The organism is Bacillus sp. EB01, from assembly GCF_000613125.1.
Classification (GTDB): Bacteria; Bacillota; Bacilli; order Bacillales; family Cytobacillaceae; genus Bacillus_D.
The window spans coordinates 3541037-3598707 of the sequence record NZ_HG964497.1 but is presented as its reverse complement, the minus strand read 5'-3'; the positions used below and the strand labels follow the sequence as shown (position 1 = coordinate 3598707).

The window sequence follows — 57671 nt, the reverse complement described above, 5'->3', positions numbered from 1 at the left end:
CTACGGCATCATGGTTAAGAAAGGCAACAAGGAAGTATTGGATCTTTTAAATGAAGGCCTTAAGAAAATCAAGGAAAACGGAAAGCTAGAAGAAATTACTGGACAAAAACTTGAATAGGCGGGAGCGTGTTTCAGTTGGACATCCTTGATTTTCGCTGGGACATGATCTGGAACTACCGTGACTTTTTCATACGTGGTATCTGGGTTACGATTGTCTTAACAGTTAGCGGTTATATTGGGGGCATTGTATTAGGTGTACTAATCGGCCTTGGCGAGACATCGAAACGAAAGCTAATTTACTGGCCGTCTAAGCTTTATGTCGACCTATTCCGGGGCACCCCAATGCTCGTGCAAATTTTAATTATCCATCTCGCGGTCATCCCGGCGATTTTCGGACAATCGTTCGGATATATGGTATCAGGGATTACGGCTCTTGTCCTTAATTGTGCCGCATATAACGCTGAAATCATCCGCGCCGGTATCCAGTCGATTGACAAAGGGCAAATGGAGGCGGCCCGTTCCTTAGGGCTGACCCATAACCAAGCGATGCGGAAAATTATATTGCCTCAGGCGTTCCGCCGGATGATTCCGCCGCTTGGCAATGAATTTATTGCCTTGCTGAAGGATTCTTCACTGGTAACGGTAATTGCAGCAAATGATATTCTCTATGCCAGCAAGATTGTCGCGGGGGCATACCAGCGCTTCTGGGAGCCATACCTGGTCGCGGCAGCACTTTACCTGATGCTTACCTATCTCGTTACAAAATTGGTTGCTTATGTGGAGAAGCGTACAAGCAATCACTATAACCCTCGTAAAAAAACAGAAAGGCAGGTTTTGGCGAATGATCAAAGTGGAAAACCTGCATAAATATTTTGGTAAATTGGAAGTATTGAAGGGCATTGATTACCATGTCCATGAAAAGGAAGTTGTCTGTGTAATTGGTCCTTCAGGATCTGGAAAAAGTACCTTCCTGCGCTGCATCAATTTGCTTGAGGAAATCACCGATGGCAGTATTTATGTGGAAGGGATGAAAGTAAACGACCCGGATACGGATATCAATGACATCCGGACTGAGGTTGGGATGGTATTTCAACAATTCAACTTGTTCCCGCATATGACGATACTCGAGAACGTTACGATGGCGCCAATGCTTATCCGAAAAACGCCAAAAAAGGAAGCGGAGAAACTCGCACTTGACCTGCTTGAGAAGGTTGGCGTGCTTGAGAAAGCAGACAACTATCCTGAACAGCTATCAGGCGGCCAGCAGCAGCGTGTCGCCATCGCCAGGGCGCTTGCGATGAAGCCGAAAATCATGCTGTTTGACGAACCGACTTCCGCCCTCGACCCGGAAATGGTTAAAGAAGTGCTCGACGTTATGCGGCAGCTTGCAAAGGAAGGAATGACGATGGTGGTCGTGACCCACGAAATGGGCTTCGCACGCGAAGTCGCCGACCGCGTCGTCTTCATGGATGGCGGCTACATCGTCGAACAGGGAAAACCCGAAGACCTCTTCGGGAACCCCCAGCACGAACGAACCAAAGCCTTCCTTGGGAAAGTGCTGTAGGGACGGTTCTTGTTTGCTGGAACAAGAGGGAAATCAAAAAATCAGGCTTGGTGCTTTTGATAAGTACCAAGCTTTTTTCGTGGGGAATATTGATAGTTTTTTAGAGTGACGAAAGAATAATTTTTTACCTATTAAAAATACACTTGTATTAGACCCCGAACGACTATGATAGAGGGAGGAGAAACGGATGGATGTTCTGGAAGCAATTAAAACAAGGAGAAGTTTCGGGCTTGTGAAGGATGAGCCGGTACCGGAATCAGTTATTGAAAAAATCCTTGAAGCCGGAACTTGGGCTCCAAGCCATTTCAGGACAGAGCCTTGGCGCTTCTTTGTCCTGGTGGAAGATGGGAGAAAACAGCTGGCAGAAGTCTTTGTGAAAATTGTAGAAAAGAACGGGGAGACTGATCCAGCCAAACTCGATAAGGAATTAAAAAAGACTTATCGGGCCCCAGTCGTTATCGCAGTGGCAGTTGAACCGGCAACGGATCCGAGAGTAATTCAACTCGAAGAATACGGAGCGGTTTATGCCTGTATTCAAAATATGCTTCTTGCCGCACATAGCCTGGGCTTGGCGGGGTACTGGCGGACAGGTGCACCAACGTATGACCTGTTAATGAAAGAATTTTTTGGTCTGTCAGAGAAAGGTGAGGTCCTCGGATTTCTTTATATTGGCTATCCGAAACGGACTCTTCCTGAGGGGAAGAGGAACCCGTTTCAGAACGTGACTAAGTGGATTAGATAGCACGTTTTCATCCGAAAAACCAAACAGGCCTGGCACCATTTAAAAGTTCCAGGCCCGTTTGTCTTCACTCCGTCATGCTATTTACACGTATTCACCCTGTTTAAATTATAAATATCATTCACCCCAAACAAGTCGAATCGCTCGCATAGATTATCGATGCCATGTTCCATCTTGTAGTCCATCTCTTCCTTGTAAATCGGCATGACATTGTAGATGAAGATGTTCTTGTCACCTCTAACTTTTAATGAAAAAAACTTGCCATCAACAATGGTCGGCGGAATCAAGAGAGACGCACACAACTGTGTCCCGCTAATGAACGGCTGGATCGGGTTGCCGTTCTGAAGGGTATGGCCATAGGCAAGCCATGTATTGTACTCATGGGGAAATCTTGCTAAAAACTTCATGTTCCCAATCGGCCAATAATTGCGGTCATCCTTGAAGCTATCATCCGATATATCATATTCCTTCGGCAAAAAGCAGACCAATTCAGCCTACCTCCAGTCCTCAGCACCTGGAGGAACATTCATTGCCAAGTCACTCATTCGGTGAGTCACCAGTGTGTGAAATGGCTTTTCAGGGGTCGGTGCAACATGATAGCCATCAAGATGGACTAGATTTGAAACAATCTCATGAAAAACGCCATTGATTTTTCCTATGTATGTCTCAATATGCTGTTCTAATTTTTCCTTAGCCTCGAAATCATAATCCTTTACCCCTTCGAATTTCGTTTCCTTCGATTCGTACTTATATGCCGGTGCCCCAGACCCCGACACCTTTTGTCTTTTCTTAAAAGGCCACATTCCCATACCCCCTTAAATTTTGCATGACCTACTACGTTGTATTGTTCTTTTTAAAGGGTAGGTTATCCTACAAAGTAGTGGAATTTATTGTAAAAAAGGTAAAAAACTTGTCGCTTCAATTCAACGAGCTCTTCTTAATGGTGACTAAGGAATAATCCGGGCAACTTCTGTGTTTTCTTCATTAAGCACCTGAATTCCCCCATCTGCTTCAACTACTGATCCAATTGCCGTGAGAATGTCTCCGGTAATCGCAACTTTTTGTTCCTGTATCAGTTTCAAAATGTCTGTTTCATATATTTGCCTCGTAACTGAAATAGCCTCCAGTATGTGTCCGATTGTTTTAATCCAGACACCAGTCAGTATTTGTTGTTCACCTGTCAGACTCTCATCTTTCTCCAATTGAAGGAGCCCGGTTAAGCCTTTTATTTCAATAATGTGGCCGACTACCTGAACCCATAACCCCAGGGCCACTTCTTTTTCAAGCCGCAGGATCTCTGCACTTTTCTCATTGTTAGCTGGTAGCTGGTTCATCATGGTCCACAACCCCTGGCAAAGTTTTGGTTTATTTTATGAAACAGTGGCGATTATGTTCCTGCAGTTAAAGTTGTTCTGGCAATCAGTATTTTCCTTTTTTCAAGCAGAAAGCTGGCCACCTCTTGGCTCCTGACCGTATAAAACAAATTTTCATAAGAGTATGGACATTGGATATCAGTTCCTTGTTAGCAAGTTGATAGCTTGCGGTGTTGGCAAAGTGGGTTGATTTTAATAGAAATCAAATTCTTATTCATTTGTTTAGCTTCATTCTTAACTGTATAGTAGCTATATAAAGTTGCTGTAAAACGCAGTTGGATTGAAGGAGCATGTGGAAGAATGAAAAATAGTAAATTCACCTTGGGATTATTACTTCTCAATTTATTTATTGCATTTTTAGGAATTGGACTTATTATTCCGGTAATGCCAACCCTTATGAATGAGTTGGGCATTACCGGTACTACAATAGGATATTTAACAGCAGCCTTTGCCATTGCCCAGCTTATTGTTTCTCCAATTGCAGGGAAAGCCGTGGATAGGTTTGGTAGGAAAATCATAATCGTAATCGGCTTATTTATTTTCGGCTTATCTGAATTTTTATTCGGATTAGGGCGGGAGATAGAAGTGCTATTTATTTCGCGAATAATGGGAGGAATAAGTGCTGCCCTGATTATGCCGGCAGTAACAGCCTTCATAGCAGATATTACGACCCCGGCAACACGGCCAAAAGCCCTTGGTTATATGTCTGCAGCCATCAGTACGGGGTTTATTATTGGTCCGGGGATTGGAGGCTTTTTAGCTGAGATTGGAGTGCGGGTACCATTCTTCTTTGCGGGTGCCCTTGGCACATTCGCTGCTGTCCTTTCCCTTATAGTATTAACTGAGCCAAAACGTCCGGAAGGTACTACTGAACAAACTGGTAAAAGAAAAGGCGGATTCAAACTAATTCTTGAACCCAACTATTTCTTTGCCTTTATCTTGATTTTCATAGCTTCCTTTGGTTTGGCAGCATTTGAGTCGTTTTTTAGTTTGTATGTTGATCATAAATTTCAGTTTACACCTGCTGATATAGCCATAGTCATTACCGGCGGCGCCATTTTTGGTGCTATCGCGCAAGTTATTTTATTTGATAAGTTAACCCGTATTTGGGGTGAAATAAAAGTGATCCGCTATAGTCTTATCGTATCAGGTATCCTCGTCTTTTTAATGACCGTTGTTCACTCTTACTTCTCGATTTTACTTGTAACCTTTATTGTTTTTGTGGGATTCGACTTATTCCGTCCGGCAATTACGTCCTATCTTTCGAATATTGCAGGGAATGAACAAGGGTTTGTTGGCGGGATGAACTCAATGTTTACCAGCTTGGCTAACATTACCGGTCCGATTCTAGGAGGGATGTTATTTGATATCGATATTAACTACCCATACTACTTTGCGACTGTGGTAATTTTTATTGGAGTAGGTATCACGATGCTTTGGAAGCAGCCCGTTCCAAACAGAGCGAACTAAATTGTTGAAAGGCCAATCCCGTCTAGATTAGTATCTGCAAAAAAACATTTTGCATCAAAACTTCAATTGTCTTTCGAGCAATCTATCTCAAGGGGGTAAACTGAATTCCGTTTTTATGTAATGCAGGAATGGGAAACACATTGAGGGCGAAAGCCGAACAGAATTAGAGGAAAAACACGGGTCAAAGGCCCGGTGCCTCTTAAAAGCGCCGGGCCTTTCTTTTGATCATTAATTTCTCGGATCCACATAATCAGGGAAGTCTGTGATGATGGCATCAACATTCATCTCAAGCAGGAAGTCAGCTGCTTGTTGGCTCCTGACTGTCCAGGAACCAATCTTCATATCAAGGTCATGGACATTGGATACTAATTCCTTGGAAACGAGTCCGTAGCTAGGGTTGAAGTACTCTGCATATTGGGCGAATTCCTGCAATGCCTGCTCGGTCGTGTGTTTCGCTGAAGACGTTAGAACACCAATTGGTATTGTAGGAAGTAATTTATCCATTTTTTTCATTGATTCAAAGTTAAAGGATTGGATGATGATTTTTTCATTTTGCGGCTTGTTCAAGTTTCTTTCAATAAGTTCGATTGCCACTTTTTCTTCGATTCCAGGGTAAAGCTCAGGGGCTTTCAATTCTATTAAAACACCAATTTTCCCGCGGTAGCGGTCAAGAATTTCATCAAAAGTAGGGATTTGCTCGCCACTAAATTCTGGTGACTTCCAGCTGCCGGCATCAAGGCTCCTAAGTTCTTCAAATGTTAAATCCTTAACCTTGCCGGTACCATCTGTTGTCCGGTCGACAGTGGTATCGTGAATAATCACAAGTTCGCCGTCCTTACTCATTTGGACATCAATTTCTATGTAGTCCGCCTTCATGTCAACAGCCTTGTCAAACGCCGCAATCGTGTTTTCAGGCGCATAGCCGGACGCTCCACGGTGGGCAACATTATCTACCTTCCGTAAATCCCCAATTGTTTCAGCTGCATAAGCTCCCTGATTTACCTGTAAAAATAGCGTCAAGCCAAGTCCTAACCCAACCAATGGTTTAATCAACTTCTTCATCCTCATCTTCATCTCCTTCAACCCTTATTTGCTTACATGACCAGTATAAAAGAGAGATGTAAATCCCCTATTAAGCAGATGTAGAGGGATGAAGAAAAATGTGTGAATAAATGTAGGAGTTTATCCACAGAAATTTTTACAATTGTACCCGGTACTTTAGTATCTGTTTCAGATCAACTATAAATGTCCAATTTAATGAAGGGTTAAAACTGACAGAGGCAGGTTCGGTGAAAAATTATTATTAAGCTGAAGGGGGGATATCGATTAAAGATTTAAGGATAGTATTAATACTATATGAATTTGAGGAAAACATACTATTACATAAACTATCCCGAAGGGCGGAAAGCCTTTTATGTTACTTATGATTATCACGATAATAATATTCAACAGCATCGTTTACTTTATTCCGAAGAGACTTTTGAAAGTAGATATGTACACTACATCCTTATTTGCCATAGGATTTCATTTACTAGTTGATATGTTTTTGGACGTGAAATATGGGTTATACGGATATTTTGACCCGAAGGTTGTAAATTGGGAGATGTTAGGTGTTACCTTTGGGATATATCCAGCTGTAAATCTCATGTTTCTTAACTTATACCCTTTTCATCAAACTCTTTTGAAAAAGGGTTTGTATATAGTTATATGTTCTGCCTTAGCTGTTTTTTATGAATGGATCGCAGTAAAGACAGATCTTTTTTATTATAGTGACTGGAATCTATTGTATTCTGCCATAGTGTATCCACTTTTATATCTCAGTTTATTAGGAAATTATTATTTCATAATGAATTTGAAAAATAAAGCAGAAAAGGAGTAATTCCAATATCTCTTGTTTAACAACTAGGGATCGGGGCCCTTAACTAAAAGCCTTTCGCCCAATTTAGTTATGTACTAATCATTGGAGAAAGGCTTTATAAAGGGAATTTCTGATAAGTATCTTTCTGGCTAAAAGGTTATAAGTGATTCCGTTAACTATCGATGTTGATCAACAAGGATCTGATTGCCGTCTGGATCTTCAATGATAAAGTGTGCTGGTCCAGTAGTTGCGTCATCTGCTTCAGAGAGCATGGTTATTCCTTCTGCCTTAAGTTGTTTTTGAATATCGCGAATATCGGTAAATGATTCAAGATTTTCGGCATTTTCATTCCATCCTGGATTAAAGGTAAGAATGTTCTTTTCAAACATTCCTTGGAATAGGCCAATTATACAATTTTCATTCTTCATAATGAGCCAATTTTGAGTAATGTCACCACCAAAAGATTGAAATCCTAGTTTTTCGTAAAATGCCTTTGAAATATTAATGTCTTTTACGTTTAAACTTATAGAAAATGCACCTAGTTTCATTTTTTTTGCCTCCTTTTAAATACTAACTTAATATTTATATTAAAGAAGTGCCGGGGGACTAGCAACCTTTACCATTGTGGTAACAAGCATTATCCTCTTTAGGGGAACCACATGTTACGAGTTCTTTTAAATGAATGTGCTTAAAATAGAACACAAAGAAAGCTCAGAGCGCATATAAGCCCTAAGCTTCCATCGTGCTGATATTCTTTGCAATTCCTAGCAACTATTAGTACTTCAACATTTCGAACCAGTTACTTAAAAGGGTGACTGTATATTCGGTAAATCATCTTACAATTAGATCGAAACAGTTTTCCTATTATCAAGTTTAGGTCTCTTGGGTTCTTTGTATTTTTCTTCCCGAGTGTTGAACGAAAACCGTATTATTGGTAGTCTTTTAAGAGAATTATGTACATAAAAAGTATGCAGGACTACAGGTGGGAGGAAAGAAAATTGAGTTCGGAAACGATGCAACAATCAAGAAAATTACTAAAGATAGTACGGATATTAATGATTATAATTGGCGGCTTCATTACAGCGTACGGACTGGAAGCTGTATTAATCCCGAATAATGTGTCTGATGGCGGGGTGACCGGAATTAGCATTGTTGGTTCACAACTAACGGGAATTCAGCTAGGGGTATTAATTGCACTATTAAATATCCCGTTCGTCTATTTAGGGTATAAACAAATTGGCAAAAGTTTTGCTATAAAATCGGTAATTGGCATTGCCTCTCTTGCAGTGGGGACCAGTGTCATGCACCACATTCCGACCATTATCCAGGGAGATACGCTATTAATAACAGTGGTGGGTGGAATCATCATTGGTTTTGGGATGGGTTTGGCATTGCGTAATGGGGGAGCTCTCGATGGTATTGATATGCTGGCCGTCCTTCTTGCCAGAAGGCTGCCATTTGGAACGAGCGACTTCATTTTATTCTTAAATCTGTTTGTCTTCATTATTGTTTCAACAGTATTTGGCCTGAAGGGTGCATTTTTATCCGGTATTGCCTATTACATTGCATCTAAAGTCATTCATATTGTTGAAGAAGGTTTAAGTGGAGCGAAAACCTTTAAAGTTATTACCAATAAGCCGGAGGAAATAGTCGAAACAATCCGTGACCGCCTCGGGCGCGGCTCAACCTTGAACGTAGTAGAAGGCGGATATTCGAATGAGAAGTTTAAGGAAATTACATGTGTCATCAATCGTCTCGAAGATAGTAAAATGAAGGATATAATTAATGAAATTGATCCACAGGCTTTTGTGACAGTATACGATGTTGCGGAAGTAAAGGGAGGAAATTTCCGAAAGCGTGATATTCATTAATAAAACGATTTGCCTGTGTTAATCGGAATATGATTAACACTTTATTTTTTGGGAAAATCCCATCTAAAAAACACATAGGCTGTTTATAAAAATAGACCATGAAATGCAAAATAAAGAAGGATTTCTTAAAAAAGGACCACCAATGGAGGACATGTTAATGGCTGAAAAGAAAGAAGAACTTAAGCAGCAGCTTAGCGTACTAACAGCGAGAAGGGATCGGATCCAGAAAAATCTCTACGATGTCGAGAAGGAAATAAATGAACTTAATAAGAAAATCTCCAAGCTAAAGGACTGCCCTTTTAACCGGGCGAGATTAAGTGGCCCTGTTAATTTTTTTCGTATGAATTGCATACCTATTTCAAGAAAAATAAACAGCCTGGCAACTACGCCAGACCTGTCTTTTAATCCTTCTGTTATGAATATTCTTATTGGTAGGTTTCCACATAATACTTGAGTGTCCGTAGCGGGTAGGATTCAAGGGGTAGGGGTCTCATGGAAAGGACGACATGGGAGGGCCAGGAAAAGTTTGCCTGGGCGCTTTTCAAATGATTGTACATGGCTTTACCGCCGACTGAATTGGCCGAGTGGATGGTAATGCGCCCGGCAAACAAGCCTTTTTTTACCATATGCTGGACGAGCATCAAACCATTTCTTCTCTTATCAGTCAAATCGTGGTCAAGCGACAGATGGTGAATAGGATATCTCTCCAATAACTCGATGCATTCATCGATTGTTTTTACTAGTACATATCCGGTGGGTGGCTGACGATAATCATCAAGAAATACACTTATTTTTTCCAACTAGTATTACCTCCTTGAGGGAGGACCAAGAAAATTCAGGTATCCCTGTATTTCAAGCAAGTATATCATACATACATTGCTGAATTTGTCGAAATAAAAAATAAAAGTACATTCGTGGGAATGTACTGGCTTACTCAATGTTTGGCTGTAGGTATTTGACTGCGTTATGAAGACTTGCAAATGTGGAGATGCCGCTGATCTTTATGCCAAGGTTAATCATCGTCTGGGCGATTTCAGGGCGAATCCCGGTCAGAATGGATTCTATACCAACCAATTTAAGAGCATCGATCACCTTGAAAAGATGGTTGGCAACCATTGTATCAATGATCGGGACACCGGACAAATCAATTATAATATGGCTCAGTCCGAGGTTTGTCCCATGTTTAAGCGCTTTTTCCATTAGCTCTTGGGAACGCTTTGTATCGATATCACCAACCAAAGGCAGGATACCAATTCTTTCGGTTATACGAACAATCGGGATTGAAAGCTCCAATGCAGTTAGCTCAGCCGCGGTAATACGGGCGGCGTATGTCTCGGAATAAGACAGACTAAGCCAATGAACGGCTCGGTCAACAACGGAATCGAACCGTGAAATTATGTCATAAAATTCCGATATCGAAAACTCATTTTTGATCGCTTCATTCTTAATAATCTCACCAATCGTATTACGGTAAAAACGGACTTCTTCAACAGCGAGATCCAATGGCAGTTCAAGGTTGACTAGAAGGTTGACGCTCTCAGAACCCCAGGACCTCAGTTCGCTGAAAGTATTTTCCAAATTATCGACTATCGATTGAGCAAAGATTGAAATTAAGTTCTCCCGCCAGTCTCTTAACGCTGAATTCACATATGGGGAATAGGTATTTACATCGACTTCAAATCTTTGTTGTGCGAGGTTTTCTTTTTGGCTTGTAACTTCATCGACTATCTCTTGAAGACATACTTCAAATGTTGATTTCACATTTAACCACCTTTACAATTTATTCAAATTCTAAAAATATTATAGCGTGTCTTTGAAAATATGGACATGAGAGATTTTGTTGAAAATTTTCCTGCATTAAAATAACAGACTTATTACTTTTCCCAACTTTTATGCAGCATAAACCAAGAAAAATAATTTTTTCTACAAAAAACGACAAAAGCCTCTATACAGAATCAATAATTTATGGGAAAATATTGCTTTGTAAGACAGCTTTATTATTTTGGAGGGTAACATGACAGAGCAAGAAAAAGTTTTAGTTGAAAAGACGTCGGCAATTTTGGGCAGAAACACAAGCAGTATGAGGCTTAACGACATTATTGAGCAGCTGGTCCAGGTCATAGAGGAAAAGAAACAATAACATAGACAAGTAATGATGCATCTTTCTCCGGAAAGATGTTTTTTTATTGCTGGGGGTCGGACGATTCCCATCTGCTAAAGCAAACAGTCCAAGCGTTTTACGAAAGCAACAGGGCTCAATTTCTACTATTAATTTTGAATATGGTTCTTCTGTAAGAAAACTCGAAATGGAGAATTGGTTATTTTTTGCCCAAATGTTCATATTGCCACTTTCTGGATATCCAAATAGGCAATATAATAAAAGGAGAAAATAATTTGCAGTAGGGGACCCCTTCATGTTTAATACATTCGAAATTCTGATGATTGACCTTCTTTTTATTTTACTGATAACTGTGTTTACGGAGATGTTACTGGATACTAAGGAATACTCAAAAACGTGGAGGAATATTATTTATACACTGTCATTTGCTTTGGCATTATTCGTAAATTTTATTTTCACCGTACAAATTAATGGGGAGTTTATGATGGATTTGCGTCATACCGTGATTCTGATCGGTGGGCTATATGGGGGCAGTTTGACCTTGCCATTTTTATCGGTATGTGCAATTGGGTATATCATGGTTTATTCACCGGAGGAAGCCATGGCAAATACAATTATGGTCATAATTGAAACCAGTATGATTTATATTCTATCTAAACACTATTACAAATGGCGGCTTCGTAAGAAACTAGCACTTATATTCAGCACTGTCATTGTAGTAGGATATTCCGGGATGAAACTAATACACTATATCTTTAACTTCACAACGGGTTATGATTTTTTAATTGTATCTTTTTATGGGGTAAGTATCCTCATCTTAATATACGCTCTTGAATGGGTACGGAATTCAATTGTTATCAAAAAGAAAATTCGACGTTCTGAAAAACTTGAAATTGTTAGCCATCTTGCTGCTTCAATCTCCCATGAAATCCGTAATGACGGTAACGAAAGGGTTTCTGCAGATACTAGAGAGCGACGATTATCCAGTGGATAAAAAGAGAGAATTCATCTCATTGGCGAAAACCGAACTTGAACGCGCAGAAAGAATCATTACCGATTATCTGACGTTTGCTAAACCTGCCTCGGATAAATTGGAAGTGTTGGATGTAAGTAAAGAAATGCTTCACATCTTAGAGTTAATTCATCCTTTCGCAAATATGAATTCGGTAATAATAAATATTGACTTACGTAATGAAGTGAAGGTGAAAGGTGAACGCCATTTATTTCATCAATGCATCCTAAATATTGTTAAAAACGCTATAGAAGCAATGGAGGAAAACGGTGGTACCTTAACTGTAATGACTCAAGGTAAGGGAGAGAATAGTGAAATTTACATTTCTGATACTGGGATTGGGATGAACAGTGAACAAATTGAGAGACTTGGAGAGCCCTATTTTTCATTAAAAGGAAAAAACGGAACGGGTCTAGGAATGATGGTCGTTTATAGCATTATAAATTCTATGAATGGGAAGGTCTTTATTGAAAGCAAACCAGGCCAAGGAACTACTTTCGTTTTGCATTTTCCAATACCAATACTAGAAAAATAAATATACTTGTAGTGACCGAAACTATATAAATTTGCAGTGTAAAAACCGTTTCCCTATAAGGAAGACGGTTTTTTGTACCTGTCTAGCTACAGCGCTGACCGAGGCGCTTGCGCTTTTCTTGTCGGAATTTGTTTTATATAAAGAAAGAGGAAAACTTTATCAAGAACGGAATATAATAGCTAAGCGGCTTTTTGCGTAAAACAAATGAGCCTAGAAAAAATATATGGGGGATTATGTTGAAGCTAACAAAAGGAATATCAGTGTTGTTGATTTGCAGTTTCATAGGCTTGGCAGGATGTACTGATGGAGTGGAAGTGAGCAAACAAGCAGAAACGAAAACAGCAAAGGCTGCAGACAAACAAACCAAACAGAAGCCGGTTGAACCTGTAAAGGAAACCGTGCCACAGCCTGTAGTCGTTAATATAAAGGATCCAGCTCTGAGCAATGCTATCCAAACTTTTATCCCTAAAGAAATGGGATATGGTAAAAACAACGAGGAATACAAGAAGAAGCTTGAAAAGTGGGCAAGGGAACTTGCTTCAGGAACCGATAAAAAACCCGGTTACGACAAGCGTGGCTACCTCGACAAGCTTGGACCCGGTGGAAAAATTATTAAGGGAGAGCCACGGGTGATTTTAGAAGAGGCACAATTGGTGGAAATGATCCTCAAGGCTTCAGCAACAGGCGGGGATGTCATCCTTCCGTTAGTTTCATCAGTAAATAGCTATATGGCTGAGGACGCAGCGCACTTGAGTGAACAATTAGTTGCATCTTATACGACTTACTTTGATCCGAGTGTCAAGGGCAGGAACAAAAATATCGAGCTATCGGCAAAAGCGATCGACAATGTGATTGTCGGTGCTGGAGATCATTTTTCGTTCAATACCCAGGTTGGGCCTAGTGACGAGGCGCACGGTTACCAGCCGGCACAGGAAATCGTCAACAAAAAGCTGGTCATGGGAATCGGAGGAGGCATTTGCCAAACATCCTCTACCCTTTTCAATGCAGTGGACCAACTGGGAGTCGAGTATGTTGAGTGGCACCATCATTCCCTTGGGGTCGGCTATGTTCCGAAGGGAAGAGACGCAACCGTATCCTATGGAGGACTTGATTTTCGGTTTCTAAACACAAGCGGGGCACCGTTTCTGGTGAAAACTGTCATGAAAAAAGGATCCTTGACTGTGGAAATTAGGACCGCAAGTAAATTTAAAGAGCTTGTAAAAAAAGGGGTGTAGCCGACAGTTGAAACTGATATTGGTTACAATCGCTTGTTGGCTTATATTTTTAACAAGCTAAAATACTTTACGAAGCCACTTGCCGAACTAGAGCAAGTGGTTTTCTTTATTTATTGGTTATTAAGGAGTTGACATTCTCACTTCAAGGGATTATTATCAAAAGTGAAAATAATAAACGATATTTTTTTGTGGTATTGTTCTCAACTTTGATAATAAAATCATCTTAGGAGTGTTAATCATATGGATTTTGATCGTACTAAACTTATCTTACACCCAGTCCGCATGAAAATTCTCCAGGCGCTGGTAAACGGCAGAAAGCTCACAGCCTTTAAGTTGCTTGACCATCTTAAGGATGTTCCCCAGGCAACATTATATCGCCATTTGAACAAACTGCTCGAAGCTGGATTCATTGAAGTGGTTCAGGAGAATCAAATTAGGGGGACAGTCGAGAAGGTCTATGCCTTAAAACAAATCCCTCAAGCACCGCTTGAAACAATAAGCAAAGAACAGCATTTGGAGTTGTTTTTTACGTTTTTGACACAACTGATGGGGAGCTATGAGCAATATCTTTCGAGTGAAGATTACGACTTGGTTCGGGACGGGGTTTCATTCCGTGTAGCAAGAATGCATTTGACGGATAAAGAATTTATGGAATTGATTCAAAAGATGGGCGGCTTGATAGGCGAGGCTATGATGAATGAGCCCTCCGCTGAACGGAGACCGCGCAATTTTGCGACAATTATCATTCCGGAAAATCAATAGTGTAGGTAAATGGAGGGGTATGGGATGGAAAAAGAAGTAATATTTGGAGAGAAAAATCGGATCTATGGAACATTGGCAATGCCGGAGGGTGAAGGGGTACACCCAGCAATTTTACTTTTAGCAGGTTCAGGGCCGCTCGACCGAGATGGGAACGGTCCAAAAGGTAAACCGACTACAAATCTCTATAAGGAACTTGCTGATTTCTTGACGGGACTCGGATTTGTGACGCTCCGCTATGACAAGCGTGGGACGGGAAAGCGGAGCGGTGACTGGTTGGCTGCGGGTCTATCCGACCTCATGGAGGACGCCCGTATAGCCACAGAATACCTTCAGGCTCATCCAAATGTGGATAGTGAAAGAGTGATTGTGGCAGGTCATAGTGAAGGAACGATTATTGCGACTGCTTTGGGTGCGGCAATGCCACTTGCCGGAGTGATCTTCCTATCCGGCGGGGTCGACAATATGTCTGAAGCACTTCGGAAGCAGCGTGAGCTAGGAAATAAAGAGTTACTTGAAAAACCGGTTCTCGGCAAGTTGCTTAAGCTGATGAAGGTAGAAGAAAAAAGTGAAAAGCAGGCTGCCAAAATAATGGAGAAATTCAAACAGGCAAATGAAGACATTGTAAAAATTCAGTTGTTTTTTAAACAGCCTGCAAAATGGTTCAGAGAGCATGACCAATTCCATACGCGGAAGGCTTTACAATCCTTTAGCTGTCCTGTCCTCGCTGTAATCGGTGATAAAGACGCTCTGGCCGACAAGGATGTTCTTTCCGAGTTGCCGGCACTGGTCCAGGGAGAAGCTGAAATTGCGATTATAAAGGACATGGAACACGGACTCCGGATCCAGACAGAAGATCTCAGCATTTTAAAAGTGAGTAAGAGATTCAAAGAAATTCTAAGACGCCCGCTTCATCCGGACGCCCTTGGAAAAATTGAAAACTGGCTGAAGGCTCATTTTCTTGACCAAAACAATGAAGCAGAAAATGCAGGTTGATTAATTCCAAATGAGGACTTGGCAAGAGCTACTTTAAGGCATTCTTAGAAATGAATGCGACTTAACATGAAGAAAGGGCCGGAGTCATCCCATCCCGCACTCCATCTGCACTTTTACCGGTTCAGAGCCTAAGTTTTTGGAATGGATAATACTGCTATAGAGAAAAAACGGCAACACCCGCGAAAGGGTGTTGCCGCTGGCTTTAAACAAGTCCAAACCAGGTATACAAAGCAATGATGACAAAAACAGCTACCGTTTTAATAATCGTAATCATAAAAATATCCTTATACGATTGTTTATGGGTCAAGCCTGTAACAGCAAGCAAGGTAATCACCGCTCCGTTATGCGGGAGAGTATCCATACCCCCTGATGCCATGGCGACGACCCGGTGCATGACCTCTGGAGGAATATTGGCTGCTTCGATAGCTTTGTTATATTGATCGGCCATTGCGCTTAACGCGATTCCCATGCCACCGGAGGCAGACCCGGTAATTCCCGCTAGGGTACTTGTCGTGACGGCGCCGTTGACGAGAGGGTTTGAAAAGACCCCGGAAATCCCGTCACTTATTTTTGAAAAGCCGGGAAGAGCCGCGATAATTCCGCCAAAGCCGTATTCAGAACCTGTGTTCATGACAGCGAGCAGCGAACCGCTAATGCTCTTGTTTATCCCTTCCTTGAAGTTTTGCATCGTTCTCTTCCAGTTAAACGCTATCGCAGTGACAATCCCTGCAACCAATGCGGCTTCAACCGCCCAAATCGAGGCGGATTTTGCTACATCAACTGTATATTGGCCAAGGCCCAGCTCCGCAAAGTCGAATCCATTTGGATACCAGGCCGGAATAGCTTGCGTTAAATAACTATTCATCAAAGCAACAAGGATGAGAGGGACGAATGCTAGTATTTGTTTGAACACGGATTCTTTTGTATCCAACGAAACAGAAGTTTCCTCTTCTTCGGTAACTTCACTTCTAGCTTTAAATCCATAATAGCCTTCCCCAGCTTGCTTCGCCTTCCTCTTTCGCATTTCAAGGTAAGCCATTCCGAGACCTAATACGACAAGTGCCCCAAGGATCCCAAGTACTGGTGCTGCATAAATATCAGTTCCGAAAAAAGTAGTGGGTATAACATTCTGGATTTGCGGTGTACCCGGCAAGGCATCCATTGTAAATGTAAAAGCACCAAGCGCAATTGTAGCAGGCATCAGCCTTTTAGGTATATCCGCTTGTTTAAACAATTGAACAGCAAATGGATAGATAGCAAAAACAGCTACGAATAAACTGACACCGCTATAAGTCAGAATAGCTCCGAGAAGGACAATTGTAAGCATGGCCTGTTTTGCGCCAATCAGCTTTACAATCGTTTTTGCAATCGATTCTGCTATTCCTGACATTTCAATTATTTTTCCAAAAATAGCCCCGAGCAAGAAGACAGGGAAGTAATCCTTTATGAAGCCAGCCATCTTCTCCATGAATACCCCTGAATAGAATGGAAATAAATTAGCTGGCTCGATGAGTAAGACTGCAAGTAAGGCAGCTATGGGAGCAAACAGGATAACCGAGAAACCCCGATAAGCTGCAAACATCAACAATCCCAGTGCTAAAAGAATAATCACTAAATCCATTACAATTCCCCCTTTGTTAGTTAGTAGAAGATTTTTCAAGATAATATTAATCACTTAATCTTTAATTCGAGATAACTTTAAACTTGTGACGATTTTGTGTCAACTTTTCTGTTTTCCTACTAAAAATATAGTAAAAGCCATAAGAGGTTTATTTTCCTTATACAGTGGAACTAGTTAAGTGAATGGTAAAGAAGTAGTTAGCAAGCTATTTCAAAAAAAGAAAAACAGATAAATTGACAAGAGATAAAGCGAGGTTTAATGTTATGTCTCGAAGCTGAGATTTATAATTTTATAAAGTTTAAATTCATAATTCTTTTGGTTTCGAAATGAACACAAGGGGTTGATATACTCAAATAAGTTAAAAGAGCACTGGATCGAAAAGGGATGGCAGCACGAAAGAAATTCATAATGAAAAGGGGTGATCTCCGGTGCTAAGTATTATTGTTGGTTTACTTTTATTAGTCGGGTTAGCTTATCTTGGCTGGTCGATTATCTGGGTTGCACCACTGGCAGCCGGGGTTGTAGCGTTACTAAGTGGATTAAATGTATTTGAAACCTATACACAAACGTATATGGATGGCTTGGTTGGATTTGTTAAAAGCTGGTTCCCAATCTTCCTATTAGGCGCTATCTTCGGAAAGCTGATGGAAGAGACAGGGGCAGCGAGGTCAGTAGCTAAAAAAATTACGGAACTGATTGGCAAGAAAAGAGCTCTCCTTGGAGTGCTTATTGCCGCGGCCGTTTTAACATATGGCGGAGTAAGTTTGTTTGTAGTCGTATTTGCGATATATCCAATTGCACTGGAATTGTTCAGGGAAGCTAATATCTCCCGTAAATTACTTGTTCCAACTTTTGCGCTAGGGGCGTTTACGTTCACAATGACATCCGTTCCTGGAACACCGCAAATTCAAAACTTGATTCCAATGGATTACTTTAATACGACTCCTATGGCGGGTCCTGTAATCGGGATTGTGACGACACTCATAATGGCAGTTGGCGGTTATCTTTTTCTTGCCTATAGCCAAAGAAAGCTTACAGCAAGTGGCGATGTATTTACTGAGCCAGCTAAAGGTCCAACATCCTCGGAGAAGGATGAAAATGATGTTCCAAACTGGATTCTTTCTATAATACCTTTAATTGTAGTGGTTATCTTACTAAACGTTGTTAAAATTGAGGCCCTTTATGCACTAATCATTGGGGTGCTCAGCATTATGATTCTTAATCTCAAGGATCGCAAAAAGTTTGTCCACTCAATTAATGAGGGTGGAAAAGGGTCGGTAATGGCCATTTTGAATACAAGTGCAGCTGTAGGTTTTGGAGCGGTTATAGCCGTTGTGCCTGCATTTGATGATATAACTACCTGGTTATTTAATCTTTCCGATAACCCATTGGTCGCAGAATCATTGGCAGTTCAAATTATGGCGATGATTACAGGTTCCGCTTCGGGTGGGATGGGGATTGCTCTTTCTACTCTGGGTGAATCTTTTGCTCAATTGTCACAAACGACAGGAATCAGCCCGGAAGTCTTCCACAGGATGGCTGCTGTAGCGTCTGGAGCATCCATTCTTCCTAACAATGGCGCATTATTAACGCTGCTAGCGGTAACAGGATTGACTCATCGGGAGACCTATAAGTATGTATTTATAGTAGCCTTGCTGATTCCCACAATAGCGATGATTGTTGGGATTATCATGGGCGCTATCGGATTGGTTTAATATAAAAAAACATTTTGGAGGGATTTATAATGGTTGAAAACAAAGTAACGATTATTACAGGTTCAGCACGCGGGATTGGTTTTGAAATTGGCAAACACTTTGCAGCAGCAGGTGCAAAAGTTGTTCTTTCGGATATCAACGAGGAACAAGTAAAGGAAGCAGCTGAATCCCTTAAAAAAGAAGGATATGAAGCAATCGGGGTTAAAGCCGATGTAACTAGTGAAGAAGAAATAATCAATTTGATCAAAGTTGCAAAAGAAACTTACGGCACTGTTGACATCGTCATCAATAACGCTGGTTTGCAGCATGTATCGCCTATCGAAGATTTCCCAACAGCTAAGTTCGAATTGATGCAAAAAATCATGCTTGTTGCACCATTCATCATGACCAAGCATGTATTCCCGATTATGAAAGAGCAAAAGTTCGGGCGTATTCTTAATATCGCATCGATCAATGGCCTGATCGGATTCGCTGGCAAAGCGGCATACAATAGTGCCAAGCATGGTGTCATCGGTCTAACCAAAGTGGCTGCACTTGAAGGCGCTGAACATGGTATTACAGTAAACGCGATTGCACCAGGATATGTTGACACACCGCTTGTCCGCGGGCAAATGGCTGACCTGGCAAAAACTCGCAATGTACCTCTAGAAGATGTTTTGGCTGAAGTACTTCTGCCGCTTGTTCCGCAAAAACGTCTGCTTGATGTAAGCGAAATTGCCGATTATGCCCTATTCCTGGCAAGCGATAAAGCGAAGAGTGTGACTGGCCAAGCTGTTGTTATCGACGGCGGATATACAGCACAATAATAATATTTATACTAGCCCCCAGCCTTGGGGGCTTTTTTTGTAGGCCCGTTCTACCGTTTTGGATAATCAGCGGCATTTCTTTATTGTCTCTTAAAGACTTCATCTTCCCATCGCTATCATTACTTAGAAATCATATGCAGTGGTCAAAGAATCTCCTACTGCTCTAAAGGTCCTGGACTATATCATTTGTTTAGGGAATCCCTCCGTCTATTTTACTATTTTAATAATACTTCTTCCTATTAGATATAATTTACTTAAAATTTTGAATATTTAATTATATACTAGAGATTGGTGCAAACCAAATTAGTAGAAACAAGGAGGAAAAATCGTGAGGAAAAAGGTCTTATCCGCCGGTTTGTGCTCTGTTCTTTCGCTATCACTATTGGCAAGCGCAAATCCGTGGATGGTAAATGCCGAAAGTAAGAAGAATCAGGCGGTCCAAACCTATGTCAATGGTAAGGGTATGGAGTGGAAGGGAATCCCGCTGAATGGGTTAATTCCGGAAACAGCCTCAGACGCTACAAAAATTGAACTGGAAAATGGCATGACGAAACCGATTTACTCCACCGATGATGCAATCACAGAAAAATTATTTGTTGAAACAGAAATAGATAGTGATCGAGACGGTAACCGCGATCGGGTTTCCATCACAATCTACCGTCCAAAAACGGATCCGGGGGTTAAGGTACCTGTCATTTATGAAATGAGTCCGTATCGCTCCGGTATTCTAAATGTGCCTGTGTATAACGTAGATGTCGACTTAATACCGATCTCACACCCCGGCAATGGCTACGGACGCGGGGGTAAGCCGTATGCAAATCCACAAGGACAGGCTGCCAATCTTGGTTCTTTAGGAAATTACTATGTTCCCCGCGGGTACGGTGTCATTCTTGCTGAAAGTATCGGGACAGGGAAATCCGAGGGCTGTCCAACAACTGGCGATGAGCGGGAAATTCTTGGAACGAAGGCTGTCATTGATTGGCTGAACGGCCGTTCGAATGCCTTCACCGAGGATGGAAAAGAGGTCAAGGCCGATTGGTCGACTGGGAATGTCGGGATGACGGGTACTTCCTACAATGGAACATTGCCGAATGCCGTAGCAGCAACCGGTGTCGATGGTTTGAAGACGATTATTCCAGTGGCAGCCATCAGCAGTTGGTATGATTATTATCGTGCTAACGGAGCCGTTATCGCCCCAGGCGGTTATCAAGGTGAAGATGCTGACAACCTCGCGGAAGCAGTATTAACGCGAAAAAATCCAGAGGTTTGTATAGAAGTTATTGCCGAGCTTAAACGTGATCAAGACCGCGAAACAGGAGATTACAGCGAGTTCTGGGAGCATCGCGATTATGTCAAGGATGCGGATAAAGTCAAGGCGAGTGTTCTCGTTGTTCACGGATTGAATGACTGGAACGTCAAGACAAAGCAATTTGCCCAGTGGTGGAAAGCATTAGGAGAAAATAATGTACCGCGCAGATTGTGGCTGCATCAGGGCGGACATTCAAGCCCGTCCGGGAATAACTGGCCGCAATTACGGAACAAGTGGTTTGACTATTATCTTTATGGAATTGAAAACGGAGTGATGAATGAACCAGCCGTAGATATTCAGCGCGAAGACAAAACCTGGAAGAAAGAAGCCAGCTGGCCGGCACCTGGTTCTGTTTCCACAAAACTTCATTTAACTAGTTCGGAAAATGATTTGGGGGCTATGGTTTTAAATCCGGTTCCAAATCAGCCGCACAATAAGCAAACGTTAATTGATGACCCGATGACGAACGCAAAGGATTTAATAGCTAACCCTGACCTTAATTCTCCGAACCGCTTAGCCTATGTAACACAGGAATTGACCGGTGAAGTACGCATCAGCGGAACACCTAAAGTCAGTGTCCGTGCCAGCATTGACCGCCCGGCTGCGAACTTAACAGCATTGCTCGTCGATTATAGTAGTGGGGCTCCTGTTATCGTTTCACGCGGCTGGGTTGATCCGCAAAATCTTCATTCGGCGGATCGCTCAGAATCACTTGTCCCAGGAAGAGATTATTCGTTTGAGTGGGCAATGGAGCCGAAGGATTATATTTTTAAAGCCGGGCACAAAATCGGCATTGTGCTAATCGCCAGCGATCACGACTACACCCTTCGTCCTAAAGCAGGAACTAAAATCACGGTAACCCCAACACGCAGCGAAATAACCCTGCCTATTGTCGGCGGAAAAAATGCGTTTCTTCCATAACTTAAAAAAGGAAACTATTTTAATAGATTGATATCAAGAGTCCTTTCCAATTATCGGAAAGGGCTCTTTTTATACAGAAATGAATAACTAACGTTGCTAAAGCAGAACGATAAAATGGTGGTTTAGTTGGTAATGAGAAGGTTTGCAGATAGAAGTTTCGGTTTAATAATTGCACCAGCTGTATTCTCTGTAATTACAACCTGCTCAACCCTACTTCATCAGGATCATTCAGGACCGAAGGTAAAAGGCAAAGTATTGGTAATTGTAATTAACGATAAATACGCACCCCTCGGCTTCAGGGATAAAAGGACAATCTAATTGTGGTCAATATCTAAAACAGGCTAAAAAATGTGGGCGAAAAGGAAAATTCCCGTCAATCCACTTGAGCAAAAGAGTCTTTTGTATAAAGGAAAGAGGTTAAAGCCATAATAATCCTGTTTAAGGGTATTGAAGGAAAGGTATCAATATATTGGTGGTGAATCCTTGTGGGTTTCTTTTCCAGATTATTTGGAAGGTCAACGAAAAAGGAGATGAAGCAAATGGCAAACGTAAATCTGGCAGTTGTATTTTACAGTATGGGTGGAACGAATCTGCAGCTGGCAAAATGGGCTGAAGAGGGTGCACGTGAAGCCGGTGCAGAAGTAAGGGTACTGAAAGTCGAGGAGCTGGCTCCTGAATCCGTTGTTCAAGGAAATGAAGTATGGAAAAACACAACAGAAGCAATGAAGGATATTCCAGTCGTTTCATCTGATGACCTGGAGTGGGCTGATGCAATTATCTTCAGTACTCCAACGAGATTTGGAAACGTTGCATCCCAAATGAAGCAGTTCCTGGATACTCAGGGCGGCCTGTGGGCATCCGGCAAAACAGTCAATAAAGTCGTCAGTGCAATGACCTCAGCGCAGAATCCGCACGGTGGGCAGGAAGCAACAATTTTGGCACTATACACATCCATGATGCACTGGGGCGCTATCATCGTACCACCGGGCTATACTGATCCAGTATTGTTTGGAGCTGGCGGCAACCCATACGGAACCAGCGTTACTGTAGGTGAAGATGGCAAAATGAAGGACATGCCACAAGCAGAAGCAGCAGTAAAACATCAGGCAAAACGTACAGTATCAGTAGCAGAAATGATTAAAAAAAGTAACCAATAAAAAATTGCGAATCGGGGAAGGTTTCCCGGTTCGTTTTTTTTATTTGAACTTATACGGCTAAAGAAGGAACTGCTTAATGAAATTTTAGTTGTAACATTGTCTTAAGAAAAGGATCGTTGAGCGGAGATATGAGATTCTTCAACCCAGCATGTTTACTCGACGAAACTAATTTTGTGAGGGTGAGATTTGTCTAGAAAAGTGTATTTACTCGACGAAACTGAGGAAGTGGGATTGAGTTTCGTCTAGAAAAGTATGTTTACTCGACGAAACTGAGGTTAGAGGCATGAGTTTCGTCGAGTAAAATGTGTATGATGGAAGAACCAAAAGCTGAAGTGACAAATTCTAATAGGAAATCACAATTGGTATTTATGATAATCGGAATGCTGTTCTTTTCCAAAAATATAACTAAGAATGTACTTTGAAACCTATCATGCTATTCTCTAAAGAGGGTATTCATCCACTGGGTGCTATATGCAATGGAAAAGGGTATGGAGGAAGAAGATGAGAAAAGGACAAATTCGGGCTATATCAATCTGTGTTTTTAGAATAGACGATACAATCTTGGTCTGTGAAGGTTTTGACCAAATAAAGCAAGATTATTATTATCGTCCCATTGGCGGAGGAATCGAATATGGAGAAACAAGCTCAGCGGCATTGGAAAGAGAAGTGCTGGAAGAAATCGGCGCGAACATCATTAACATAAAACACTTAGGGACAATTGAAAATATTTTTACCTATAACGGTGACCTGGGGCATGAAATAGTTTTTGTGTATGACGCTGAATTTGTTGATAAATCATTCTATGAAAAATCAACTTTCATAGGGATGGAGGATAATGGCGAGAGTATTAAACTATCCTGGAAGCCGCTTAATTCATTTGCGGACAATAAACTGAGCGAACTTAAAAATCGACATCCTTTTCCGACCAGATTATTTATATACCAGGTTATGAGCAGTTTCGAAAGCTTGATGTAAAAGGATACCTCAAGGCCAGTTTTTACTGCCGGTTATAGTTGAGAAAATTAGCAGCAAGATTATTTAGTTGGTTTACAAAGCCTTGGACTTGAACTTATGATCAATAGGATAAATACATAGAGTAGGTTTGCAGAATTTGTATAGTAGCTGTTAGAAAAAAATGATCCATTCACTGAGAAACACAAAGAGGGTTTATCAGTTTGGATATTCTTCAAATCCATTGAAAGTAGGTCATACTATGAAAACCGAAAAAGAAAAAATGCTGGCCGGAGAAATGTATAATCCCGCTGACCCGGTATTGGTAAAGGATCGCGAAGAAGCGAGGCGCAAGGTCAGGGTCTATAATCAAACCTTGGAAACTGAAGGTGAACTGAGAACCCAGTTACTGAAGGAACTACTCGGTTCCACTGGTGAAAACATTTATATTGAGCCAAATATCCGCTTTGACTATGGATACAACACATACGTTGGCGAAAACTTTTATGCAAACTTTGACTGTACGATTTTAGATGTTTGTGAAGTGCGGTTTGGAGATAACTGCATGCTCGCACCAGGAGTACAAATCTATACTGCAACACACCCAATCCACCCAGCCGAACGCAATTCAGGTATAGAATATGCAAAACCAATTACGTTTGGAAACAATGTCTGGATTGGCGGAAGTGCAATAATTAACCCAGGAGTAACGATAGGAGACAATGTTGTGATTGCCTCAGGTGCCGTCGTGACCAAAGATGTACAAGATAATGTAGTAGTAGGCGGGAACCCGGCAAGAATCATTAAGGAGATTGAACTGTAAAGCTTAACAATAAATGACCATAAAAATGGTAAGCGGCTGTAGCCTGTTCATGGGGCCAAGCCGCTTTGTCATTACTGTCTTTCCGCCTGCGATCCCCGTTTCTCATCCTTATCCAGGACTGTTTCAATGGTCGCGATAATACAAGCAACAGCAAGCAAAGTCGGCTGGCTGATATAAATAGAATCCATAAAAAAGTCCGCCAACGATAAAATCGACCAATTAACCAACCCGTTTATTAAAAACCCTGTCGCAACGTTATTTGCAGAAAGAAACGACAGCAAGACCTCAAAAACCTTAACAACAAGTTCTCCCGGAATTCCTAAAAGGAAAAACAGCACAACAAATAAAAACAAAGAAAACAAAGAATCATATTGAACTCCCAACAAGTTGAAAATCCCCAAAAGCCCAAAATAGTAAACTCCGAAAGCAAAACCAACAGCACCGATAATGAGTACTGCAACTGCAATGATAATAATTACCTTTGTACCAAACGACTCTTCCTTAAACGATTTATCGTCCTCTCCCAAACCCTTCACCCCAATAACCAACCAAATATTCCTTTCATTTTACCATAGCTTTTTTCACAAAAACCTTCTTTTTGGAAAAAGCCGGCCTCCGCCGGCACCTACGACAAAAGCTTCCATCTCATTAACTTCGCCCAGCTTTTATCACCAAAGAATACCAACAAGAATGGCTATTGGAGCTAACTTCATAAAATAGGCTTAATTTTCTGTAAATTATTATTGACTTTATGTATAGTTTACTTTACATTAAGTATATAAAACTTTACTCTTGTAAAACAAAGCATACAGGAGGTGCAAATTTGACGTATCAAGAAAAGAAAAGCATTGTTTCTTTGTTCAGCACAATCCTCATTTTTATTGGTTATTGCATGTACATGTACCCGAGGCATCCAGGAGGAGGCCTCGAATCCGCAGCAACCTTTCATTACTGGGGTTCCTTCGTCCTCATCCTGACTTTATTCTCCGTAGTCGCACATATTATAATCAGCATTATTTTTAACATCTACTATCGGATAACGACGAGAGAAAAGGAACCAAGTTTCGAGGATGAGCTCGATGAATTAATCGGATTGAAAGCATTCCGTAATTCATTCTTTCTGTTTGTTAGCGGCTTCCTTTTCGCAATGGGCTCGCTGGTCTTTTATCAGCCGTCCCAGGCGATGTTCATGATCCTGATCCTGGCAGGATTCATCTCGGATCTGGCTGGCTCAATCACAAAACTTTATCACTATCGGAAAGGAGTATAGCCGTGAGTAAGAATCTTGTCGGCAACCATATTCGCAAACTACGCTTCAACCATGATGAAATGACACAGCAGCAGCTCGCTGACAAGGTGGGTGTAACAAGACAAACAATCGTAGCATTAGAGAAGGGAAATTACTCCCCATCATTGGAACTGGCCTTCCGCATCGCCCTCGCCTTTAACTTGCCGTTAGAAGAAGTATTCTTTTATGGGAACGATCCAAGAGAGTAAGCTTGAATTTATGAAAGTAGGGGATGGAATGAATTCAAACAGAAAAGCGGCAAAACGTGTAGGGGTATTGTTTATTCTCGCTGCGGTCACGGCAGTTATCGGGCTGAAATTGTACGATCCAATCCTAATAGGTCCCGATTATCTGGTGAATGGTGCTAAACATGCCAACAGGATTGTACTTGGGGCAGTTATGGAACTCATGCTTGTCGTTTCAGCGATCGGGACTGCAACAATCATGTTCCCGATATTAAGAAAATACAACGAAACAATCGCACTGTGGCATGTTTGCTTCCGGTTTCTCGAAGCAATTGTGATCACAGTTGGCGTAATTAGTGTTCTTTCCCTTCTAACCTTAAGCCGTGAATTTGCAGCGGCAGGAGCCCCGGATATCGTGTCCTACCAAAGTTCAGGAATTTTGTTAAAAGCAATTCACGACTGGACCTTCATGCTTGGTCCTCTCTTCATGCTAGGAATAAACACCATCATGTACAGCTATATATTTTATAAAACCAGGCTCGTTCCGAGGCCGCTATCCATCCTTGGTATGACAGGTGCAATCTCTGTATTTCTATGTTCCTTACTGGTCATGTTCGGCGTCATTGAGCAAATTTCTGTTTGGGGCGGCATTTTGGCACTGCCAGTAGCAGCAAATGAAATGATTCTCGCGGTATGGCTAATCTCCAAGGGGTTTAATGAACATGCGCTTGCTTCCATCTCAGTTAACAAACAAAACGGTGGAGTAACACCAACTTAAAAGATATGACATCCATGTGATATGAACAAATGGGCACCTGTTAAATACTAATGGCTATTTTCGAGTACAAAAACTAAATCAGAACATCAATTAGCAGTCGATTCGTATATGAATTAGGCTGCTTTTTTGGTTCATATATAGTTTTTAATAAAAGTTGTATAACTGTGCAGGTAAGTTTACCAAGAATATAATAATTATATTTAAAGCATCGTCTAATAATAAAAGAACCTTTGGTAAAACCATCCGCTTAAAATAATGGGGGGGGGTAATGAAGAAACTTTATTATTAGGAACGATTCTTTTGCTTATTGGACTGGTGAGTGCATATGAAGTTTTTGGAGAGAAATTAATCAAAGACGATGAATACAATAAAATAACACTTTATAAGGATTGGGGTAAAGAGGGGCCAGTTGTAATTACTAATAAAAATGTTATAAACCAAATCATAGATAGAATTAATTCATCCCCTAAAGAGAAACTCTCCGATATTTCGTTTGAACAAGGGCCAGATGGAAGAATGATCTTTGAAGTTTAGAGCAAAGTTTATGAGGTGAGAGTTTTTAGTCACTCAGGAAATGTGGTTACAAATAAACACTTAATTAATACAGCCTTTAAACTTAATGAGATAGTTGAATAACACTTTTGTAACTAAAAGGAGTGTTGATTCAGAGGAATAACGGCCTTATTGTTAAATCTTTATGAAACGGGGCAGTTGAGGAAGAATTTTGTATATTAAGCTTTAGGGGGAAAAGCTTTTGAAAAAAAGTTTTACTGTGCTATCAATTATTTTAACTGGCACACTCGTTGCGTTTCTTGGTTTCATTTACCTTAGTAATCCAATTGTTATAAACGGAAGTTCAACTTATGAAGATACGAACGAAAACATAGAGATTGTATTTCATTTAGATAACGAAGGAATTAATAAGGTGCTAATAAAAGAAGTACGAATTAATAACCAAGTTGGCAAGGTGGACTTAGGGATTAGTTATGACACTTCAGATATTGTACAAAGTGGAACCGATAACGAGTCGATAAAATTTGTTGATTTAGGGGAAGAATTTGTTAATCCCAGACTCTCAAGTGATCAGGTAATAGATGCCCTCAATAAAAAAGAAAACACTCCTATTCAATACGGCATTAGAATTAAGAACTTTAAGGAACCAATTGAATTCATTACGATAAAGTACAAATATTTCGGGTTACCTGTTTCCAAAGAGATTAATGTTATAAATGAACTTTAAATCATCTTAATAACTAATGGTGCTTTAATCCAAGAAGGATTAAAGCACCTTTTTGCGCTAAAGGGGGAGTAGCGTTTAAGAAGGCCATTAAAGATATTCAATATTTTGATTTTTCCAAGGGAATCGATGGTAAAATTAAGCTAACAAGTTTTAGCCGTTTGGAGGTTTAATTAATGGAGAAGTTTGTTGATGACTTGGCGGGAGCTATATATGATGTCTTTAAGTTTATCATAAGGTCAATTAGTTATTTACTGGCGGGGATGATTATTGTTGCTGCTCCCATGTATCTGATTGTTTGGATAGTAAGGTTGTTTCAGTAATTTTATTCAATTTACGTGTGCGTAATCCAGTAAGGATTACGCACCTTTTTGTTGAATTTCTTATTGAACAAACGGGAGTTTTGTTGAATAACTCTTAATTAAAAGTTTAAATTGATTACAGAACATGTGAAAAATTTGAGGGAATTAAATTGGATATATGGACTAATAAAGGATTTTCGATTTCTACAAATAAAGAGTATTTAGATTTTAGATATAAATAAGGTTTCTGCTGTTTTAAATGCAAATAAAGATTACATAGATGATAGATTTCCTATCCAGGAGGTTTCAACAGGACTTCCCGTGATTGTTGTCCCTTTAAAATCTTTAGAAGCAATTAAAAAAGTTAGAATAAATAAAGAAAATTACTTTGAATTAATCGAGCATACTGATGCAAAAGCAATTATGGTCTTCTCCCCTGAAACATATAGTGTAGAAAATCATTTAAACGTCCGTGACTTTGCAGATTATTTTGGTATTCCAGAAGATGCAGCTACTGGAAGTTCTAATGGATGTTTAGCTTCTTACTTAATATCGGTATTTTGATAAAAGTGAAATAAATATTCGTGTAGAACAAGGTTATGAAATTAAAAGACGATCTTTATTGTGTAAATTCACTTCCCGAATTGCTTGTAAATTCGAATGCGAAACACTATGCGAAAAGCACTGTTAATTCGACTTTGCACTTCCAACCAGAAGCCATTATAGAAAAGTCCGGAGAGTTTATTACTCCGAGCCGATTTCTAAGTTCGCTAACGCTTTAGGTCCTTATAATTTTTTAAAAGAAAATTCTTTTAACCGATTTAACCTTCCATAAACAAATGGTTTTGAATTTAAGTACGATACATCTAAATTTAGATGAGGAAAAGAGTTGAATTGGCAGTCAAGATTGGTAACGAAATTGGATATATATGTTAAAATTTGTTGCAAGTTTTTAAATAGAAGAGGCGATGGGGTAAAGTAGATTTTTCCGAAAACATTAGGGGGAGGATTTAAGTAATGGCAAAGGTCACACTAACAAACATGTGTATGATTTACGATAAAGAGAAAAATAAAGTTCTAGTTCAAGATAGAATTAAATCTTGGCAAGGCATTTCATTTCCTGGCGGACATGTGGAGGATGGAGAAAGCTTAATAGATTCAACAATTAGAGAAGTAAAAGAGGAAACAGGATTAACAGTTTCTAATCTAGAACCATGCGGAGTTATTTATTGGTTCAATAATGAAACAGGAGAGAAATTCTTCGTATTTAATTATAGAACGAACAATTTTAGCGGGAATCTGCTAGATAATACAGACGAAGGCAGGATATCCTGGGTAGATAAAGATGAGTTATTGAAACTAAATCTTGCAGAAGGCATGAGAGATAGATTGCCAATGTTCTTTGATAAAAAGTATTCGGAAGGATTTGGAGTTTGGAATGAGCATACTGAAGGTCAACTGAAATGGCAATAAATAAAAGCAATAATGATGTTCAAACAAGGAAGGCATGTTTTTTGTCCCTTTTTAAACAACGTGTGGTAAAAAAGGGTTTCAATGTATCAATCGCATAATTGGATTTTTATTATTCACAAATGAAATAAAGGAGGAAACCATTAGGTATCCTCCTTTAATGCCACTTCTTAGCAAGTGTTTTATAATATTTTTCTCTAAAAGCTCTTCTATCTAGCAGCTGCTGCATTCTTTCTTCATTATTTTCCAGATCCTTTAAAAGAAAGTTATGCCGATTTATAAGGTTTTCTTTAAGTTCATTATTGACCCTATTGGCGTCGTAGGCACAAACGGAAAGAAGTTTTTTATCACTAACAATCACATCCGCTTCTTTTTCAGAGATTGATAATTTTTTATGCACGTCACGCTCATCTCCCCATTCAACGTGAGCCCAAGTTCGCACGACAACCTCATCTGAATAACCTTCAATTAATTTTGGCAGATGGTCGAAGATTGAATTACATTGGAAATCTCCCTTTGCATAATAAAAATCAAAGTTGTTGATAATGATTACTTTATTTAATTGGCTTTTGCTCAAAATCGCTGCAAGACTTTTTTTCAATAGCAGATTGATCCGATCATTTTCGATAATTATGGAATATTGATTCTGTTCTAGACCACACATAACAAAGTCCTCTATATGTCTTATATAATCCTCTATGTCCTCGAAAATATATAAGATATGTCCCTCGGTAAGGTTTTTAAGGTGATTTGTTATTTTAAAATGTGTTTTTTCCAACACAGCACCCCATTCTACTCAGCATATTTCTTCATCCTAAACCAGTAACTCCCTAAGTTACTTTGTGAAGAAGTGGTACAACAGGGCATCATACTCTATTCATCTACTGCTGATTCAAGCATAACATTGATTTATAAGAATTATATGAAAAATTTGTCAGAAAACGTATGGTATTTTAAAAAGATTTCTTTATGCAGAAAAAAATAAGACCCTTCGATTAATGATAATCCAGGGTCAAATAATAAGCTAATTTTGCGTTTTTTCAAAAGCTAGTTTCAAACCAAACCCTATCAGGATTGTACCTGTGATTCCTTCAATAATAGCCTGGGTTTTAGGTTTTTTCATAAAGGCACTAATCTGGTGAATTAAGTAAATATAAAGGAAAAACCAAACGGCAGTCAATAGAGTATAAGTGATTCCCATTATAAGAAACGGTAATAAGGTATTGCTTCCAGAGTCAACAAACTGAGGCAGAAAGGTTAAGAAAAACACAGCAACTTTGGGATTTAGGATATTTGTAAGGAATCCTTGTTTAAAACAAGATGTATTTGCCAACCGGCTTTTTGTGTTCAATTCACTGTCTGATATTTCTTTCTTTGCCTTCAACGACAACAATGTCTTAACACCTAAATAAACTAAGTAAACAGCACCCACGTATTTGAAGATAGAAAACAATAAAGCTGATTTCACAATAATGGCTGAAAGACCTAATACAGCAGCTGATGTATGGATAAGAAGGGCGCAGCACGTACCTAAGGCTGTTTTAAAACCTCCAACTTTCCCTGCTGCTACAGTGTTCTTTGTGGCAATGGCAGTATCGGGTCCCGGTAAAATAATTAGAAAAATGCACATTAGGACAAACAGATAGAAGTTTTCCATTATATTTTCACCTCTCTATTTAATGGGATAATTTTATATTTTATTATATATAATTGGTCTTATAAATTGAACTACGTAAATTGTCGGTACGTTTTTTGACCTTTACCTATTTGCGATGTAATAGACAGATTATGGAGTCCATAACCGACTAAACTGCTTCCGTTATTGTAAAGCTGAAATACTTGTCTTTCTGTAGTGAAACGATAATACTTACTCCCCGTTAATGAATGTGAGGTTAATAGAATACTTTGAAGGAAAAGAAACATTAGGAGGAGAATATATATAAATCCCTATGAGCTCTGAAAGCAGAAAGCCATTGGATTGTAATCGGCTTTTTTTAACTATCCAATAATATAACCAATAAACTCAACGCGCTTGCCGATTTTGTACATGCCAACTAGAAGTCTTAAGTCTCATCTTAGTGGAATATATCTAGGTATAGACTTTAACTGGAGGACTGTTCATGGCTTTAATTTCAATTTTTACTTATGGCAAGCTGAATCACCCCTATGATCATCCTGCATCTCGCGATTTTTATGAAATGGGATATAAAGTAATGCGTCAGGCATATGTTTCAGGATATCTTATTGAGGAATTTTCATCCGATGGAGTATCTTTCCCTGAAGAAACTAAAGGTTACCCTGTATTGACACTGACAGTATGGGAAAACCTTGATGCCTTATATCGCTTTACATATTCAGGTAAACACAGTCAAGCGCTGCGAAATAGGAGCAGATGGGTGGAGCCATATCAAGAGAAGCATTTTCCATACGTAGTGTGGTGGATAGAAAATGTTAAGGAAGTATCGTGGGATGAGGCTTTCAAGAGATACAACTATTATCTTCAGCATGGATCCACTCCTTTTGCATTTGACTTTAAGCAGGCATTTGATGAAAAAGGAGAGGCGTATAAGCTTAAATAGGAGATTTGTCTCTTGTTAAATGAGATTTCGCTAACACTTGGGGTGTGGGTGCAAACAGACTTAACTTATAATGGGGGAAATATTTTGTTCACCGATATTATTAAACAAAACCAAAAAAGCTGGGATAAAGTAGCCCATCATTTTAATGGCGTGGATGCATTGCCTAGTTACGGGCCATTTGCACAAACCGAAGATGAGTTAGGACTGCTTGGTGAAATAACTAATAAAACTGTCCTGGATGTTGGCTGTGGAAGCGGGCATTCTTTGAGATATATGGCAGATAAAGGGGCAAAAGAATTATGGGGAATTGATTTGTCCGAGGCTCAAATTAAAGCCGCAAAAGAGACTCTTCAGAATCTAAAAGCCAATTTATTCTGTTCACCAATGGAGGTTGATAGTGGAATACCCAAGCAGTATTTCGATGTGGTTTATTCAATATATGCAATTGGTTGGACGACAAATCTTGCAGCCACGTTTGAACTAATCCATTCATACTTAAAGCCTGGTGGTTCCTTTGTATTCAGTTGGGATCATCCGCTTTACGCACATTTGAAAAGTGAGAAAGGTCAAATCTACCTTAACGGCTCATATCAGAATGAGGGGGTAACAAAGTATCCGAATTTCAAGGGTGAAGAAGCTCCAGTTGTTATTCCTAAAAGAAAGATGGCAACGTATATAAATGAGTTAATAAAAGCAGGGTTTAAAATTGAAGCTGTTATTGAAAGTGAAGTCTCATCTCAATTTGATGAAGTAAGCGAGGCGATATCTGATCGCTACTATTCCTTATACAAGGCCAGGAAGTTTCCGACAACTATTATTATTAAGGCAAACAAATCTTCTTAGGGGGAAGTTAGTTGGATAAAGAAATAGTAAACTACGATGATTTGCTAGTAATGTTAGATGATTTTTTAAGAGAGCCAAAGGAATTCTGGGAGAGTTTTTACATTGATAAAACTAAAGACATCCCTTTCTTTAAGGTCAAAGGACCAGATGAAAATTTAGTAGAGTACTTTAATAACGGCCTTGCTCCGAATCGAGTATTGGAAGTGGGATGTGGACCAGGGAGAAATGCAGTTTATATGGCTAAAAAAGGCTGCAAGGTAGATGCGTTGGATATTGCCGACAATGCAATTCAATGGGCAAAAGAAAGGGCAAGTGAAGAGGGAGTACAAATAGATTTCCATTGTCAATCTCTCTTTGATTTTGAATTTGAGCCACATACATATGATTTTATATACGATTGCGGGTTGTTTCACCATTTAGCCCCTCATCGACGATTAACATATATCGAAGTGATAAAGAAAGCATTGAAGAAGAATGGACATTTCGGCATTGTTTGCTTCAATTCAAAGGGTGCTTTAGATACATCGGATTGGGAAGTCTATAAAGAAGGCAGTTTAAAAAGGGGAATAGGGTATTCCGAAGAGCGATTGAAAAGAGTATTTGCAAATTATTTTACGATCCTTGAATTTAGGGAAATGAAAAAAATCCCGCAACCAAATTCTGTTTTCGGAGAAGATTTTTTATGGGTAAGTTTAATGAAGGCGAATAAGTAAGAAGGTTATTTATATAACGAGAGCGTTAATCCAAGTTTAACGCCTTTTTATTTTTTAAGGAAGTGATTTAAGAATCTTACTATCAAGCAGGTCAGTAAAGAAGAGGCCCCATTGTCGAACGACTCGATACATTAATTTATTTGTAATAATCAGCATTTCAAAGGGAAATAAGGAAAGTTAAGAATTTGTTTAGCTTGTTGGATTTCCTGATTTAACTAACCGTGCAGAATTACGCAGTTAGAGGAGACAGAATGGAAAAATACAAAGTTAAGCGTATAAATAATCTGATGAACGTTGATTTTGATCATTTAGCGACTCAAAGCAAAGAAGAAGGTTTTCGTTTTATAGAGAGATTAATAAATGATTATAAAGATGGCAGTAATACTTTCAATCGTTTTGGAGAAGGTTTATTTGGTGTGTTTAATGAAGAGGGAGTCCTTGTTGCGATTGGCGGATTAAATAAAGACCCATTTTCAAATGACCAATATATTGGCAGGTTAAGAAGGTTTTATGTCAATAAAGGGTATAGGAGAAGCGGTATAGGAAACCTTTTAGTAAATAGGATAATTGTAGAAGCAAAAAGATATTATAAAGTTTTGGTTCTTCATACAGATACCGAACAGGCTGATAAGTTTTATACTTCGATTGGATTTTCAAAGGGGAGTTTTTATCCAAACTCAAGTCACTTTATAGATCTTTAAAGTTAAGCTAACAGGCTTACCGGAAGCACCTAAGTTCATTCAAATTCATAAGCAAAAGTAAATGCCTCAATAAAAGAGACCAACAAATGCAGTTAAATTTGATGGTCTCTTTAAGTTCAACAAAAGATTTAAAAAGCTTTTACGGAGCGGAAATTAAGGGAACCCATTTTTCCCCGAGTTACTGCCTCATCAATTGTATTTCTGTAAATGCTTGATGGAGGTTGGATTTGATTGTTAATCGGCGAAGATCTAATCCAAGGCTTACAATCGTTTGGGCAACCTCTGGCCGTATTCCGGTAAAGATGGTTTTCACGCCAATTAGTGATAAAGCACTTATTACTTTTAGCAATTGATTGGCAACCATCGTGTCAATAACCAGGACCCCTGACACATCCAATATTAAATGGCTCAAATTTAATTTGCTAGACTGTTCTAGTGTTTTTTCCATTAACATCGCTGCTCTTTCGGTATCGATGTTGCCTATCAAAGGAAGAACACCTACACCTGGTATAAGCGGTACAATTGGAACTGATAACTCCATAAAGGCATTCTTGGCGTTGTTTAAGGATTGTTGGTAAAAATCGACGAAGGTTAGGCTAAAGTAATATACAGCTTGGTCAAGTAGTGGGTCTATTATTGAAATGATTTTAAAAATATAATTTGCGGACAAGTTCAACTCTACACTTAGCTCTTCTATAACCTTCCAAATAACTTTTCTATAATAATTTGTGTCTTTCAATGCCTCATCTAAAGGTACCCCTAGATTAAAAACGAAACCACCCGAAGATTCTCCCCATTTTTTTACACGATCAATAGATAATTGTTCATCATTGTAATCAATGAGGGCTTTTCCAAAAATCTCAATAAAGTCAGCCCTTATATCCATAATTTGCTGTTCAATCTTTTGAAATTCCCTTTTTTGTTCTGGGGTAAGGTCCAATCCTGAGAATCTTGTATCATGAACTTCTTTGGCGATGTCATACTTTTTATTAATAATGGTTTCTCCCAAAATTGTTAATTGCTTCTTCATCTTTTCCCCCTAAAAGTAAAAATTCGGTCCTGTTTGATTATAAAAATATTACCATAGGAAGAATAGGTTTTACGAGTATGAAGGATTTAATAATAAGTCAAAGCCTTTTGGTGGGTATTAAAAAGTAATCTTTGAATCATAAGCCTATTCGCTTTAGAGGAAATGTCAGTACCACTTGTGTTAAACTAGCAATTATTCAAATTATTATTGGAGACCCCCTTACAAAAAGAAGTGATTCCTCAATTTTTACAGGGACTCGCCCAGAACAATATAAACAACAATCAAAATGCGAAATCTTTGAATTACAAACTCATGTAACTTCAAAGAATGCCCTTTTTCATTTAAGTGTAAAATATGGACTAACCCAATAAGGTTAAAGTCTATACGGGTACAAAGGTTGGCTCGTGTAAATAGCATAAATGATTACAAAAAGGCGGGAAAATCTTGAATAGCAAATTACCTATTAATATAACTGGTACAGACGCTCTAAATAGCATTGGTGAAAATATTATTATAGCTGATACGGAGTATACAATTATTTGGCTAAACTTAAAGGCGAGGCAAACTCTTGCATTGCTTGCTCCTTTGTATGGAATTGCTAATGTGGATGACTTTATTGGATTAAACATGGATTATTTTCACAAGAAACCGCCACACCAGCGGAATGTAATGGCTGGCTTGAACGATGGACATAGAGCCAGGATTAATATTAAAGGTAAATTTATAGCTGATATTGTGGTCACTCCAATTAGAAACATGACAGACGACGGTGGAATCGTTGAGGGGTATATGGTCATGCTTATGGATGTGACGACGCAAGCAGAAGAACAAAATAAAATGGAGAAAAGAATCAGGGAGTTATCCGCACCGATCCTAAATATTTGGGACAATACAATCGCCATAACCTTAGTTGGTGAATATGATCTGGATAGGGGAGAAACGATTATATCCAGTGTGTTGGAGGAATGTGCCTCTAAAGGAATAGAATATGTTATGGTTAGCCTCAGAGGCGTAAACCATTTTGATGACAGCGTGAGGCAAACGATACAAAAATTACATGATTGTTTAAGGCTGCTCGGGGTTGAATGTATAGTTGTTGGGATTAAACCTAAATTAGCAGTGAGTATCCAGGAGTTAAATAATATTTCTACATTTAGTGATGCTCATACTGGGTTGAAACATATTATGAAACTTCAAGAGACGAAATGAAAAAAGTTTTTCATTGATCAGTCCAGTGAAATTGGTTTTATGTCGAGGGTCTAGAAAGATAAGCGCACTTGTTAGTGATTCTTTTTGTTTAAACCGATTAGGACAGTATTCTGAAGATGAGTATGTGAGTACATGCAGGTAAGCACAGGAGGCGTTGTTCCAGAAGGATAACGGCCTTTTTTGTTGAATTTCTAACAAACAGGAGTTTAAGAAGGCATAAAATTAGAAGGCAGAAGACTGAGTGAATATCCAAACGAAATTAGAGCCATTTTTATCATGCTATCGGCAGGTTGGAATCCGGTCATAAGGAGGACTATTATCTGGGGGACCCTATTGAATTCTTTCTAAAATGGATAGCTTACATTAGTTTGGCATTTCTTGTTTTTACAGTTCTTTGGGAGATATTCGCTTTTGTTTGGATAGTCGTCTTGCAAAAAAGAGACTATGACCGTTATCTCTTCTGGATAAAGCCAAAACCAAAAAGAAGATCCAAGAAAAAGAAAAGGGCACGGGTACGTTAATCAAGGAAATACGAAGCCCTTTTTTGTCGGAAAAGTTCTTTTTAGCAGATAGGGGAAGTGTAATGGAAGAACAACCGTTATTGAAAAGAAGTGTAAAACACAGTGCTGGGGAGAAAACAAGTTGGTTGCGAGATCTGTTAGCTTGGCTAAGTATCGGAGCATTGGTAATATTGATTGAAAATCAGTTCTCTAAAACAGCCCTAATGTTAGGAATAGTATTAATCCTTATTTTCTCAGCAAAACAAAAGAACCCTGTATTCCTTCTCCTAATGATTCCTTTGTTTTTTATACTAAATATTGGAGAGGTAGGGAATGTCGTTTTTCCTAGCTTTATACCAGCTTTCGCAAAAGGAATTATTTTTTATATCATGGCGTTTGTAATATTCGTTATATCCCTTATGTATGATCACATTAAACACTCTCCTGGAACTAAAAAGATTAAGAAAGATGACAGTTTTCAAGATGTTGCCCTGGCCGTTATTGATTTATATACAGATATAGTAAACAATGATAAACCTTTGTCTTTGCCGGATAGTAAGTTTATTTCGAGCTTTTATAGAAAGCAATGGGGAGCGAAAGAGGACCAATTTAAAGAGAGAATCTATTCACTTGGATTATTATATAATGAACTTATCGAAGACAATCCGGAATTACTTATATCTCGGCACCAACAAATGAAGTTTAATAATCAGGCGGAATTATTAAAAAAAGAGTTGGAATGCCTTTGAAAAACTTAACAATTGATAAAATTGAATTCACCAAGAGGAGAATGTGTGTTTCATGTCAGTAACAAAGAATCTTTCTCTCGCTAAAAATCGCAATTTTTTAATCGTCGCTATTGCTTTAGGTGTAATCTTAAACCCATTAAATACGACGATGATAACAGTTGCGTTGCCAGAGATTAAAAATGAATTTATGCTCTCATCAAAAGATATTACATGGTTAATTGCTTCCTACTTTATTATAAGTGCTATTTTCCTGCCTCTTATAGGTAAACTAAGTGACGTTTTTGGAAGGAAAAATATCTTCCTGCTTGGACTTTTATTGGTAGGTATTTCTTCATTTACAGCTCCGTTATCGCCGAATATGCCGTTTCTGTTAGCAATGAGAGCGATACAAGCAATCGGTACATCGGCTCTGTATCCTGCTGGAATTGGAATTGTGCGGTCTTATATTGAAAAAAATCAAAATAGAGTAATCGCTACACTTTCGGTTTTTGCAACCACCACGGCAGCGTTTGGACCGACAATCAGCGGTCTGTTAATTCAGCAGGGCGGCTGGCATGTGATTTTTTATATAAACTTTCCCATTATCATTATTTCAGCTATTCTAGCTGTCCTTTTTATCCCAAAAGATGAAAAAAGAACAGCTGGAACATTCCGATTGGATGGGATTGGGATTCTTTTATTCAGTTTTTTAATCACTTTATGGATGTATTTCTTCCAAACATTGGACAGCGGCTTAAACCTATGGGTATTAATTGGTTCAATAGCGTTAACTTTATTATTTTACTTCTTTGAAAAAAAGAAAGCTGAACCTTTTATCGATGTAGTTTTCTTAAAGAAAAATCTCAACGTTACATTTGTGTATGTTCAGTATATTTTATCTACCTTGATATTTTTTGCAATGCTGCTATCTATGCCGATCTATTTGCAGTCAGTATTATTGCTCGACTCCAAACAAACAGGCATCATGATGCTCTCCATTTCAATATTTGGGATAATCATCACACCTATAGCAACACGTTTTATTGAAAAGGCAGGATGGAGAATTCCCCTGCTTACTGGGGGGATTATCGGTATAGCGGGGGTTATCCTCTTATTGACAGTCAATCAAGACTCCCCGCTTTACTGGATATTTTTCGTGTTGTCGATGATTGGAGTGAGTAATGGTATTTTGAATATAGGTTTACAAACGTTACTCTACTCGTTTGTTTCTGTAGCGGAAACTGGAACGGTGTCAGGTCTGTTCATGACCTCGAGATTTCTGGGTAATATCCTCGCTTCCAGCTTATTTGGCGTGATGTTTGCAACTGGAGTTAACGATACTAACCAAAATTGGATGACCATCATATTAATCGTTGTATCAGTTATTTTATTGCCAGGAATTCTGTATGTCACAAAAGGCAAACCCGCAGCCAATACGCCATAGTTTATAAAAAACTTGGTTTTTACATCAAGTAGCTTGGAATAGTATGTAGGGCAGACCTAAAACTAACGACTTCGTATATTAGTCAATAAGTAAGCGATCAGAGTCGGTTCTCTGATCGTTTTTTATTGTGGGAAGAAATTTCCTTAGTTTTTTGAGTCCAGCCTGAAATAATGAAACAGTCCAATTCAAATCGACTTTATCCGCATCTAAAATTTAGTCACTATCCTTTACGACACAATTTTGGCTTGAATACAATCCATCTCCTTCCACACTATTGACGCAGGAGGATTTTTCCTTTTAACATGTTTGTAATAATTGTTATAATTGTAAAAGGGAAATTTAAGGAGGAGAACGGATTGAAAACGTTTAAGACCATCATCATGATAGTGGTCCTGCTGTTCTTGTTGCTAATGGCCATCGCGGTTCCGATGGCTTTCATCGGAGTACTTATTTATGCGATGGGTGCATGGGCCAGCATCCAGAAGGGGAAAAACAAGGCCTTTTTTAAACGGCCATGGCTTTTAATAACGGCTGGCGTAATTACCACGTTCATTATGATAGGAAGCTTTGCGGAACCAGTTTCTGAGGAAGCATCCGCAAAACCGAAAGTAGAAGAAAAGAAAGCAGATAGAGAAGAAGAAAAGCTTGCTGCAGCCGAGGCGAAGAAAGAAGTAGAGGAAAAAGCGAAAGCGGAAGAAGAAGCAAAGGCGCAAGCAGAAGCGAAAGCTAAAGAAAAACAGGAAGCGGAGGCAAAAGCAAAAGCCGCAGCGGAAGCAAAAGCAAAAGCTGAGGCTGAAGCGAAAGCCAATGCGGAGGCCAAAGCGAAGGCAGAGAAAAAGGCAAGCGAAGCAGCTATTGCCGCCATGGCTCTTGAAAAAGTCACCATCGGCCGAGTAGTCGACGGAGATACAGTCGAACTTACCGACGGAAGAAAAATTCGTCTTGTTGGTGTCAACACACCAGAATCAACAAACAGGAATGAAACATACGGAAAAGAAGCAAGCAACTACACGAAGTCAAAGCTAAATGGCAAAACCGTCTACATTCAAAAAGATGTGAGCGACACAGACCGCTATGGACGCTCCTTACGGTTGATTTGGCTTTCAGTGCCTTCGAATGACATGAGTGAAAAAGAAATCCGCTCAAAAATGTTCAACGCAGATTTAGTATTGAATGGATATGCTGAGCCATCAACGTATCCACCCGATGTAAAATACAGTGATTATTTTGTAAAGTTTGCACGTGAAGCACGCCAGTCTGGGAAAGGCCTATGGGCATATGGAGCGGAAGGAACGACAAAAGGTGATCTTGATTCAACTAAATCGTCTTCGAGCAAACCAGCTGCCTCCAAGCAACCAGCGCCTGCTAAACAACCTGCACCTGCCAAGCAGCCAGCAACATCGTCTGGTGGACAGGAAAATTTCAAAAACTGTACAGAACTCCGCAAAGTTTATCCAAATGGAGTCCCGTCCAGCCATTCAGCCTACCAGGCAAAAATGGATCGCGACAAAGACAACTATGCGTGTGAGCGCTGAGAATACTAACCTAAAAAGGCTATCTATCCAGTACATGGATAATAGCCTTTTCTATGTGGTGTTACGGGGCATCTAACCCTGATTGTGGTAAAAAGGAGGATTAATTTAATCATTATTGATTATATTCTCTACAGGAAATTGTTTTTACCGCTGGAAACAGGCCGTGTACATACGGGTTTTACCAAATTTGACACGTTTGGGGTGTCCAATTGTTCTTTTAATAGAACAATCTTCTGGTTTATCGGTCTAATAAATAATTTATCGGTCCAGGAAAATTTTTATCGGTCAAACCACAGCCCTTCCCGCCACAACACGATTAAAAACCTCGCAAGCAAGCAGAGGTGCCTCAAAAATTAACGCCCATGCGGGATTTTCATTGTTTGCGTCGTGCTAGGAGACCATGAAGTCACCGGATGCTGTTACGTTGCGCTTTGCATCAAAGCCGCCTGTGTCTCTAGCCAGTATGTTGACCGACTTAGTGATGAGTGTACTTAAAAAAGAGTTCCTCAACGGAATAGAATACTTTAACAATGAGGTGGATGAGGATGAGAAGTAAGAAAGGTATAATCACTACACTTTTGATATTGGCAGCTATAATGATGGGTACTAAAGACTACCACCTGGCAAAAGCAGATAAACCACCCGCTTTTTCCATCCTTAAAGAAATTTATAAAGATGGGGGAACAAGAGTCTATACAGGCTTAGGCTATAAGGTAATAGATTTTAATCAACTTGACGGCCGGAAAGATGTTGTGTTTATCCCTTTTTATATTGATAGTTGGGAAGTAAAATAACCTCTACATGTTGAGTTGGGAAGGTAGCTCCTAAATTAAATTTTAGCGAATAAGAAAAATAATAATAATTTCTTATAAATTAGAAAAAAATACTCTTAGGAAAGGAGGGAGTGCGTATGTCATTGATAAAAAGGTTAACTGGATTGATTGTTTTATTTGCTATGATAGCAGCTGTGACAACTACAGGCCCAATCAATGCTGGTGCAATGGCGGAGTCCGGCGTCGTCACACAGCCTATCGAGCAAGTGAATGCGATTGAAGTCGAGTTAAATGATGATTATTTTAATCCAAAAGTTATTACGATTCCGAATGGAAAAACGACAACGATTAAATTAAAAAACACTGGTAAGAAAGAGCACACCTTTACAGTGGAAAAGCTCGGAGTTGACGCCGAAGTCCAGCCGGGAAATGAAAAAACGATTACTGTGACGCCTAAGATGCCAGGTACATATGAATTGATATGTCGGTACCACTATCAAATGGGAATGGTTGGTCAAGTAATAGTTAAATAATATGGTCTACTAAAGGGCTGCGGTGGCAGTTCTTTCTTATTTGAATTATTGCAGGTAAATGATAAGGCGCGTTGATCCAAGATGGATTAACGGACCTTTTTGCTAAATTTAGTCCATTTATATAAATAGGTATCGGAATCCTTATAATGCCACCATTTGAAAGTCTTTACAAAATTTACACAAAAGCAATTGAATATTAAAAGTATTATGTTAGTATATTACCGACAGACTGTCGGTCGATTAAGGGGGTAACGATGAGAAAAGAAGCAGAAGAACGTAGAAACGAAATTCTTAATGCGGCTGATGAGCTATTTGCTCAAAAGGGCTTTGATGGAACGAGTACGAACGATATTCTTGAAAAAGTCGGTATTGCACGGGGAACACTTTATTATCACTTCAAGTCGAAGGAAGATATTATGGACGCACTAATTGACCGATATAGTGACCATCTTTTAGGTGCAGCACTGGAAATTGCAACAGAGAAGAGTATTCCTGTATTCGAAAGGATTATCCGGGTTGTTTTATCCATGAATTTAAGTGAAGGAAGCGGCCAGGAAATTATGGAACACATTCACAAGCCACAAAACGCGCTAATGCATCAGAAAATACAAAAAGTCATCATCAATGGCATTACGCCAATACTAACTGGAATCATCCAAGAGGGGATTGAACAGGAGCTGTTTAGCACGCCATACCCGTATGAATGTATGGAAATGATTGTTACATACGCAAATACCATTTTTGATGATGATATGGTAGAGATGACCGATGAAGAGCGCACATCACGGGTACAAGCATTTATCTTCAACGGAGAAAGGCTGCTCGGTGCAAAAAGCGGAAGCCTGAAGAATGTTATTCAAATGTTTGGCAGCGAAGAAAAAGTAAATAATGAATGATTCGGAAAAAAATCCAAGAGATTTCTTCTGTTTTGTTTAAAAAAGAGGTGTCTTATGTTTTTCAGGATAATCCGCAATGATATTTTAAAGAGCAAGGCAATAACCTTCACAACAGTTGTGTTTGTTGCTGCGGCTTCTATGCTTGTATCACTCGCAGCAATACTTGTTGTCAATCTTACTGGTGCGCTTGATACGCTAATGACAAAATCTCAAACTCCACATTTTATGCAAATGCATTCAGGAGATATTGATACTGCTAGACTTAAAGAGTTTGCAGAGCAAAATGACAATGTTGAAGAACATCAGGTAGTTGAGTTTCTTGGCATTGACGGCGCGCAGATTCTATTGGGCGAAAATTCACTTGCGAATAGTGTGCAGGATAACGGTTTGAGCTTACAGAATGAAAAATTCGATTATCTTCTTGACCTTAACGGCAACATCATCAGAAATGTAAGTGATGGCGAGCTTTATGTGCCAGTAGCTTATATGAAGGACAACACAGTTAAGGTCGGTGAAAAGGCTATAATCAGCGGGAAGGAATTTACCGTTGCGGGATTTCTCCGTGATTCGACCATGAATTCCTCGCTCTCTGCGTCAAAGCGATTTCTTGTGAGCAACAATGATTTTGCTGAATTAAAAGACCAAGGAAGTATTGAATATCTGATTGAGTTTAGATTAAAGGATTTTTCGGAAATAGGTGAATTTGAAACGGCCTATGCTTCCGCTGGGCTTGAAGCGAATGGGCCTACCGTTACCTATACGCTTTTTAAAACGATGAACGCCATTTCAGACGGGATGATGATCGCGGTTATCCTTCTCGTTAGCGCACTTGTCGTTACTGTTGCTTTTATGTGCATCCGCTTTACACTCCTTGCGAAAATAGAGGACGACTACCGTGAAATTGGTGTAATGAAGGCAATAGGGATGCGTATCTCCGACATAAAGCAAATCTATCTAGTGAAATACTTAAGTGTTGCAGCGATAGGCAGTATTCTTGGATTTATTCTCTCGGTTATGTTCCAAGGTGTACTTCTAGATAATATACGGCTTTTTATGGGTGAAAGCGAAAATGCTTCATATGCTATCGCTTTTGGGATGATCGGTATCCTTCTCGTTTTCCTCGCAATTATTGCCTATGTAAATGGTGTGCTGAAACGCTTCCGGAAAATATCCGCTGCAGAAGCTATCCGCTTCGGTACTTCCCAGGAGAAGAAGACGAGCGCCAAGCGGTTTTCCTTACTGACAAACAGGCTGTTAAGCACGAATGTTTTTCTAGGAATTAAGGATGTTCTCGCAAGAAAAAGGCTTTATGCCACTAGCTTATCGGTTCTGGTGATTTCGGCATTCATCATTATTGTTCCTCAGAACCTGTACAACACCATCTCTTCAAAAAGCTTTATTCAGTATATGGGGATTGGAAACTATGATTTGCGCATTCAGACTACTACATCTGAAAAAACCGCTGAAATCGAAAGGGCGATAGAAAGTGACAGTGCTGTTTCCAAGTATGCTGTTCTGACAACAAAGACTTTCAAAACAAGAACAAGTAACGGGTCAGAAGAAAATATTAAAGTTGAACTTGGTGACCATTCGGCCTTTCCAATTGAGTATTCAAAGGGCAGAGCACCAGTTCGTGATGATGAAATAGCGCTTTCGGTTATAAATGCTGATGAGCTGGGCAAAAAGGTAGACGATGTGATTACGCTAGTGATTGAGGGCAAGGAGAAAGATCTCACGGTTACCGGGTTATACTCCGACGTTACGAATGGCGGCAAAACCGCAAAGGCTGTATTCACTGACAAGTCGGCTAGCGTCATATGGACCATTGTGTGTGTTGAACTAATGGATAGATCTCTAGTTGAAAAGAAGGTCACTGAGTACTCAGATCGATTTGATTTTGCAAAGACTTCAGACATCGATGAATTTGTTTCTCAGACCCTCGGCTCGACAATTAGTTCCGTTGAAATAGCTTCATACGCTGCAGTTGCTGTTGCGCTTATTATTACGATACTAGTTACACTGTTGTTCATGAAAATGCTTGTGGCAAAGGACAGATATTCCATTGCCGTAATGAAGGCGCTTGGTTTTACAAACTCTGATATTAGGGCGCAGTATGTTACTCGTTCAGTGTTCGTCCTGATTATTGGAATCATTCTAGGTACGCTACTCGCCAACACTCTTGGAGAAGTCCTTGCGGGCGCGCTTATCTCTTCGTTTGGAGCATCGACGTTTAATTTCACGGTAAATCCTCTTACGTCGTATCTGCTAAGTCCGTTGATGATGATAGTGACAGTGGTAATTGCAACTATGATTGGCACATCGAACGCGGGACAAATAAAAATTTCCGAAAATATAAAATAGTAGGTGGGAGTAGAGAGATGGAGAAGATTATTATCGGTGATCAAATAGTAAAAGCGTTTGGTGAGGGTGATGAACGGCGCAACGTTCTCGAGGGTGTATCTGTAGAAATAAATGAAGGAGAGTTCGTTTCAGTGATGGGTCCTTCTGGATCGGGAAAATCGACGCTTATGTTTGCTCTAAGTGGAATTGACCGTATAGATGGTGGAAAGGTTGTTTTTGACGGCAAAGATTTATCTGCAGTCGGGGAGGATGGGCTTGCAGATATGCGCAGAACAAAAATGGGATTTATTTTTCAGCAGCCAACTATGCTAAAAAACCTGAATATCATCGACAATATTATACTTCCATCAATGCGGGAAAACAGAAAAAACACAGCGAAAATTTCAGAGAAGGCAAGAGTACTTCTAAAAAGGGTAGGCATTGCAGAGCTTGAAACTCGAGATATTACCCAGGTTTCGGGAGGGCAGCTTCAGCGTGCAGGGATATGCAGAGCATTGATGAGCAATCCCAAAATCATCTTCGGTGACGAGCCAACAGGTGCCCTCAACTCAAAATCCGCTCATGAAATAATGGACATTTTTTCCGAAATCAATGCGGATGGTACTGCGATTATGCTTGTAACTCACGATGCGAAAGTTGCAGCGCGGACCGAACGTATTCTGTTTATGCAGGACGGAAAAATTGTAAAAGAATTGAAGCTTCCTAAATTTAACGGCACGGATATTGATTCCAGAGTCGAAGCGGTGACAGCGAAAATGTTGGAAATAGGAATTTGATCTATTGTCAGCCATTCGCAAGGTGATGCAGGAGGATTAATCCAATAGGAGATTAATCCTCGTTGTATGAAAGGCAATTTTTGATAAGCATATATTTTTTTGTATCACGCAATTATTTCAAAAACAGTACCATGGCTATAATCAGTTACTCTCGATGAGCCATAAATCCCTAAATAGAGTGTGGTTTGATTGAGATTCGTTCCCAAGCTAACATAATAAGCTGATTGAGACCCGAAATTATAATCGGTTTCTATAACACTATAATCATTTAATTTACTGTCAGTTCGTATCCTCGTATAAGCTAAAACCCCTCTAGCAGCTGCTTGAGATTCATGCTTTCTGACAAAATCGGTAAATATAACACTTCCGGTTAATTCCGGGATGGCATTCCCCATATAGCCTTGGACTCCTGTAAGAGCGGTTCCTGCAAATTTACCAGGCCGGGAATCTTTATGAAAATAAGTCGTTAATGGCGGAAGACGCTTCGTTGAGGTATTCACTGCATCATTATAAAAAGCGACTGTTTTTTCATCAGTTGTCGGATTTGCAGGGCAGCTCCTTATAATTTGCGTAGGGAAAGCACCTTCCCATCCTCGCCAGCCTAAGTTAACAACTCCTTCTTGAATTAGAGTGGTATTCGCTATAAAAGCTTGAACCAACTTGGTAACCGGTATTGGTTTATACTGGACGAAAGAAAAAATCGCCTCCGCGAAATCCTGTCCAACATTTCCTACATATTTAATAGTTTGATTGTAATACCTTTGAAAAGATATGCCTGGTATATTGCGAACCCCTTTGGCAATGACCGAGAGTATCTCTTGAATCCCGGCGGGAAGTTCATTAAACCGTGTGACAACTGGAGGATTAGGGATAAATGTATTTTTACTAACATCAATTTCAATTATTTTTCCTGCAATTTCGATATCATCCTGGGCTAAATTAAAGGGATCATAGCCAGAACCGCCATCTCCATTTGTAAAAACAAGCCTTCCTGTTTCAGGTGAAAAGTTTAAGCTGTTTACCCCATTATGATTAAAAAATGGTCTTCTTAAGGATAATAATGTCCGCCGCTTTTGAGGCTGGCCACTCGGTTGTAATGCCCATTCTTCAACTGTATCAATATGATCAAAGTTTGTATCTCGATTTTCCCACTTAAGGTTTAAAGTACTTGGATCACACGGGTTAGGCGTATAAGATTCTAGAGCACCAGGGCCTTGTGTTCCGGCTACTGAATAATGAAGATAAAAAAGACCGTTGGTATTAAAGTAGGGGTGGAAGGCTAACCCAAGCAATCCCCGTTCATCATAGCCACCAGAAAAACCAAGTTTAATAATTCGCGTGCGAATATCCAAAAAAGGTCTTAAGCTTCCGTTTGCTATGTAAAAAATTTCTCCAACCTGGGTCGCAATAAATAATCGTTCGACTGACTCACCCGGAAGTACTGTTGTTTTTATTACTGTGGGCAAATTGATCCCACTTACAATCGGATGTAAACGAACCTTCACGTTTCCCAACCCCTTCATATTTGTCTTCTTTTTATAACAATATGAATAGAGCTATAGTATTCATGCCAAATCAGGATTAAAGACATGAGTTTCGAATCAGCGTTAAAGCAATAGCCTCGGTCATAAACCGATTGTAAAGACGAATAAACATAAAGTGTTATAAACCAGAATGTAAAAGTTGGAGATGAGAGTGTGAAGAAGGGGAGAAGTAAAGCCATACGGTATTGGCGCAATTCTTTGTATGAAAATAAATTAGGTTTATGGGAATTATCACCTGCCATGAAACTAATCCTTACTGCAGTGCTAAGCTCGATTGCAGCGATATTCCAATCTGCAGGGGGATATATGCCAGGCATCGGCTTTTTTGTGAGCGCAATGGCAACTTTACCTTTATTTTTAACAACGGTTGTTTCTGTCCGCCAGGGTTTCCTTTCCTATTTGGTAACAATCCTGCTACTATTGGTTATCCAGCCTAGTGAACTGCTTATTTTTACGTTCACAACGGGGATACTGGGATGGGCAATCGGCTTTTGCTTCCGTAAGTTAAAAATAAGATTTTTAGTTGTTTCCTTGGCAGGTGCTACCTTATTTATGGGAATATTTGCACTTCTATTTATCTTTCACTTTCCCGTGTTAGGACCAGGTGTTGGAACATCTTTTCACTTTCTTCCATTATTTCTCGTAGCGGTATGCTGCTTTTTATATACATGGATGGCAGCAGAAGCCTGTTCGTTTGTTCTGAAACGGTTGCTTTGTGCTCTGCCGGAAAAAGTAATTAAGTCGGTATCTACAGATGGTTCAGTATCGAGAAAACATATTGAGTAATGAAGTATAAATATAATTATTAATTTTCCTCGTTATGGTTGCTTGGTAGTTGCCTGTTATGAAATTTTGACAAAAAAAGTAGTGCGAAAACTGATCCAATTAGGGTTAACGACATATCCCATTGTGCATCCCACATACTTCCTTGTGTACCTAAAAAATTTTTTGATTCTTTTCCACCATGTGTTAGTAGGAAAAATAACCATTCAATGATTTCATAAAGGGCACCGATTGCCAGAGAAATACTCATAATGATAAAAATCAACCATGGGCCTCGAATTAATGGTGTTCGTCTTAATAAAACTTCCCTTATAACTATTACACCCAATCCCTTTAACAAATGACCAAAGCGATCATAGTGATTTCGGTGTAAATCAAAAATGTCTTTTATCCAATTAAATAGAGGAACCCTTGAGTATGTGTAATGGCCGCCGATGAACATCAGGATTGCCAGGGCTGCAATGATAATATAAGACAGGGTTGTCAGTCGAAACCGTTTGTATGTAAGTACGACAATCAACACCCCGATTACAGCAGGACCTGCCTCTACAGCCATTAAGCCATATCCTCCAATTGGCTTAATCATCGACCAAATAAAAACTGAGCTAACAAACAAGAGTAGAAAAATGTGAATGATGTTCATTTTTTCTTTAGTCACTGTCACCCATCCCTTAAAAGTTTGATCAAGAAATCGTATAGGAGAAGGAGATGTAAGATTTACCCTCTTCTTATAGTGTTGTTTAATCGAAAAAGATTATTCGAACAAGATAAACAGCATGTGTTAACTTATTTGCTTCGAAGATACATTCGAGAGGGTTAATCCAGCAACTTGGATTTTGTTTATGAAGAAATTATCAGGGGAAAAAAAATACTGCAGCAATTGCTGCAGTATTATGTATGTTTCAATTTACCTATCGAAAAATAGTAGAAATAACCTGGTCATATGTCATGGAACTATCTACCATATATACTCCAGGACGCAGCTTTTTCATCAGCCCTTTTTTCTCAATGTCCTTTGAAAAAGCAAAAGCATCCTTGACTATACCGGCTTGTTCTAACGCTCTTCCTACATTGATACTTGTCATACCATCCGAAACATTAATAACTACTTTGGTTACAGGTTTGGCGTTTGACGGGGCTTCTGCCGGCTTTGTTTGTTTTGTGGCCGCAGCCTTGGCATCGTTTATAGTCTTGTCGTATTCCTCTTTGGTTTGCACGACATAGCCTTTCGTTTCGAGCTCACCTTTCATTTCGCCTTCGGACAATACGACTTTTTCAACTTTTTCAGTCTTTGATGAAGCCTTAGGTGTGTCAACAGTGAAGTAAACAACTGCGCAAATAGCTGTTGTTAAAAACATTGCGGCAGCAAAACTGCTCAATAAGTTAATTCTCATTGGCAACTTTTCTCCCTTCATCCTGCACTTTCTGATAAGGAGCGAGTATGTTTTGAATTGTACCAGGAGAAACCTTTTTCATTTCTGCAATACTATCAATTGAATAATTACGATAATATAAGTCAAGAACTTCACGCATCAGAAGTAATTCCTCTGAAGACTGCCGGATTCCAGCTGCCTTAATAAATACTTCCTGGTCAAGCTCAAGGTTTCTAATTGAATTTTGAAGAGCATGGATTTCTACCATAGTAGAAATATGAACCTGATCGATTCGGTTGATTTCATCTTTTGCTGCACGAGTTGATCGTAGAATAGAAACAATGAGTAGTAATGCGGATACCACAAATAATCCGGCTAATGTCCATTCCATTAATCATACCTCCTTCTTAAGTTGTATATAGATTCACAAGTTTTTATTATACAAGGAATCATTGTGTTTTTCGAATTATAACCCCATAAATACTCTTCGCTTTATATCAATAATTTATGGCAGTAGGGTACGAAAGTTATTTTATAAAAAAACAAAAAGCTGATTGGTATCATACAAACCAGTCAGGTTGCAATACGGTATATAGGTTAAACTTAAGTTTGAACATAAAAATTAGCACATAGCTGAAAAGAAAGGCCTACTAGAAAGTCTTTTGTTGCAGGAGACCGAAGAAATTCCCGGTCTCTTTTTATTGTCCCAATGCTGGCCAAAATTTATTTTTCTTAGCTTCTCCTAACATCTGGTTTGACACCCAGCTACTGCCGTGGTTAAACTGTTAATGATGGAATATTTAGAAAAGTCACAAGGGGGATAAAGATGAAAAAAGGATTATTTGCGTTAATGTCAGTATTTTTTCTAATTGTTGCCGGATGTTCTTCTTCAAGCTCTTCTGGAGGGGATTCCGATCCGAAAGCGATTACAATCGCAACAGGGGGAACAGGCGGGGTTTATTATCCGCTTGGTGGCGGAATAGCTGAGATCTTGGAAGGTGAAATGGACATTACGGCAACCGCACAGGTGACTGGAGCTTCTGTTGAAAACATGCAGTTGCTTTCCAAAGGAGATGTGCAAGTATCGTTCACACAAAACGATATTGCCGATTATGCGGTGAATGGCAAAGAGGTTTTTAAAGACAAGCTCAAAGGAATCAGCGCAATCTCGACCCTATATCCAGAAATCATTCAGCTCGTTGTTGCTGCGGACAGCGATATTCAAACAATTGAAGACCTGAAAGGGAAGAAAGTATCCGTCGGGGCACCAGGAAGCGGAAACGAAGCAAACAGCAAGCAGATTCTTGCAGCTGCTGGCCTCGACTATGACGATATTGATGAAGAACTGAAATCCTATGCGGATTCAGCCGACAGCTTTAAAGATGGCTTGATTGATGCAATGTTTGTTACATCCGGAGTTCCAAACTCTTCGGTGTCGGACATTGCCGTCTCAAAGAAAGTCCGTGTTGTAAGCCTTGGCGATGACATCATCTCCAAGCTGAAATCGGACTATCCATTCTTCATCGATGAAGTTGTACCGGCGGGATCATACGAAGGGCAGGACCAAGATGCAAAAACTGTTGCTGTACTCGCTGCTTTGACAGTCAGCAGCGATTTAAGCGAAGACTTTGTTTATGACCTTACAAAAGCAATTTATGAAAATCTTGATAAATTAGGTGCAAAGCATGCAAAAGGAAAGGAAGTCAAGGCAGAAGCAGCTCTTGAAGGACTGACCATTCCTCTGCACCCGGGTGCAAAGAAGTACTTTGATGAGAAGGGCATCAAGCAGTAAGGGGGCACATGCAAGGGAGCTATTCAGGCTCCCTTGCATCATTTTATGAAGAAGTACGCCGCAATCCTCGCCGGTTTAACGCTCTTATTTTGGTCGCTGCAAGCGAACCAAACCCCGGAGCTGGCCATCACATCAAATAAAACAAATGAAATTTTGTGGAGCAAGCCTGTCGAACAGGGAGATTTGTTTACGATCAGGTTTACCCACTCAGTGGAAAGAACCGAAGTGGATGAAGTTATCCGGATTGGCGATGGTAATCTGGTGATTGATTCTACAATCTATGAATCTTTCGGGGCTGGTTTGCCCTTTGATATTGAAGAAGGACAGATAATGAAGACTGAGGACGGAAAGGTCACCATTGAGAACATCAATCGCGAAATTCCGTTCATGGATTTGTTTATCGGACAGGTTATTGCGAACCATACTTTGATTATCGAGGGAGAAGAAATCCCCTTGAAAACTCTGAGTGAACCTGGTACATCAGTGCGCTTCTCTGTTACAGACGAAAGCCGAGTACAGTCATTTTTTAGGAGGTTGTTGCAATTTGAATAAAGGGCTACAGGATCAAACTACTCTCACTGAAAAAGACCTCCAGGACCTGCTGGCGGAATACGATCCGGAAGCAGGGACAAGAAGGTTAGAAGGGCTGGCGCATAAATTTGTCGTGCTGCTGGCTATTTCGTTTTCCATTTTCCATATTTACACTGCATATATTGGCGGGCTTGGCTCACAGCTCCAGCGGTCGATCCATCTTGCGTTTGTCCTGTGTTTAATATTTCTTTTATTTCCATATACGAAAAAGAAAATCGGCGAAGCGAAAATCCCGATTTATGATATACTCCTGGCGGCAATAGGAGCATTTGTCGGCCTGTATTGGCTTTTGTTCTTTGATGATATCGTTAGTCGGGTTGGAATGAATACCCCCCTTGATCTCACCATTGGAGCACTGGCAATAATCCTGGTTCTTGAAGGATGCCGAAGAGTCGTCGGCTTGCCGATTACGATCATTGTATCTGTATTCCTTGTTTATGCATTGTTTGGGCAATACTTCCCATCGTTTTTAAGGCATGGCGGAATTTCCTTTGAACGGATGTTTTCCCATATGTATTTCACGACTGAGGGAATCTTGGGAACACCGCTGGCAGTATCAGCGACGTTCATTTTCTTGTTCGTACTCTTTGGGGCGATTCTTGATAAAACAGGTGTCGGGGATTATTTTAATGATCTTGCACTTGTCGTTGCCGGAAGGGCGAGCGGGGGACCAGCAAAAGTAACGATTTTTTCCAGTGCGCTTCAAGGAACAATCAGCGGAAGTTCGGTTGCGAATGTCGTTACATCGGGTGCCTTTACAATCCCGCTGATGAAGAAACTTGGCTACCGTAAGGAGTTTGCTGGAGGCGTTGAAGCGGCTTCATCTACCGGAGGACAAATCATGCCCCCGGTAATGGGAGCGGCCGCGTTCCTAATGGCGGAATTTACGGGGATACCTTATTGGACAATCGTCAAGGCAGCTGCGATTCCCGCAATCCTTTACTTTGTCGGCATTTGGATTATGACTCACTATGAAGCAAAAAGGCTTGGCCTGAGAGGTTTGACAAAGGAAGAACTGCCTTCCGGCAAATATGTTCTTTCAAGATTATATTTGCTTGTGCCAATCGTCGCCATCATCTATTTCTTGAGTACTGGAATGAGCCCTATGCGTGCGGCGCTGTATGCCCTGTTCATCGCTGTTGTCACCGGGTTCATTCAGCCAGGTGAAAAAAGGCTGACGATTAAAGGCTTGTTCGAAGCTCTTGAAACGGGCGCCCGGGCCGCACTTGGCGTAGCGATTGCCTGTGCCGCTGCGGGTATGATTGTTGGAGTAATTGTCTTGACTGGAATCGGCTTGAAGTTTGCCAACGGACTGATTGACCTTGCTGGAGGAAACTTGTTCATCACATTGGTAATGACGATGGTGGCAAGTTTGATTCTGGGAATGGGCGTCCCGACGACGGCGAACTATGTCATTACGTCAATGATTGCCGCGCCTGTGCTGGTCGAGCTCGGATTCCCGCTATTGGCTGCGCACATGTTTGTATTTTATTTCGGCATATTGGCTGACATTACTCCGCCAGTTGCATTGGCTGCTTTTGCCGCCTCGGGAATTGGCAAGAGTGACCCGCTAAAGACTGGATTCGAATCGACCCGGCTGGCGATTGCAGCGTTTATTATCCCTTATATATTTGTGTTCCAGCCGCAAATGCTGCTCATCGACACCGAGTGGACGGGAGCAATTGGAATTATGATAAGTTCAACGATTGGGATGATAGGAGTCGGAGCGGGAATGATCGGCTATTGGGTCAAACCATTAAACATCCTCCTGCGGATGGTCCTTGTCGCGGCGGGTATCATGCTCGTTATACCGGAGTTAACGACATCGATTATCGGCTTCGTGCTGATGGTCGCTATATATGCGTATCAAAAGTTCTTCCAAAGCAACGCCGATAAAGACTTAAAACTTGGGAAGCAACAGCAGCAATTGTAAAAAATCGAAGGGGAAACCCTTTGATTTTTTACATTCCCGTTTCATACGAGACGAGTATCATTATTTGGTGGAACGTGTGTAAAATAAAACAATGCTGCCTTGAAATAGACAGCATTGTTTTTTTAAATCAGAAATACTATTAAGTTTTTAATGCTTTCATGGCAAGGAGCCAACCTTTATAAATACTAAACACTTGTTGTCTAATATCCGTAGTCATACCCATAAGGATAAGGTGGGTATGGTGGGTATGGTGGGTAATAATACGGATAAGGGTACACTACTCTAATAACTGGGTATGGGAAACGACGTCTACGGTATCGGCGATATCTTCTCCTGCGGCCGCCGTCATAGTCATCCCCGTAATTATTGTAATACCCTCCAAATTGTCTAGTTTGTTGTCCTGCATCAACATCCTCGGGAACTAACATGGTCACACCTTCCTGATCCATGTCATCGAGTATACCCTCAACTTGTGAACCGTCAGTCATCTGTCCCACAACATGATAGTTCATATAATTTCTGCATAACTGCATCATTTGGTCATTCTGGTATCCACTTTGGCCTTGATAAGGATTTATTTGCATGTAACATATCCCTCCTCTCTATAATTCCTAGGATATTCAACCAGTTTGTATAATGTTAATGTAAAAAGAAAATTAAAACTAAAAGAGTTTTTTTGAAGTGATTACTGTATCCGTTTCTATTTGTTATTTTTAAGTGTACGAGTAAAAATTGAGAATTGCATCTACTGGCAGCATAATAAAAAAACTCCCCCCATCTTAAAGAGGAAGTTAAACGACATGCTTAACTGATTTGTTAGGTTTCGGTTCGACTCCTTCAGAAACGGATACACCTCTATTCTTGTATACAATATAAGTTGTCAAGAACAGGCTTACATTAGCAGAAATTTATACATAGTCCGTAAAAAACTACATTTCCAGCCTTTTTCATAAACTGTATGAAAAAGACCGGGTCCAGGCGGTCTCGGAAGCAAAGGATGAGGAGATTGTTTGATAAAAGAGCCGTTCTTTCTGGTTAAGGATGGATAGTAGGCGCACGAAACTCCATCCCTTATTTTTGAAGTATCTTATCAAGTTTCTTTTCAATCCTTTTAAATCTTCTTTCAAAATGCAGATACGTAATGTAGCCAGTTATTGCTTTTGCCAGGAAAAATAAACCGGCTGCAATACTTATAAGAAGGTAGTTATTCCGTAAATGACCCAAAACCTCATTAATACTATCCACAGCAGCTCAACAACCTTTTAGTCAATAAATTGATAATGTTAATTATATCCTCAATGTCTGACTTTATGTAAAAAAGTTGGATGTTAATAATCAATGTGGAATTCAATCGTAATCATAAAAAGGTTGCCTAAAAAGTTAATCAGGCAACCTTTAAGTTTATCAGCAGCCAACATCGGATCGTTGTCACAAATTTATCCCCCCGATTTCAAAATATATATTCCTGTTTCACTCCTTTCCCGTATATCCACCTTATTAGCAAATTTATCTACCACATCTTGAACTATATCAACGTTATTTTCATTCTGACACAACCAGCCTTCGCCAAATAGCCAAAATGATCAATGCCATACAATCTAAATAACCACAAAAAAACCAGTTCCCCAAAAAGGAACCGGGCCAAATTACAGAACATTACTCTCCGTCCATTTTCACGTACCTATATTCATTCAGTGCTTCAACATCTCTCAGGAACAGCTGGCCATCGCTGAAATTCAAGACTTCCATCGTCATCGTCGGACGATTCATCTTCGTTTCCTTGCCATCCTTGAACAGTTTTTCATTGGTAAACACAATCACTTTTCGATTGTTGTCCCATTCCCATTTTCCGATAAACGCATTGTCCTTGGAAGGGTAAGCATCTTTTCCGTAACCTTCATATCGACCATCATCATAGAGAACAATCGAAGGCTTCGCACCTTTAAAGCCCCATTTGCCAACGAGCTCATGGCCATTCTCGGAAATATTCTTCCGGACAGCGTCACGGTCAATACCGGCAGACTTATCAAGATTCTTCAAGTCTTCAGAGGTAATCGTACCGTCACCAAGAGGGACTGATGTCTTTTCGGAAAGCTTGGCAAAAGCCTCATTCCATACTGCGCTGGCATCCGCAAAATGCGTATCCGCCTTTCGCCACGTTTCATTGTCCTGATTCGCCAGCCCTTTGCGGAGAAAACTCAATCCCTCATCATAACTTTTAGCAGCATCAAGATACATCGTATGGATGTCAGCATACTCAGCGGGCGCCTTAATGGCCTTATAACCATTTACAACCTCCTGAATCGCATCAATCTGGCCGGCAACTTTTTTGTTACGCTCCTCTGAATCTTTTTCGGTCCCAATATACTGCATCTCCCTAAAACCATCATTCAACTTCTGATGCAGCTCGCCGATTTTCTTTGGATACTCTTCTTTCGAAACCTCAACAGCCTCAATTTTCGGCTGCTTGTACGTATCTGCCTCCACTGCCTTGTCTGCCGCACCGCAAGCCGTCAAGCCCGCTATAGCAAACAGACCGAGTGCAAAAAGCATTACCTTCTTCATCCTTCCACCCCTTCAACATGTATGCACACTAATCATAGTAAAATTAGAGTTAATCCTTCAAACAATAGCAACGAAAACTAACAAAATTGGGAATTTGTACCTAACGGCTCTTTATGGAAAAAGCCGGCCTTCGCCGGCATCAACGCTCTGGGAACGCATCACATTCGCTACGCCCAACGGCTACCCTCAAAAAAATTATCAGAGTTCAGGAGTAGCGGATTAATCCAAGAGAGTCGGTCTCACAGATTAATCAGAGTTCAGGAGAGGCGGATTAATCCGAGAGAGCCAGTCTCACAGATTAAAAAGAGTTCAGGAGATGCGGATTAATCCAAGAGAGCCGGTCTCACAGATTAATCAGAGTTCAGGAGAGGCGGA

General features: G+C 40.0%; 62 protein-coding genes and 1 pseudogene (1 of these 63 cut by a window edge). 46 read left to right on the top strand and 17 right to left on the bottom strand.

Going from position 1 to position 57671, the window contains the following annotated elements; all coding sequences use genetic code 11:
* The 4 genes from TY16_RS16645 to TY16_RS16630 all read left to right on the top strand — a co-directional run.
* On the top strand, positions 1–118 hold the end of the coding sequence (locus TY16_RS16645) for a basic amino acid ABC transporter substrate-binding protein (RefSeq protein WP_043932950.1). 659 nt of this gene lie to the left of the window's left edge; only the last 118 of its 777 coding nucleotides appear in the window; its start codon lies off the left edge, out of view; the stop codon is at positions 116–118.
* Between the two features lie 17 nt (positions 119–135).
* The gene (locus TY16_RS16640; RefSeq protein ID WP_043934805.1) at positions 136–867 is read left to right on the top strand and encodes an amino acid ABC transporter permease; all 732 of its coding nucleotides are present in this window, start codon (positions 136–138) and stop codon (positions 865–867) included.
* A complete protein-coding gene (locus tag TY16_RS16635; RefSeq protein WP_043932949.1) occupies positions 842–1564 on the top strand; it encodes an amino acid ABC transporter ATP-binding protein in 723 nt (240 codons plus the stop codon). Before TY16_RS16640 ends, TY16_RS16635 begins: the two co-directional genes overlap by 26 nt.
* A 187-nt stretch (positions 1565–1751) precedes the next feature.
* Positions 1752–2306: a nitroreductase family protein gene (locus TY16_RS16630; RefSeq protein WP_043932948.1), complete on the top strand. Its 555-nt coding sequence runs from the start codon at positions 1752–1754 to the stop codon at positions 2304–2306.
* A gap of 77 nt (positions 2307–2383) precedes the next feature.
* Here the strand turns inward: TY16_RS16630 and TY16_RS25310 are convergent, their stop codons facing one another.
* The 3 genes from TY16_RS25310 to TY16_RS16620 form a co-directional block, all read right to left on the bottom strand.
* Positions 2384–2791, bottom strand: coding sequence for a suppressor of fused domain protein (locus tag TY16_RS25310; protein WP_052342768.1), 408 nt, complete (start codon positions 2789–2791; stop codon positions 2384–2386).
* Between the two features lie 6 nt (positions 2792–2797).
* Positions 2798–3106 (bottom strand): hypothetical protein, encoded by a 309-nt coding sequence (locus TY16_RS25305; protein ID WP_052342767.1) that lies wholly within the window; start codon positions 3104–3106, stop codon positions 2798–2800.
* A gap of 144 nt (positions 3107–3250) precedes the next feature.
* Positions 3251–3640: a hypothetical protein gene (locus TY16_RS16620; protein ID WP_043932947.1), complete on the bottom strand. Its 390-nt coding sequence runs from the start codon at positions 3638–3640 to the stop codon at positions 3251–3253.
* 336 nt (positions 3641–3976) lie between these two features.
* Between TY16_RS16620 and norA the strand changes: the two genes are divergently transcribed.
* A complete protein-coding gene (gene norA / locus TY16_RS16615; RefSeq protein WP_043932946.1) occupies positions 3977–5146 on the top strand; it encodes a multidrug efflux MFS transporter NorA in 1170 nt (389 codons plus the stop codon).
* Between the two features lie 228 nt (positions 5147–5374).
* Here norA and TY16_RS16610 read toward each other — a convergent pair whose 3' ends face one another.
* The gene (locus tag TY16_RS16610) at positions 5375–6220 is read right to left on the bottom strand and encodes a glycerophosphodiester phosphodiesterase (RefSeq protein WP_442853225.1); all 846 of its coding nucleotides are present in this window, start codon (positions 6218–6220) and stop codon (positions 5375–5377) included.
* A 340-nt stretch (positions 6221–6560) separates the two neighbouring features.
* On the opposite strand from TY16_RS16610, the gene TY16_RS27310 reads away from it, so the two are divergent.
* Positions 6561–7025, top strand: coding sequence for a CBO0543 family protein (locus TY16_RS27310; RefSeq protein ID WP_043932945.1), 465 nt, complete (start codon positions 6561–6563; stop codon positions 7023–7025).
* 155 nt (positions 7026–7180) lie between these two features.
* Here the strand turns inward: TY16_RS27310 and TY16_RS16600 are convergent, their stop codons facing one another.
* Positions 7181–7552, bottom strand: coding sequence for a VOC family protein (locus TY16_RS16600; protein ID WP_043932944.1), 372 nt, complete (start codon positions 7550–7552; stop codon positions 7181–7183).
* Between the two features lie 465 nt (positions 7553–8017).
* Between TY16_RS16600 and TY16_RS16595 the strand changes: the two genes are divergently transcribed.
* On the top strand, positions 8018–8875 hold the full coding sequence (locus TY16_RS16595) for a YitT family protein (RefSeq protein ID WP_043934803.1): 858 nt from the start codon (positions 8018–8020) through the stop codon (positions 8873–8875).
* Positions 8876–9032: 157 nt separating this feature from the next.
* The gene (locus TY16_RS16590) at positions 9033–9329 is read left to right on the top strand and encodes a hypothetical protein (protein WP_043932943.1); all 297 of its coding nucleotides are present in this window, start codon (positions 9033–9035) and stop codon (positions 9327–9329) included.
* On the opposite strand, the gene TY16_RS16585 is transcribed toward TY16_RS16590, so the two are convergent.
* Positions 9301–9675, bottom strand: a complete 375-nt coding sequence (locus TY16_RS16585) for a cyclic-phosphate processing receiver domain-containing protein (RefSeq protein WP_043932942.1) — start codon at positions 9673–9675, stop codon at positions 9301–9303. The genes TY16_RS16590 and TY16_RS16585 overlap by 29 nt on opposite strands.
* A gap of 130 nt (positions 9676–9805) precedes the next feature.
* Positions 9806–10636 carry an STAS domain-containing protein gene (locus TY16_RS16580; RefSeq protein WP_043932941.1) on the bottom strand — a complete coding sequence of 277 codons (831 nt, stop codon included), beginning with the start codon at positions 10634–10636 and terminating at the stop codon, positions 9806–9808.
* Between the two features lie 253 nt (positions 10637–10889).
* On the opposite strand from TY16_RS16580, the gene TY16_RS27130 reads away from it, so the two are divergent.
* From TY16_RS27130 to TY16_RS16560, 6 genes are all read left to right on the top strand, one after another.
* Entirely contained in the window at positions 10890–11015 is a 126-nt protein-coding gene (locus TY16_RS27130) for a hypothetical protein (protein ID WP_269320306.1), read from the top strand.
* 274 nt (positions 11016–11289) lie between these two features.
* Positions 11290–11988, top strand: coding sequence for a hypothetical protein (locus TY16_RS25300; RefSeq protein ID WP_052342766.1), 699 nt, complete (start codon positions 11290–11292; stop codon positions 11986–11988).
* A 19-nt stretch (positions 11989–12007) separates the two neighbouring features.
* Positions 12008–12541, top strand: coding sequence for a sensor histidine kinase (locus TY16_RS16575; RefSeq protein ID WP_052342765.1), 534 nt, complete (start codon positions 12008–12010; stop codon positions 12539–12541).
* Between the two features lie 233 nt (positions 12542–12774).
* Positions 12775–13776, top strand: coding sequence for a VanW family protein (locus TY16_RS16570; RefSeq protein WP_043932940.1), 1002 nt, complete (start codon positions 12775–12777; stop codon positions 13774–13776).
* 240 nt (positions 13777–14016) lie between these two features.
* Entirely contained in the window at positions 14017–14538 is a 522-nt protein-coding gene (locus tag TY16_RS16565) for a helix-turn-helix domain-containing protein (protein ID WP_043932939.1), read from the top strand.
* A 24-nt stretch (positions 14539–14562) separates the two neighbouring features.
* Entirely contained in the window at positions 14563–15531 is a 969-nt protein-coding gene (locus TY16_RS16560) for an alpha/beta fold hydrolase (RefSeq protein WP_043932938.1), read from the top strand.
* Between the two features lie 202 nt (positions 15532–15733).
* Here the strand turns inward: TY16_RS16560 and TY16_RS16555 are convergent, their stop codons facing one another.
* The gene (locus TY16_RS16555; RefSeq protein ID WP_043932937.1) at positions 15734–17152 is read right to left on the bottom strand and encodes a GntP family permease; all 1419 of its coding nucleotides are present in this window, start codon (positions 17150–17152) and stop codon (positions 15734–15736) included.
* Between the two features lie 428 nt (positions 17153–17580).
* Between TY16_RS16555 and TY16_RS16550 the strand changes: the two genes are divergently transcribed.
* The 6 genes from TY16_RS16550 to TY16_RS16520 all read left to right on the top strand — a co-directional run bounded on the left by TY16_RS16550 (position 17581) and on the right by TY16_RS16520 (position 24834).
* Entirely contained in the window at positions 17581–18867 is a 1287-nt protein-coding gene (locus TY16_RS16550) for a GntP family permease (RefSeq protein ID WP_043932936.1), read from the top strand.
* A 29-nt stretch (positions 18868–18896) separates the two neighbouring features.
* Entirely contained in the window at positions 18897–19673 is a 777-nt protein-coding gene (locus TY16_RS16545; protein WP_043932935.1) for a 3-hydroxybutyrate dehydrogenase, read from the top strand.
* A 328-nt stretch (positions 19674–20001) separates the two neighbouring features.
* Positions 20002–21903: a Xaa-Pro dipeptidyl-peptidase gene (locus tag TY16_RS16540; protein ID WP_043932934.1), complete on the top strand. Its 1902-nt coding sequence runs from the start codon at positions 20002–20004 to the stop codon at positions 21901–21903.
* Positions 21904–22442: 539 nt separating this feature from the next.
* Entirely contained in the window at positions 22443–23060 is a 618-nt protein-coding gene (gene wrbA, locus TY16_RS16530; protein ID WP_043932932.1) for an NAD(P)H:quinone oxidoreductase, read from the top strand.
* A 501-nt stretch (positions 23061–23561) separates the two neighbouring features.
* Positions 23562–24035, top strand: a complete 474-nt coding sequence (locus TY16_RS16525; protein WP_081773018.1) for an NUDIX hydrolase — start codon at positions 23562–23564, stop codon at positions 24033–24035.
* A gap of 238 nt (positions 24036–24273) precedes the next feature.
* Positions 24274–24834, top strand: a complete 561-nt coding sequence (locus tag TY16_RS16520) for a sugar O-acetyltransferase (RefSeq protein ID WP_043932931.1) — start codon at positions 24274–24276, stop codon at positions 24832–24834.
* A 71-nt stretch (positions 24835–24905) separates the two neighbouring features.
* On the opposite strand, the gene TY16_RS16515 is transcribed toward TY16_RS16520, so the two are convergent.
* Positions 24906–25361 (bottom strand): YrvL family regulatory protein, encoded by a 456-nt coding sequence (locus TY16_RS16515; protein WP_197028412.1) that lies wholly within the window; start codon positions 25359–25361, stop codon positions 24906–24908.
* 296 nt (positions 25362–25657) lie between these two features.
* On the opposite strand from TY16_RS16515, the gene TY16_RS16510 reads away from it, so the two are divergent.
* The 8 genes and pseudogenes from TY16_RS16510 (at position 25658) to TY16_RS16480 (ending at position 30097) form a co-directional block, all read left to right on the top strand.
* Entirely contained in the window at positions 25658–26104 is a 447-nt protein-coding gene (locus tag TY16_RS16510) for a hypothetical protein (RefSeq protein ID WP_043932929.1), read from the top strand.
* 2 nt (positions 26105–26106) lie between these two features.
* Positions 26107–26331, top strand: a complete 225-nt coding sequence (locus tag TY16_RS16505) for a helix-turn-helix transcriptional regulator (protein WP_043932928.1) — start codon at positions 26107–26109, stop codon at positions 26329–26331.
* Entirely contained in the window at positions 26309–27085 is a 777-nt protein-coding gene (locus TY16_RS16500; RefSeq protein ID WP_231505639.1) for a DUF4386 domain-containing protein, read from the top strand. Before TY16_RS16505 ends, TY16_RS16500 begins: the two co-directional genes overlap by 23 nt.
* A 300-nt stretch (positions 27086–27385) precedes the next feature.
* Entirely contained in the window at positions 27386–27619 is a 234-nt protein-coding gene (locus tag TY16_RS16495; RefSeq protein ID WP_043932927.1) for a hypothetical protein, read from the top strand.
* Positions 27620–27839: 220 nt separating this feature from the next.
* Positions 27840–28325 carry a hypothetical protein gene (locus TY16_RS16490; protein WP_043932926.1) on the top strand — a complete coding sequence of 162 codons (486 nt, stop codon included), beginning with the start codon at positions 27840–27842 and terminating at the stop codon, positions 28323–28325.
* A gap of 173 nt (positions 28326–28498) precedes the next feature.
* The gene (locus TY16_RS26635) at positions 28499–28645 is read left to right on the top strand and encodes a hypothetical protein (RefSeq protein WP_197028411.1); all 147 of its coding nucleotides are present in this window, start codon (positions 28499–28501) and stop codon (positions 28643–28645) included.
* A gap of 204 nt (positions 28646–28849) precedes the next feature.
* Positions 28850–29315, top strand: a pseudogene (locus TY16_RS16485) (PhzF family phenazine biosynthesis protein); the annotation flags it as partial.
* 326 nt (positions 29316–29641) lie between these two features.
* Positions 29642–30097 carry an 8-oxo-dGTP diphosphatase gene (locus tag TY16_RS16480; protein ID WP_043932925.1) on the top strand — a complete coding sequence of 152 codons (456 nt, stop codon included), beginning with the start codon at positions 29642–29644 and terminating at the stop codon, positions 30095–30097.
* A 154-nt stretch (positions 30098–30251) separates the two neighbouring features.
* Here the strand turns inward: TY16_RS16480 and TY16_RS16475 are convergent, their stop codons facing one another.
* Positions 30252–30872, bottom strand: a complete 621-nt coding sequence (locus tag TY16_RS16475) for an MEDS domain-containing protein (RefSeq protein ID WP_081773016.1) — start codon at positions 30870–30872, stop codon at positions 30252–30254.
* Between the two features lie 246 nt (positions 30873–31118).
* A complete protein-coding gene (locus TY16_RS16470; protein WP_043932924.1) occupies positions 31119–31751 on the bottom strand; it encodes a LysE family translocator in 633 nt (210 codons plus the stop codon).
* Positions 31752–32214: 463 nt separating this feature from the next.
* Between TY16_RS16470 and TY16_RS16465 the strand changes: the two genes are divergently transcribed.
* The 4 genes from TY16_RS16465 (at position 32215) to TY16_RS16450 (ending at position 34930) form a co-directional block, all read left to right on the top strand.
* Positions 32215–32673, top strand: a complete 459-nt coding sequence (locus TY16_RS16465; RefSeq protein WP_043932923.1) for a DUF3291 domain-containing protein — start codon at positions 32215–32217, stop codon at positions 32671–32673.
* 84 nt (positions 32674–32757) lie between these two features.
* Positions 32758–33516 carry a class I SAM-dependent methyltransferase gene (locus TY16_RS16460; protein WP_043934799.1) on the top strand — a complete coding sequence of 253 codons (759 nt, stop codon included), beginning with the start codon at positions 32758–32760 and terminating at the stop codon, positions 33514–33516.
* 11 nt (positions 33517–33527) lie between these two features.
* Positions 33528–34229, top strand: a complete 702-nt coding sequence (locus TY16_RS16455; RefSeq protein WP_043932922.1) for a class I SAM-dependent methyltransferase — start codon at positions 33528–33530, stop codon at positions 34227–34229.
* Positions 34230–34480: 251 nt separating this feature from the next.
* On the top strand, positions 34481–34930 hold the full coding sequence (locus TY16_RS16450; protein ID WP_043932921.1) for a GNAT family N-acetyltransferase: 450 nt from the start codon (positions 34481–34483) through the stop codon (positions 34928–34930).
* 178 nt (positions 34931–35108) lie between these two features.
* Here the strand turns inward: TY16_RS16450 and TY16_RS16445 are convergent, their stop codons facing one another.
* Positions 35109–35960, bottom strand: coding sequence for an STAS domain-containing protein (locus TY16_RS16445; protein WP_043932920.1), 852 nt, complete (start codon positions 35958–35960; stop codon positions 35109–35111).
* Between the two features lie 444 nt (positions 35961–36404).
* Between TY16_RS16445 and TY16_RS16440 the strand changes: the two genes are divergently transcribed.
* The 10 genes from TY16_RS16440 to TY16_RS16400 all read left to right on the top strand — a co-directional run bounded on the left by TY16_RS16440 (position 36405) and on the right by TY16_RS16400 (position 46715).
* A complete protein-coding gene (locus TY16_RS16440; protein ID WP_043932919.1) occupies positions 36405–37169 on the top strand; it encodes an STAS domain-containing protein in 765 nt (254 codons plus the stop codon).
* A gap of 583 nt (positions 37170–37752) precedes the next feature.
* Positions 37753–38418, top strand: coding sequence for a hypothetical protein (locus tag TY16_RS16435; RefSeq protein WP_043932918.1), 666 nt, complete (start codon positions 37753–37755; stop codon positions 38416–38418).
* 52 nt (positions 38419–38470) lie between these two features.
* On the top strand, positions 38471–39841 hold the full coding sequence (locus TY16_RS16430) for an MFS transporter (protein ID WP_043932917.1): 1371 nt from the start codon (positions 38471–38473) through the stop codon (positions 39839–39841).
* A gap of 356 nt (positions 39842–40197) precedes the next feature.
* Complete coding sequence (locus TY16_RS16425; protein ID WP_231505638.1) at positions 40198–41376, top strand: thermonuclease family protein; 1179 nt, start codon at positions 40198–40200, stop codon at positions 41374–41376.
* A gap of 400 nt (positions 41377–41776) precedes the next feature.
* The gene (locus TY16_RS26335) at positions 41777–41932 is read left to right on the top strand and encodes a hypothetical protein (RefSeq protein ID WP_155922271.1); all 156 of its coding nucleotides are present in this window, start codon (positions 41777–41779) and stop codon (positions 41930–41932) included.
* The gene (locus TY16_RS16420) at positions 41922–42170 is read left to right on the top strand and encodes a hypothetical protein (protein ID WP_052342764.1); all 249 of its coding nucleotides are present in this window, start codon (positions 41922–41924) and stop codon (positions 42168–42170) included. Before TY16_RS26335 ends, TY16_RS16420 begins: the two co-directional genes overlap by 11 nt.
* 116 nt (positions 42171–42286) lie before the next feature.
* Positions 42287–42682 (top strand): cupredoxin domain-containing protein, encoded by a 396-nt coding sequence (locus TY16_RS16415; RefSeq protein ID WP_043932916.1) that lies wholly within the window; start codon positions 42287–42289, stop codon positions 42680–42682.
* Positions 42683–42936: 254 nt separating this feature from the next.
* Positions 42937–43578, top strand: coding sequence for a TetR/AcrR family transcriptional regulator (locus TY16_RS16410; protein ID WP_043932915.1), 642 nt, complete (start codon positions 42937–42939; stop codon positions 43576–43578).
* Positions 43579–43632: 54 nt separating this feature from the next.
* Positions 43633–45939 (top strand): ABC transporter permease, encoded by a 2307-nt coding sequence (locus tag TY16_RS16405; RefSeq protein ID WP_043932914.1) that lies wholly within the window; start codon positions 43633–43635, stop codon positions 45937–45939.
* Between the two features lie 17 nt (positions 45940–45956).
* Positions 45957–46715 (top strand): ABC transporter ATP-binding protein, encoded by a 759-nt coding sequence (locus tag TY16_RS16400; protein WP_043932913.1) that lies wholly within the window; start codon positions 45957–45959, stop codon positions 46713–46715.
* Positions 46716–46819: 104 nt separating this feature from the next.
* Here TY16_RS16400 and TY16_RS16395 read toward each other — a convergent pair whose 3' ends face one another.
* A complete protein-coding gene (locus TY16_RS16395; protein WP_155922349.1) occupies positions 46820–48229 on the bottom strand; it encodes a PQQ-dependent sugar dehydrogenase in 1410 nt (469 codons plus the stop codon).
* A gap of 183 nt (positions 48230–48412) precedes the next feature.
* Here TY16_RS16395 and TY16_RS16390 point away from each other — a divergent pair, with 183 nt between their 5' ends.
* Positions 48413–49045, top strand: a complete 633-nt coding sequence (locus tag TY16_RS16390) for a hypothetical protein (RefSeq protein ID WP_052342763.1) — start codon at positions 48413–48415, stop codon at positions 49043–49045.
* 19 nt (positions 49046–49064) lie between these two features.
* Here TY16_RS16390 and TY16_RS16385 read toward each other — a convergent pair whose 3' ends face one another.
* The 3 genes from TY16_RS16385 to TY16_RS16375 form a co-directional block, all read right to left on the bottom strand.
* Positions 49065–49685 (bottom strand): DUF2238 domain-containing protein, encoded by a 621-nt coding sequence (locus TY16_RS16385; RefSeq protein ID WP_155922348.1) that lies wholly within the window; start codon positions 49683–49685, stop codon positions 49065–49067.
* 268 nt (positions 49686–49953) lie between these two features.
* The gene (locus TY16_RS16380; protein WP_197028410.1) at positions 49954–50436 is read right to left on the bottom strand and encodes an aminodeoxychorismate lyase; all 483 of its coding nucleotides are present in this window, start codon (positions 50434–50436) and stop codon (positions 49954–49956) included.
* Positions 50426–50806 carry a hypothetical protein gene (locus TY16_RS16375; protein WP_043932910.1) on the bottom strand — a complete coding sequence of 127 codons (381 nt, stop codon included), beginning with the start codon at positions 50804–50806 and terminating at the stop codon, positions 50426–50428. Before TY16_RS16375 ends, TY16_RS16380 begins: the two co-directional genes overlap by 11 nt.
* 435 nt (positions 50807–51241) lie before the next feature.
* Between TY16_RS16375 and TY16_RS16370 the strand changes: the two genes are divergently transcribed.
* From TY16_RS16370 to TY16_RS16360, 3 genes are read left to right on the top strand one after another with little or no spacing between them, the layout of a single operon-like run.
* Positions 51242–52207 (top strand): TAXI family TRAP transporter solute-binding subunit, encoded by a 966-nt coding sequence (locus TY16_RS16370; protein WP_043932909.1) that lies wholly within the window; start codon positions 51242–51244, stop codon positions 52205–52207.
* Between the two features lie 33 nt (positions 52208–52240).
* Complete coding sequence (locus tag TY16_RS16365) at positions 52241–52759, top strand: DUF1850 domain-containing protein (RefSeq protein ID WP_043932908.1); 519 nt, start codon at positions 52241–52243, stop codon at positions 52757–52759.
* Positions 52752–54731 carry a TRAP transporter permease gene (locus TY16_RS16360; protein ID WP_043932907.1) on the top strand — a complete coding sequence of 660 codons (1980 nt, stop codon included), beginning with the start codon at positions 52752–52754 and terminating at the stop codon, positions 54729–54731. Before TY16_RS16365 ends, TY16_RS16360 begins: the two co-directional genes overlap by 8 nt.
* Positions 54732–56387: 1656 nt before the next feature.
* Here TY16_RS16360 and TY16_RS25295 read toward each other — a convergent pair.
* Positions 56388–57296: a DUF3994 domain-containing protein gene (locus TY16_RS25295; protein WP_052342762.1), complete on the bottom strand. Its 909-nt coding sequence runs from the start codon at positions 57294–57296 to the stop codon at positions 56388–56390.
* Between the last annotated feature and the right edge of the window lie 375 nt (positions 57297–57671).

Bases quoted from the DNA above. Each gene is read 5' to 3' on its own strand.
- TY16_RS25305 (WP_052342767.1), bottom strand. From the start codon at position 3,106: ATGTGGCCTTTTAAGAAAAGACAAAAGGTGTCGGGGTCTGGGGCACCG.
- TY16_RS25295 (WP_052342762.1), bottom strand. From the start codon at position 57,296: ATGAAGAAGGTAATGCTTTTTGCACTCGGTCTGTTTGCTATAGCGGGC.
- TY16_RS16520 (WP_043932931.1), top strand. From the start codon at position 24,274: ATGAAAACCGAAAAAGAAAAAATGCTGGCCGGAGAAATGTATAATCCC.
- TY16_RS16400 (WP_043932913.1), top strand. From the start codon at position 45,957: ATGGAGAAGATTATTATCGGTGATCAAATAGTAAAAGCGTTTGGTGAG.
- TY16_RS16420 (WP_052342764.1), top strand. From the start codon at position 41,922: ATGAGAAGTAAGAAAGGTATAATCACTACACTTTTGATATTGGCAGCT.
- TY16_RS16500 (WP_231505639.1), top strand. From the start codon at position 26,309: ATGGGAACGATCCAAGAGAGTAAGCTTGAATTTATGAAAGTAGGGGAT.
- TY16_RS16635 (WP_043932949.1), top strand. From the start codon at position 842: ATGATCAAAGTGGAAAACCTGCATAAATATTTTGGTAAATTGGAAGTA.
- TY16_RS16445 (WP_043932920.1), bottom strand. From the start codon at position 35,960: ATGAAGAAGCAATTAACAATTTTGGGAGAAACCATTATTAATAAAAAG.
- TY16_RS16405 (WP_043932914.1), top strand. From the start codon at position 43,633: ATGTTTTTCAGGATAATCCGCAATGATATTTTAAAGAGCAAGGCAATA.
- TY16_RS16525 (WP_081773018.1), top strand. From the start codon at position 23,562: ATGAGAAAAGGACAAATTCGGGCTATATCAATCTGTGTTTTTAGAATA.
- TY16_RS16415 (WP_043932916.1), top strand. From the start codon at position 42,287: ATGTCATTGATAAAAAGGTTAACTGGATTGATTGTTTTATTTGCTATG.
- TY16_RS26635 (WP_197028411.1), top strand. From the start codon at position 28,499: ATGGAGAAGTTTGTTGATGACTTGGCGGGAGCTATATATGATGTCTTT.
- norA (WP_043932946.1), top strand. From the start codon at position 3,977: ATGAAAAATAGTAAATTCACCTTGGGATTATTACTTCTCAATTTATTT.
- TY16_RS16375 (WP_043932910.1), bottom strand. From the start codon at position 50,806: ATGGAATGGACATTAGCCGGATTATTTGTGGTATCCGCATTACTACTC.
- TY16_RS16560 (WP_043932938.1), top strand. From the start codon at position 14,563: ATGGAAAAAGAAGTAATATTTGGAGAGAAAAATCGGATCTATGGAACA.
- TY16_RS16370 (WP_043932909.1), top strand. From the start codon at position 51,242: ATGAAAAAAGGATTATTTGCGTTAATGTCAGTATTTTTTCTAATTGTT.
- TY16_RS16380 (WP_197028410.1), bottom strand. From the start codon at position 50,436: ATGAGAATTAACTTATTGAGCAGTTTTGCTGCCGCAATGTTTTTAACA.
- TY16_RS16565 (WP_043932939.1), top strand. From the start codon at position 14,017: ATGGATTTTGATCGTACTAAACTTATCTTACACCCAGTCCGCATGAAA.
- TY16_RS16430 (WP_043932917.1), top strand. From the start codon at position 38,471: ATGTCAGTAACAAAGAATCTTTCTCTCGCTAAAAATCGCAATTTTTTA.
- TY16_RS27310 (WP_043932945.1), top strand. From the start codon at position 6,561: ATGTTACTTATGATTATCACGATAATAATATTCAACAGCATCGTTTAC.
- TY16_RS27130 (WP_269320306.1), top strand. From the start codon at position 10,890: ATGACAGAGCAAGAAAAAGTTTTAGTTGAAAAGACGTCGGCAATTTTG.
- TY16_RS16385 (WP_155922348.1), bottom strand. From the start codon at position 49,685: ATGAACATCATTCACATTTTTCTACTCTTGTTTGTTAGCTCAGTTTTT.
- TY16_RS16630 (WP_043932948.1), top strand. From the start codon at position 1,752: ATGGATGTTCTGGAAGCAATTAAAACAAGGAGAAGTTTCGGGCTTGTG.
- TY16_RS16610 (WP_442853225.1), bottom strand. From the start codon at position 6,220: ATGAAGATGAGGATGAAGAAGTTGATTAAACCATTGGTTGGGTTAGGA.
- TY16_RS16570 (WP_043932940.1), top strand. From the start codon at position 12,775: ATGTTGAAGCTAACAAAAGGAATATCAGTGTTGTTGATTTGCAGTTTC.
- TY16_RS16410 (WP_043932915.1), top strand. From the start codon at position 42,937: ATGAGAAAAGAAGCAGAAGAACGTAGAAACGAAATTCTTAATGCGGCT.
- TY16_RS16620 (WP_043932947.1), bottom strand. From the start codon at position 3,640: ATGATGAACCAGCTACCAGCTAACAATGAGAAAAGTGCAGAGATCCTG.
- TY16_RS16435 (WP_043932918.1), top strand. From the start codon at position 37,753: ATGGAAGAACAACCGTTATTGAAAAGAAGTGTAAAACACAGTGCTGGG.
- TY16_RS16480 (WP_043932925.1), top strand. From the start codon at position 29,642: ATGGCAAAGGTCACACTAACAAACATGTGTATGATTTACGATAAAGAG.
- TY16_RS25300 (WP_052342766.1), top strand. From the start codon at position 11,290: ATGTTTAATACATTCGAAATTCTGATGATTGACCTTCTTTTTATTTTA.
- TY16_RS26335 (WP_155922271.1), top strand. From the start codon at position 41,777: ATGAAGTCACCGGATGCTGTTACGTTGCGCTTTGCATCAAAGCCGCCT.
- TY16_RS16555 (WP_043932937.1), bottom strand. From the start codon at position 17,152: ATGGATTTAGTGATTATTCTTTTAGCACTGGGATTGTTGATGTTTGCA.
- TY16_RS16465 (WP_043932923.1), top strand. From the start codon at position 32,215: ATGGCTTTAATTTCAATTTTTACTTATGGCAAGCTGAATCACCCCTAT.
- TY16_RS16590 (WP_043932943.1), top strand. From the start codon at position 9,033: ATGGCTGAAAAGAAAGAAGAACTTAAGCAGCAGCTTAGCGTACTAACA.
- TY16_RS16595 (WP_043934803.1), top strand. From the start codon at position 8,018: ATGCAACAATCAAGAAAATTACTAAAGATAGTACGGATATTAATGATT.
- TY16_RS16545 (WP_043932935.1), top strand. From the start codon at position 18,897: ATGGTTGAAAACAAAGTAACGATTATTACAGGTTCAGCACGCGGGATT.
- TY16_RS16450 (WP_043932921.1), top strand. From the start codon at position 34,481: ATGGAAAAATACAAAGTTAAGCGTATAAATAATCTGATGAACGTTGAT.
- TY16_RS16470 (WP_043932924.1), bottom strand. From the start codon at position 31,751: ATGGAAAACTTCTATCTGTTTGTCCTAATGTGCATTTTTCTAATTATT.
- TY16_RS16600 (WP_043932944.1), bottom strand. From the start codon at position 7,552: ATGAAACTAGGTGCATTTTCTATAAGTTTAAACGTAAAAGACATTAAT.
- wrbA (WP_043932932.1), top strand. From the start codon at position 22,443: ATGGCAAACGTAAATCTGGCAGTTGTATTTTACAGTATGGGTGGAACG.